General features: G+C 70.1%; 41 protein-coding genes, 1 tRNA gene and 1 pseudogene (1 of these 43 cut by a window edge). 26 read left to right on the forward strand and 17 right to left on the reverse strand.

The window, feature by feature from the left end:
• Together ABTY98_RS11875 and ABTY98_RS11880 are read left to right on the forward strand one after the other, a co-directional pair.
• Positions 1-185, forward strand: partial view of an ArnT family glycosyltransferase gene (locus tag ABTY98_RS11875; protein WP_352220784.1) — the 3' portion only. 2,134 nt of this gene lie to the left of the window's left edge; the window shows 185 of its 2,319 coding nt (coding positions 2,135-2,319); the start codon falls outside the window, past its left edge; it ends in the stop codon at positions 183-185.
• A gap of 131 nt (positions 186-316) precedes the next feature.
• Entirely contained in the window at positions 317-673 is a 357-nt protein-coding gene (locus ABTY98_RS11880; RefSeq protein ID WP_352220728.1) for a peptidase inhibitor family I36 protein, read from the forward strand.
• A 54-nt stretch (positions 674-727) separates the two neighbouring features.
• Here ABTY98_RS11880 and ABTY98_RS11885 read toward each other — a convergent pair whose 3' ends face one another.
• From ABTY98_RS11885 to ABTY98_RS11900, 4 genes are all read right to left on the reverse strand, one after another.
• A complete protein-coding gene (locus ABTY98_RS11885; RefSeq protein ID WP_352220729.1) occupies positions 728-1,507 on the reverse strand; it encodes an SDR family NAD(P)-dependent oxidoreductase in 780 nt (259 codons plus the stop codon).
• A gap of 83 nt (positions 1,508-1,590) precedes the next feature.
• Positions 1,591-3,276: a thiamine pyrophosphate-binding protein gene (locus tag ABTY98_RS11890; RefSeq protein WP_352220730.1), complete on the reverse strand. Its 1,686-nt coding sequence runs from the start codon at positions 3,274-3,276 to the stop codon at positions 1,591-1,593.
• On the reverse strand, positions 3,273-4,241 hold the full coding sequence (gene speB, locus ABTY98_RS11895) for an agmatinase (protein WP_352220731.1): 969 nt from the start codon (positions 4,239-4,241) through the stop codon (positions 3,273-3,275). Before speB ends, ABTY98_RS11890 begins: the two co-directional genes overlap by 4 nt.
• Positions 4,242-4,298: 57 nt before the next feature.
• Entirely contained in the window at positions 4,299-5,756 is a 1,458-nt protein-coding gene (locus ABTY98_RS11900; RefSeq protein ID WP_352220732.1) for a sodium:solute symporter family protein, read from the reverse strand.
• A 124-nt stretch (positions 5,757-5,880) separates the two neighbouring features.
• On the opposite strand from ABTY98_RS11900, the gene ABTY98_RS11905 reads away from it, so the two are divergent.
• Positions 5,881-7,347 (forward strand): PucR family transcriptional regulator, encoded by a 1,467-nt coding sequence (locus ABTY98_RS11905; protein WP_352220733.1) that lies wholly within the window; start codon positions 5,881-5,883, stop codon positions 7,345-7,347.
• A gap of 66 nt (positions 7,348-7,413) precedes the next feature.
• Positions 7,414-8,202 carry a phosphatase gene (locus ABTY98_RS11910; RefSeq protein WP_352220734.1) on the forward strand — a complete coding sequence of 263 codons (789 nt, stop codon included), beginning with the start codon at positions 7,414-7,416 and terminating at the stop codon, positions 8,200-8,202.
• 105 nt (positions 8,203-8,307) lie between these two features.
• Here ABTY98_RS11910 and ABTY98_RS11915 read toward each other — a convergent pair whose 3' ends face one another.
• From ABTY98_RS11915 to ABTY98_RS11940, 6 genes are all read right to left on the reverse strand, one after another.
• A complete protein-coding gene (locus ABTY98_RS11915; protein ID WP_352220735.1) occupies positions 8,308-8,592 on the reverse strand; it encodes a hypothetical protein in 285 nt (94 codons plus the stop codon).
• Positions 8,593-8,715: 123 nt separating this feature from the next.
• Entirely contained in the window at positions 8,716-9,669 is a 954-nt protein-coding gene (locus ABTY98_RS11920; RefSeq protein WP_352220736.1) for a cation diffusion facilitator family transporter, read from the reverse strand.
• A 9-nt stretch (positions 9,670-9,678) separates the two neighbouring features.
• The gene (tesB, locus tag ABTY98_RS11925) at positions 9,679-10,545 is read right to left on the reverse strand and encodes an acyl-CoA thioesterase II (RefSeq protein ID WP_352220737.1); all 867 of its coding nucleotides are present in this window, start codon (positions 10,543-10,545) and stop codon (positions 9,679-9,681) included.
• Positions 10,546-10,580: 35 nt separating this feature from the next.
• The gene (locus tag ABTY98_RS11930; protein ID WP_352220738.1) at positions 10,581-11,738 is read right to left on the reverse strand and encodes an acyl-CoA dehydrogenase family protein; all 1,158 of its coding nucleotides are present in this window, start codon (positions 11,736-11,738) and stop codon (positions 10,581-10,583) included.
• A 121-nt stretch (positions 11,739-11,859) separates the two neighbouring features.
• A complete protein-coding gene (locus tag ABTY98_RS11935) occupies positions 11,860-12,090 on the reverse strand; it encodes a hypothetical protein (RefSeq protein WP_502994200.1) in 231 nt (76 codons plus the stop codon).
• A gap of 45 nt (positions 12,091-12,135) precedes the next feature.
• Entirely contained in the window at positions 12,136-12,738 is a 603-nt protein-coding gene (locus tag ABTY98_RS11940) for an SACE_7040 family transcriptional regulator (protein WP_352220739.1), read from the reverse strand.
• 86 nt (positions 12,739-12,824) lie between these two features.
• Here ABTY98_RS11940 and ABTY98_RS11945 point away from each other — a divergent pair, with 86 nt between their 5' ends.
• Genes ABTY98_RS11945 through ABTY98_RS11960 form a run of 4 tightly spaced genes read left to right on the forward strand, consistent with a single transcriptional unit; the run spans position 12,825 to position 18,473 of the window.
• Positions 12,825-14,441, forward strand: coding sequence for a carboxyl transferase domain-containing protein (locus tag ABTY98_RS11945; RefSeq protein ID WP_352220740.1), 1,617 nt, complete (start codon positions 12,825-12,827; stop codon positions 14,439-14,441).
• Between the two features lie 11 nt (positions 14,442-14,452).
• A complete protein-coding gene (locus ABTY98_RS11950; RefSeq protein ID WP_352220741.1) occupies positions 14,453-16,369 on the forward strand; it encodes an acetyl/propionyl/methylcrotonyl-CoA carboxylase subunit alpha in 1,917 nt (638 codons plus the stop codon).
• Positions 16,366-17,307, forward strand: a complete 942-nt coding sequence (locus ABTY98_RS11955; RefSeq protein ID WP_352220742.1) for a hydroxymethylglutaryl-CoA lyase — start codon at positions 16,366-16,368, stop codon at positions 17,305-17,307. The genes ABTY98_RS11950 and ABTY98_RS11955 overlap by 4 nt, the downstream gene beginning before the upstream one ends.
• 5 nt (positions 17,308-17,312) lie before the next feature.
• Entirely contained in the window at positions 17,313-18,473 is a 1,161-nt protein-coding gene (locus ABTY98_RS11960; protein ID WP_352220743.1) for an acyl-CoA dehydrogenase family protein, read from the forward strand.
• A gap of 16 nt (positions 18,474-18,489) precedes the next feature.
• On the opposite strand, the gene ABTY98_RS11965 is transcribed toward ABTY98_RS11960, so the two are convergent.
• Positions 18,490-18,888 (reverse strand): nuclear transport factor 2-like protein, encoded by a 399-nt coding sequence (locus tag ABTY98_RS11965; protein ID WP_352220744.1) that lies wholly within the window; start codon positions 18,886-18,888, stop codon positions 18,490-18,492.
• A 142-nt stretch (positions 18,889-19,030) separates the two neighbouring features.
• Here ABTY98_RS11965 and ABTY98_RS11970 point away from each other — a divergent pair, with 142 nt between their 5' ends.
• From ABTY98_RS11970 to ABTY98_RS11995, 6 genes are all read left to right on the forward strand, one after another.
• Positions 19,031-20,080, forward strand: a complete 1,050-nt coding sequence (locus tag ABTY98_RS11970) for an ABC transporter substrate-binding protein (RefSeq protein ID WP_352220745.1) — start codon at positions 19,031-19,033, stop codon at positions 20,078-20,080.
• Positions 20,081-20,133: 53 nt separating this feature from the next.
• Complete coding sequence (locus ABTY98_RS11975) at positions 20,134-20,967, forward strand: siderophore-interacting protein (RefSeq protein ID WP_352220746.1); 834 nt, start codon at positions 20,134-20,136, stop codon at positions 20,965-20,967.
• 128 nt (positions 20,968-21,095) lie between these two features.
• Complete coding sequence (gene desA / locus ABTY98_RS11980; protein WP_352220747.1) at positions 21,096-22,541, forward strand: lysine decarboxylase DesA; 1,446 nt, start codon at positions 21,096-21,098, stop codon at positions 22,539-22,541.
• Entirely contained in the window at positions 22,525-23,802 is a 1,278-nt protein-coding gene (locus tag ABTY98_RS11985) for a lysine N(6)-hydroxylase/L-ornithine N(5)-oxygenase family protein (RefSeq protein WP_352220748.1), read from the forward strand. Before desA ends, ABTY98_RS11985 begins: the two co-directional genes overlap by 17 nt.
• Complete coding sequence (locus ABTY98_RS11990) at positions 23,799-24,341, forward strand: GNAT family N-acetyltransferase (protein WP_352220749.1); 543 nt, start codon at positions 23,799-23,801, stop codon at positions 24,339-24,341. The genes ABTY98_RS11985 and ABTY98_RS11990 overlap by 4 nt, the downstream gene beginning before the upstream one ends.
• On the forward strand, positions 24,338-26,107 hold the full coding sequence (locus ABTY98_RS11995) for an IucA/IucC family protein (protein ID WP_352220750.1): 1,770 nt from the start codon (positions 24,338-24,340) through the stop codon (positions 26,105-26,107). The genes ABTY98_RS11990 and ABTY98_RS11995 overlap by 4 nt, the downstream gene beginning before the upstream one ends.
• Before the next feature lie 76 nt (positions 26,108-26,183).
• Here the strand turns inward: ABTY98_RS11995 and ABTY98_RS12000 are convergent, their stop codons facing one another.
• Positions 26,184-27,755 carry a beta-N-acetylhexosaminidase gene (locus tag ABTY98_RS12000; protein WP_352220751.1) on the reverse strand — a complete coding sequence of 524 codons (1,572 nt, stop codon included), beginning with the start codon at positions 27,753-27,755 and terminating at the stop codon, positions 26,184-26,186.
• A 164-nt stretch (positions 27,756-27,919) separates the two neighbouring features.
• On the opposite strand from ABTY98_RS12000, the gene ABTY98_RS12005 reads away from it, so the two are divergent.
• Positions 27,920-28,777 (forward strand): DUF4429 domain-containing protein, encoded by an 858-nt coding sequence (locus ABTY98_RS12005; protein ID WP_352220752.1) that lies wholly within the window; start codon positions 27,920-27,922, stop codon positions 28,775-28,777.
• A gap of 46 nt (positions 28,778-28,823) precedes the next feature.
• Here ABTY98_RS12005 and ABTY98_RS12010 read toward each other — a convergent pair whose 3' ends face one another.
• Positions 28,824-30,389, reverse strand: coding sequence for a purple acid phosphatase family protein (locus ABTY98_RS12010; RefSeq protein WP_352220753.1), 1,566 nt, complete (start codon positions 30,387-30,389; stop codon positions 28,824-28,826).
• A gap of 167 nt (positions 30,390-30,556) precedes the next feature.
• Here ABTY98_RS12010 and ABTY98_RS12015 point away from each other — a divergent pair, with 167 nt between their 5' ends.
• Together ABTY98_RS12015 and glmS are read left to right on the forward strand one after the other, a co-directional pair.
• The gene (locus tag ABTY98_RS12015; protein ID WP_352220754.1) at positions 30,557-30,814 is read left to right on the forward strand and encodes a hypothetical protein; all 258 of its coding nucleotides are present in this window, start codon (positions 30,557-30,559) and stop codon (positions 30,812-30,814) included.
• A gap of 19 nt (positions 30,815-30,833) precedes the next feature.
• The gene (glmS, locus tag ABTY98_RS12020) at positions 30,834-32,651 is read left to right on the forward strand and encodes a glutamine--fructose-6-phosphate transaminase (isomerizing) (RefSeq protein WP_352220755.1); all 1,818 of its coding nucleotides are present in this window, start codon (positions 30,834-30,836) and stop codon (positions 32,649-32,651) included.
• 185 nt (positions 32,652-32,836) lie between these two features.
• Here the strand turns inward: glmS and ABTY98_RS12025 are convergent, their stop codons facing one another.
• Both ABTY98_RS12025 and ABTY98_RS12030 read right to left on the reverse strand, forming a co-directional pair.
• Positions 32,837-33,403: a GPR1/FUN34/YaaH family transporter gene (locus ABTY98_RS12025; protein WP_352220756.1), complete on the reverse strand. Its 567-nt coding sequence runs from the start codon at positions 33,401-33,403 to the stop codon at positions 32,837-32,839.
• A gap of 153 nt (positions 33,404-33,556) precedes the next feature.
• Positions 33,557-34,084 carry a universal stress protein gene (locus tag ABTY98_RS12030; RefSeq protein WP_352220757.1) on the reverse strand — a complete coding sequence of 176 codons (528 nt, stop codon included), beginning with the start codon at positions 34,082-34,084 and terminating at the stop codon, positions 33,557-33,559.
• Positions 34,085-34,432: 348 nt separating this feature from the next.
• Between ABTY98_RS12030 and ABTY98_RS12035 the strand changes: the two genes are divergently transcribed.
• The 5 genes from ABTY98_RS12035 to ABTY98_RS12055 all read left to right on the forward strand — a co-directional run bounded on the left by ABTY98_RS12035 (position 34,433) and on the right by ABTY98_RS12055 (position 39,025).
• The gene (locus tag ABTY98_RS12035) at positions 34,433-34,762 is read left to right on the forward strand and encodes a hypothetical protein (RefSeq protein WP_352220758.1); all 330 of its coding nucleotides are present in this window, start codon (positions 34,433-34,435) and stop codon (positions 34,760-34,762) included.
• A gap of 377 nt (positions 34,763-35,139) precedes the next feature.
• Entirely contained in the window at positions 35,140-36,309 is a 1,170-nt protein-coding gene (locus tag ABTY98_RS12040; protein WP_352220759.1) for a helix-turn-helix domain-containing protein, read from the forward strand.
• Positions 36,310-36,427: 118 nt separating this feature from the next.
• On the forward strand, positions 36,428-37,030 hold the full coding sequence (gene orn / locus ABTY98_RS12045; RefSeq protein WP_352220760.1) for an oligoribonuclease: 603 nt from the start codon (positions 36,428-36,430) through the stop codon (positions 37,028-37,030).
• A 114-nt stretch (positions 37,031-37,144) separates the two neighbouring features.
• Positions 37,145-37,217 (forward strand) — tRNA-His (locus tag ABTY98_RS12050).
• Between the two features lie 464 nt (positions 37,218-37,681).
• Positions 37,682-39,025, forward strand: a complete 1,344-nt coding sequence (locus ABTY98_RS12055) for an endonuclease domain-containing protein (protein ID WP_352220761.1) — start codon at positions 37,682-37,684, stop codon at positions 39,023-39,025.
• Positions 39,026-39,104: 79 nt separating this feature from the next.
• On the opposite strand, the gene ABTY98_RS12060 is transcribed toward ABTY98_RS12055, so the two are convergent.
• Entirely contained in the window at positions 39,105-42,119 is a 3,015-nt protein-coding gene (locus tag ABTY98_RS12060) for a S53 family peptidase (RefSeq protein WP_352220762.1), read from the reverse strand.
• Positions 42,120-42,714: 595 nt separating this feature from the next.
• A pseudogene (locus ABTY98_RS12065) lies at positions 42,715-43,647 on the reverse strand (nSTAND1 domain-containing NTPase); the annotation flags it as partial.
• Between the two features lie 314 nt (positions 43,648-43,961).
• Here ABTY98_RS12065 and ABTY98_RS12070 point away from each other — a divergent pair.
• The 4 genes from ABTY98_RS12070 (at position 43,962) to ABTY98_RS12085 (ending at position 48,764) form a co-directional block, all read left to right on the forward strand.
• Positions 43,962-44,108: a hypothetical protein gene (locus ABTY98_RS12070; RefSeq protein ID WP_350776880.1), complete on the forward strand. Its 147-nt coding sequence runs from the start codon at positions 43,962-43,964 to the stop codon at positions 44,106-44,108.
• An 8-nt stretch (positions 44,109-44,116) separates the two neighbouring features.
• Positions 44,117-45,118, forward strand: coding sequence for a peptidoglycan-binding protein (locus tag ABTY98_RS12075; RefSeq protein WP_352220764.1), 1,002 nt, complete (start codon positions 44,117-44,119; stop codon positions 45,116-45,118).
• Between the two features lie 197 nt (positions 45,119-45,315).
• Entirely contained in the window at positions 45,316-45,867 is a 552-nt protein-coding gene (locus tag ABTY98_RS12080) for a hypothetical protein (RefSeq protein ID WP_352220765.1), read from the forward strand.
• Between the two features lie 35 nt (positions 45,868-45,902).
• On the forward strand, positions 45,903-48,764 hold the full coding sequence (locus ABTY98_RS12085) for a M48 family metalloprotease (RefSeq protein WP_352220766.1): 2,862 nt from the start codon (positions 45,903-45,905) through the stop codon (positions 48,762-48,764).
• The last annotated feature ends 380 nt before the right edge of the window (positions 48,765-49,144 follow it).

The raw sequence follows: 49,144 nt of genomic DNA on the forward strand, positions 1-49,144 counted from the left end.
ACAGCACGCTCAACTCCGAGGTGACCAGCTGGGTGCAGAAGAACGGGACGGCGGTGAAGGAGAGCGCGTACAGCAAGTCCACGACGGGGAGCTCGACCTCGAACTCCAACTCCTCCGGCTCCACTTCCACCACCCAGAGCAACACCTCGACGCTCTACCGGCTGGACCCGTCGGACGTCGGCTGACGTAATCCGGCATCGGAAGAGGCCCCCGACCACACGGTCGGGGGCCGCGTGTCCGTGTGATCGCCCAGGAGCATGGGGGCGCCTCGGCAGTTCCGCCGGGCTGTCCCCAACTCCCCCTTCCGGAGAGTTACTTGAAGCTTCGCACCTGGTCCCTCGCCGCCGCCCTCGCCCTGACCGCACTCGTCGTCCCCGCCCAGAGCGCCTCCGCACACGCGGCCGCCGCCCCCTCCTGTCCCGACGGCTCGGTGTGCTTCTGGAGCGGGGAGGGCTTCGGCGGCGACTACTGGGAGTGGACGGCCCGCAGCGGCTACCGCGACATCCCGCCGGGCCTCCACGACCACGTCGGCTCCTTCGTCGCCTCCACCCGCGCCTGCCTCATCAACTGGTCCCCGACCGAGAAGCGCGACGTCTTCAACGGCGACTGGCGCTCCCAGTACCTCGGCGACTTCGGCGGCCGCATCGACGGGGTGGGCGCCGGCGCCTGCTGAACCGGTCACCGTCCCGGGCCCCGGCATCTGGTGAGTCGGGCCGTACGGCCCGACTCACCAGGTCGGGACGAAGCCGCCGTCGATCCGCACGTCGCTGCCGACGATGTTGGCCGCACGGTCACCGGCCAGGAACACCACCAGGTCGGCGATCTCCGACGGCCGCGAGAAGCGGCCGCTGGCGGTCGCCGCCGCGGCCTGTGCCATGACCTCGTCGGGGCGCAGGCCCGAGGACGCCGAGACGGTGTCGGCAACGCCTCCGCCGCCGAGCCACAGGTCCGTCTCGACCGGCCCGGGGCTGACGCTGTTGACGCGTACACCCCGGGGCCCGAACTCCTTCGACAGGGCCTTCGAGAAGTTGACCAGCGCCGCCTTGGCCGCGCTGTAGTCGACCACCAGCGGATCCGGCAGTTCGGCGTTGACCGAGCCGATGTTCACGATGGAGCCACGGCCGGCCTCCAGCATGCGCGGCAGGACCGCCCGGGTGACCGCGAGCGTGGCGAAGAAGTTGACCTCGAACGTCCGGCGCCATTCGGCGTCGCTCACCTCCAGGAAGCCATCCGGCCGGGCCGGGGCGGCGCCCACGTTGTTGACCAGGACGTCGATGCGCCGCCCGGCCGCGTCCGCCAGGCGCTCCGCGCTGTCCGGCCCGGTCAGATCGACCCCGACCCACCGGGCGCCGCCCGCCTTCGCCAGGGCGTCGAGCCCGGGCGACGAGGTCCGGGCCGCCGCGATCACCTCGGCCCCCGCCGCCACCAGCGCCTCGGCCACGGCCAGGCCGATGCCCTTGCTCGCGCCGGTGACCACGGCCGTCCTGTCCTGCAGTTCACCTGTCATGGGCCCGCTCCTCGTCCCGCTCGGTCCTGCCACTCCCCCAGCCTCCCCTCCGGAGCGCGGGACCGCCTCCGCCGGACGGGTACTCAGCCCAGATGCGTCGGCGCGAACATCCGTAGCAGCGCCGGGAGCACCACCACCGAAGGGCCGGGTGTGGACAGGGCCTTCGCCAGGTCCGTCTCCAGGGTTTCGGGCGTGGTGCGGACGCCGGGGACGCCGAAGGACTCCGCCAGGGCGACGTAGTCGGGGCGGGTCAGTTCCGTCGCCGTGGGCTCGCCGAAGGTGTCCGTCATGTACTCGCGCAGGATGCCGTAGCCGCCGTCGTCCACGATGAGCCAGGTGACCGGGAGGTCGTGCTGCCTCGCCGTCGCCAGTTCCGCGATGGAGTAGAGGGCGCCGCCGTCGCCGGACACCGCGAGGACCGGGCGGGTCGGGTCGGCCGCGGCCGCGCCGAGCGCCGCCGGGAAGCCGTAGCCGAGGCCGCCGGCGCCCTGGGCCGAGTGCATGAGGTTCGGAGCCTGGGCGTCGAACGCCGACCATGCCCAGTAGGACAGGATCGTCATGTCCCAGAAGGACGGGGAGCCGGCCGGGAGGGCGCGCCGGACCGACGCCAACACGTCCTGTTCCAGGGTGAGTTCCTGGGCGGTGATGCGCTCCGAGACGCGGGACAGCAGGTCCCTTACCCGGTCGGCCGCCGTGTCGTCCTCGCGGGGCGACACCGTTTCCAGCAGGGCCTGGAGCGCCGGCCGGGCGTCCGCGTGGATGCCCAGTGCCGGGTGGTTGGACTCCAGCTTGCCGAGGTCCGCCTCGATCTGGACGACCCGGCCCCGTGGCTTGAACGTGTGGTAGTTCGAGGAGAGTTCGCCCAGGCCCGAGCCCACGACCAGGAGGACGTCCGCGTCCTCCAGGAAGTCCGTGGTGTGGCGGTCCTCCAGCCAGGACTGGAGGGAGAGCGGGTGGTTCCAGGGGAAGGCGCCCTTGCCGCCGAAGGTGGTGACGACCGGGGCGTTCAGCGTCTCGGCCAGCTGCCTCAGCTTGCCCGACGCGTCCGCCCGTACCACTCCCCCGCCCGCGATGATCGCCGGCCGGGTGGCGTGTGAGAGCAAGTGGGCGGCCACAGCGGTCAGTTCGGGGCGCGGTGGCAGCTCGTCCGGGGTCGCGTCCATCGCCGTCACCACCGGGATCGGCGTCGCGGACAGCAGCACGTCCTGCGGGATCTCCACCCACACCGGGCCGTGCGGGGCGGAAAGGGCCGACTTCCAGGCCGCCGCGAGCGCCGACGGGATCTGCGACTGGGTGCGGACCGTGTGGACCGACTTCACCACGCCCCGGAAGGAGGCCGCCTGGTCGGGCAGTTCGTGCAGATACCCGTGCCTGCCGCCGCCCAGGCCGGCCGTCGGGATCTGGCTGCTGATCGCCAGCACGGGCGCGGAGGCCGAGGCCGCCTCCTGGAGCGCGGCCAGCGACGTCAGCGCGCCGGGGCCCGTCGACAGCAGCAGCGGGGCCGCCTCGCCGGTGATCCTGCCGTAGGCGTCCGCCGCGAAGCCCGCGTTGTTCTCCACCCGCAGGCCGACATACCGGAGGGACGAGCGGCGCAGGGCGTCGAACATGCCGAGGGCGTGCTGGCCGGGGAGGCCGAAGACCGTCGTCGCGCCGAGCCCTGCCAGCGTCTCCACGACCAGGTCCCCGCCGTTGCGGCCGGCGGGAGGGTTCAGGGCGGCGGCTGTCTGCGCCTCCGTCGGGCGGAGTACCAGGTCGTGGTCGTGGGTCACTTCGAACGAGCCTCGGCAATCTGTCGGGTCATGATCGTGGTCAGTTCGTACGCCGTGTGCGAGGCCGCCACCGACGTGATCTCCGCGTGGTCGTACGCGGGGGCCACCTCGACGACGTCCGCCGAGACGAGGTTGCAGGAGGAGAGTCCGCGCAGGATCTCCAGCAGCTCCCTGGAGGTCATACCACCCGCTTCCGGCGTGCCGGTGCCGGGAGCGTGGGCGGGGTCCAGACAGTCGATGTCGATCGAGATGTACAGCGGGCGGTCGCCGATGCGCTGGCGCAGCTGGTCGGCCACCTCGTCGGCGCCCCGGCGGTAGATGTCCGCCGAGGTCACGATGCCGAAGCCCATCTTCTCGTCGTCGGTGAGGTCCTGCTTGCCGTACAGCGGGCCGCGGGTGCCGACGTGGGAGAGGGCCGAAGTGTCGAGGATGCCTTCCTCGACCGCCCGGCGGAACGGGGTGCCGTGCGTGTACTCGGCGCCGAAGTAGGTGTCCCAGGTGTCGAGATGGGCGTCGAAGTGGAGGAGGGCGACCGGGCCGTGCTTCTTGGCCACCGAGCGCAGCAGCGGCAGGGCGATGGTGTGGTCGCCGCCCAGGGTCATCAGGCGGGCGCCGGTGCCGAGGAGGTCGTCGGCCGCCGCCTCGATCGTCTCGACCGCTTCGTTGATGTTGAACGGGTTCACCGCGATGTCCCCGCCGTCCGCGACCTGCGCCAGCGCGAACGGGGACGCGTCCTGCGCCGGGTTGTAGGGGCGCAGCAGCCGGGACGCCTCGCGGATGGCGTTGCCGCCGAAGCGGGCGCCCGGCCGATACGAGACACCGGAGTCGAACGGCACGCCCACGACCGCGACGTCGGCGGTGCCGACCTCGTCGAGGCGGGGCAGCCGGGCGAAGGTCGCGGGACCGGCGTACCGCGGGATGCGGGAGGAGTCGACGGGGCCGCGGGGCGTCTCGTTGCTGCTCATGACGGAATGCCTTCTTTCCTACGCTTGGTCGCGTATGTACTGCTTCTGTCTACGACTTTACTGGGCGGCCGGGACCGGTTCGGACACGAGTTCGGGAGCACCGCGGCCCGCGAGCCGTTCCCGCCAGTTGGCCAGCACGGCCGCGTCGGTGGGCTTCGTCGCCAGCGAGACGGCGACATACGCGGCCAGGGAGGAGAGGAGGCCGTAGTAGACGGGCTCGTTGGCGAGGATGCCGTAGCCCGCCATCAGGCCGATCACCGCGAGGCCGCCGACGGTCACGGCGGCGAGGGCGCCCTGGACCGTGCCGCGCTTCCAGAGCAGTCCGCCGAGGATGGGGACGAGGAGGCCGGCGACGAGCAGGTTGTAGGCGACGGTCAGCGCCTCGACGACGTTGTTGAGCGCGATGGCCGTGCCGATCACCCCGACGCCCATGATCAGGATGAAGACGCGGTTGCCCCGCACCTCGTCATGGTCGCCGGACCTGGCCCTTCCGCGGATCCGCGACCAGATGTCGTTGTTGGCGACGGTCGCGCAGGCGATCAGCGCGCCGGAGGACGTCGACATCACGGCGGCGAGCGCGGCGGCCAGCACCAAACCCCGCACGCCGATGGGGAGTTCGTCCTTGACGATGGTCGCGAAGGCGTCGTCCGGGCTGCCCAGCTTCGGGTACAGCACCTTGGCGGCCGTACCGATCACGGCACCGGCGAGGGCGTACACCAGGCAGTAGGTGCCGGCGACCGTGCCGCCCCACTTCGCCGTCCGGTCGCCCCGGGCCGTGAACACGCGCTGCCAGATGTCCTGCCCGATGAGCATCCCGAACGTGTAGATCAGCACGTAGGTGAAGATCGTCTCGCCGCCTATGCCCAGCGGGTCGAAGTACGACGTCGGCAGCTCGGCCTTCATCTCGGAGAAGCCGCCCGCCTTGACCACCGCGATGGGCAGGAGCAGAAGCAGCACGCCGATCGTCTTGACGACGAACTGCACCATGTCCGTCAGCGTGATCGACCACATGCCGCCGAGCGTCGAGTAGGCGACGACGATCGAGCCGCCGATGACGATCGCGACCGTCCGGTTCATGTCGAAGAGGACGTCGAAGATCGTGGCGTACGCGATGGTGGAGGTGACGGCGAGCATCAGCGTGTAGGCCCACATCACGACGCCCGAGATCACGCCCGCCCGGCCGCCGTACCGCAGATCCAGCATCTCGGAGACCGTGTACACCTTGAGGCGGGCGATCCGGGCCGAGAAGAAGACCGAAAGGGCGAGCAGTCCGAGGCCGATGGTGAAGACCATCCAGGCGCCGGAGAGGCCGTACCGGTAGCCGAGGCCCACACCGCCGATGGTGGACGCGCCGCCGAGGACGATCGCGGCCATGGTGCCGGAGTACATGGCGGGGCCCAGGCGGCGGCCCGCCACCAGGAACTCGCTCTTGGACCTGGCGCGGCGCATGCCCCACCAGCCCATCGCCAGCATGCCGGCCAGATAGATCACGATCACTGCGTAGTCGACGGCCACAGGGCCCTCCTTCACTGGGGGTCTCGCCGGTGGGTGACGGTCACCGACACTAGGTGGCCGGAAAGCGACTGCGAAGTGTACGTTTCATCCATTCGAGCCCCACGGGATGGAGGGAACGCACACCATGCCGGACCCCGCTGTTCCCCCCACGCCCCCGGTGCCCCTGGCGGCCCTCATGGCCCGTGAGGACCTCGCCCTGCGCCAGATCGCCGGGCCGTCCGACCCGTCCCTGGTCGTCCACTGGGTGCACACCTCGGAGATGGCCGACCCGTACCCGTACCTGCTGGGCGGGGAGCTGCTGCTGACGGCCGGGGTGCACATCCCGGACGCGGCGGGTTCGGGCACCTACTTCGACGACTATGTGTCACGGATCGTGGCGGCGGGCGGCGCCGCCCTCGGCTTCGGGGTGGCTCCGGTGCACGACACGGTGCCGCGCGCCCTGGTCGCGGCCTGCGAGGCGTACGACCTCCCGCTCGTCGAGGTGCCGCCGCAGACCACCTTCTCCGCCGTCGCCCGTGCGGTGTGGCAGCTGATGGCGCAGGCCCGCCTCGCCGAGCTGCGCCGGGTCACGGAGGCCCAGCAGAGCCTCGCGGCCGCCGCCGCCCGCCCCGACCCGGTCCCCTCGGTGCTGCGCCAGCTGGCGATCCGGCTCGGCGGCCGGGCGGCGCTGTACGGTCCGGAGGGCACGGAGATCGCATCGGCGGGCCGCACGACCGAGGAGCCGGTACGCGCGTCCCTGGCCGAGCTGGCCGAGGTCGTACGGCCGTCGGGCCCCGGAACACCCACCTCCGCCACCCATGCCACCGCCGGCACCCACCTCGCCGCCTACGCCCTCGGCACCGGGCAGGGCTTCGTCCTCGGTGTCGCCGCCCCGGGCCGCGAACCCGGCGACCACACGATCGCCTCGGTGGCGGCGGTCCTGCTGACCCTGCTCACCGGCGAGCAGCAGAGCACGGCGGGCGCGGCCCGCTCCTCCGCGCTGGTACGCCTGCTGCTGGGCGCGCGCCCGTCGGAGGTGGCGCCGCTCCTGGGCGAGGGCCGCTGGCTGGTCGTACACGCACGGCCGGAGGCGCCGGGGGCACCGGAAGCGGTCGCCGCCTCCGCACTCGGCGCGGCCCTCGGGTCCGCGCTGCTCGACCTGGGGCCCGACGTCGTACGGCTCCTCGTCCCCGCGGCCCGGGAACCGGAGCCGCAGCCTGGCTGGACGCTCGGGGTGAGCGCGGCCGTCGAGCCGTCCGAGTGGGCCGCCGCCGACACCCAGGCCGGCCGCGCCCTGGCCCGCGCCCGCGCGATGCGCGCCCCGCTGGCCCGGCACGGCGCCCGCCCCGGCCTCGACGACCTGGTTCCCAGGGACAAGGCGCGAGCGCACGCCCGCGCCCTCCTCGCACCCCTCGCCGCACAGCCCGCCCTCGCCGGGACCCTGCGCACCTGGCTCTCCCTGCACGGCAGTTGGGACCGTACGGCGGTGGCGCTGTCCGTCCACCGCAACACCGTGCGACAGCGCATCGCCCGCTGCGCGGCACTGCTCGATGCCGAACTCGACGACCCGGACGTCCGGATGGAGCTGTGGTTCGCGCTCGGACAGGACTGAGTGACCCACGTCCCAGCGGGCGACACGCAGGGGAATCGCACAGCGCCCTGCCTCACAATGGAGGGCATGCCGATACCCGGGACACCCAGCCGCGCCGAGCTCGTCGAGCACCTTGTGAAGACCCGTATCGCGGGCGATGTCGCCACGCCCCGCGAGAACAACCTGCTCCACTACCGCAAGCTGGCCAACGGCGAGCGCAACTGGTGGCTGGGACTTGAACTCGGCGACCGCTGGACCGACGAGCAGGACGTGCTGGCCGTGATGGCCGAGCGGGTCGGGGTGAACGACGACCCCGAGTACCGGTACGGCCAGGACACCATCGACCCCGAGCTGACCGTGGACGGCCTGAACCGGCTGGCGGCACGGCTGCGCAAGGCGGCCGAGGGCCGGCAGCGGGTGCTGTTCGCGACCGGGCACCCGGGCGGCCTGCTGGATGTGCACCGGGCGACGGCGGCCGCGCTGCGCACCGCCGGCTGCGAGATCGTGGTCATCCCGGACTTGCTGCAGACGGACGAGGGATACGTCATGCAGTTCGCCGACGTGGCCGTCCTCGAGCACGGGGCGACGCTGTGGCACACCCACTCCGGTGACCCGATGAAGGCCATCCTGGACGGGCTCGAGCGCGAGGAACGTCCGCTGCCCGACCTGGTCGTCGCCGACCACGGCTGGGCCGGGTACGCGGCGCAGGTGGGCCTGGACTCCGTCGGATACGCCGACTGCAACGACCCGGCGCTGTTCCTCGCCGAGGCGGAGGGCACCCTCCAGGTGGCCGTACCGCTCGACGACCATGTGCTCAGCCCGCGGTACTACGACCCGATGACCGCGTACCTGCTGGCGGAAGCGGGACTGGCGTAACCCGGGCCGGACCGGGCGAGGTGCGGCCCCCCGGGGAGGGGAACCGCACCTCGTGGCCTGGTCCTAGATCCTGAATCCCTGGTCTGTCTGCGCCTGGTCGGTGGCTCAGAACCCGCCGAACCCGAAGCCGCCGTAGCCGTAGCCGTAGCCGTATGCGGGGACGACCACGACGGGGACGACCGCGACGGGGTAGTACCCGTAGCCGCCGTAACGGCAGTTGTTGTAGAACCCGCCGAACCGGGAGTTGCAGCCGTAACCGCCGGCGACCACGTTCTGGTGGGAGGCGGGGGCCGCCGAGGCGGTACCCGCGGCGCCGATCGCGGCCCCACCGGCCAGCAGCAGGCCGGCGGCGGACATCGCGGCGATGCGCCTCGCGCGCTGTACTCGCATGGGAAATACCTTTCTGCCGGACTTACGTCCGCTACGCGGCACGTCCGCTATGCGGCACATGCACTGTGCGGCATTTCACTCATAGAGCTTAATCTCGGACAGGTCGCCCGGCACTTCGAGTGTTCACCGACCGTGATCGACCGAGGTCCCGGGCCCCGGGGTGGGATCCAGGTAGACACGGCCGATCATGGGGAACGCGGCCCGCAGCCGCTGCTCGGCCCGTTCGCAGGCCCACTCGACCTCGGCCGCCGTCGACACGTCCCGGAAGTCCACCTTGGCGGCGACCAGCGCCTCCTGCGGGCCCTGCACCAGAGTGGTCAGCTCCAGTACGGCCACCATGTGCTCGGACTTCAGCAGTTCCGCCCGGATCCGCTCCCGCACGGGCCTCGGCAGCGGCCGCCCGATGAGGAACTCGGCGTTCGACCGGCCCAGCACCCAGGCGACGTACAGCAGGAGCAGGCCGATGAGCAGGGAGGCGAGGCCGTCCCAGACGCCGGAGCCGGTGAGCTGCCCGCCGAGCAGACCGCCCGCGGCGAGCACCAGGCCGACGAGCGCGGCCGAGTCCTCCATCACCACGGCCTTCACGGCGGTGTCGGGGGTGCGCCGCAGATACCGCATGAACGGCACCCGGGACCGGGCCGCCTCCCCGTACACCTGCTTGAGCCCCGTGCGCAGGGAGAACCCCTCGAGGACGAAGGCGACCGCGAGGACGATGTACGACACCAGCGGGTCGCCGAGCTCCTCGCCCGCGGCCAGGGTGTGGACGCCGTCGTAGAAGGAGAAGACCGCGCCGCCGACGAAGGTGGCGACGGCGGCCAGCATGGCCCAGATGTACCGCTCGGGGCCGTAGCCGAGCGGGTGTTCCTCGTCGGCGGGTTTCTCGCTGCGTTTGAGCGCGGTGAGCAGCAGCAGCTCGGTGATGGTGTCGGCGACCGAGTGCGCCGCCTCGGAGAGCATCGCGCTGGACCCGCTGATCACCCCGGCGACCACCTTGGCGAGGGCGATCCCGAGGTTGGCGACGGCGGCGACGATCACCGTGACGGTGCTCTCGCCGCCACTCTGTTCGGCTTGGGACATGCCCCAGTTCTACCGGGGGACGCGGACGACACCCTCCTGGATCACGGAAATGGCCAGTGAACCGTCCTGGGTGTAGATCCGCGCCTGGCCGAGCCCGCGGCCCCCGTACGCCGACGGGGACTCCTGGTCGTAGAGCAGCCACTCGTCGGCGCGGAACGGCCGGTGGAACCACATGGCGTGGTCCAGCGAGGCCCCCACCACGTCCCCGACGGCCCAGCCGCCGCGGCCGTGCGCGAGCAGGACGGAGTCGAGCAGGGTCATGTCGGAGACGTAGGTCGCGAGGACGACGTGCAGCAGCGGGTCGTCGTCGAGCTTGCCGTCGGTCCGGAACCACACCTGGCTGTGCGGCTCACGCGGCTCGCCGAACTTCCCGTACGGCGGCTCTTCGACGTAGCGCAGGTCGATCGCCTCGCGGGCCTCCAGGAACTTCTCCACGACGGCGGGCGGCAGATGGTCGTAGCCGCGCAGCCGCTGCGCCGAGGTGGGCAGGGTCTCCGGGTCGGGCGCGGGCGGCATCGGGGTCTGGTGGTCGAGGCCGTCCTCGTACGTTTGGAAGGACGCCGAGAGCGCGAAGATCGGCCTGCCGTGCTGGACGGCGACCGCGCGCCGGGTGGTGAAGGAGCGGCCGTCGCGGATCCGCTCGACGTTGTAGACGATGGGCGCGCCCGGGTCGCCGGCGCGCAGGAAGTACGCGTGCAGCGAGTGGGCGTGCCGGTCCGCCGGGACCGTGCGCCCGGCGGCGACCAGCGCCTGGGCCGCGACCTGCCCGCCGAACACACGCGGGACGACGGCGGACCGGGACTGGCCGCGGAAGATGTTCTCCTCGATCTGCTCCAGGTCGAGCAGATCGAGGAGATCATTCAGTGCCTCGTTCATGGCACCTTTTCTACTGTCCGGTAATTACGTGGACCTTACAGACCCATGTCCTTCGCGATGATCGTCTTCATGATCTCGCTGGTACCGCCGTAGATGCGGTTGACGCGGTTGTCCGCGTACAGGCGGGCGATCGGGTACTCGTTCATGAAGCCGTAGCCGCCGTGCAGCTGGAGGCAGCGGTCGATCACACGGTGGGCGACCTCGGTGGTGAACAGCTTGGCGCTGGCGGCCTCGGCCGGGGTCAGCTCACCGGCGTCGAGGGCCTCCGTGGCGCGGTCGACGACGGCCTCGGCCGCGTCCACCTCGGCCTGGCAGGCGGCCAGCTCGAACTTGGTGTTCTGGAAGGCGGCGACGGGCTGGCCGAAGACGACGCGCTGCTGCACGTACTCCTTGGCGAACCGGACGGCGGCCTTGGCCTGCGCGTAGGCGCCGAAGGCGATGCCCCAGCGCTCGGAGGCGAGGTTGTGGCCGAGGTAGTAGAAGCCCTTGTTCTCCTCGCCGAGGAGGTCCTCGACCGGCACCTTGACGTCGACGAACGCGAGCTCGGCGGTGTCGGAGGTCTTCAGGCCCAGCTTGTCGAGCTTGCGGCCCACCGAGTAGCCCTCGGCCTTGGTGTCCACCACGAACAGGGAGATGCCGTGACGGCGGTCCTCCTTGGTGGGCGCGGAGGTGCGGGCGCAGACGATCATGCGGTCGGCGTGGACGCCACCGGTGATGAAGGTCTTGGCGCCGTTGAGGACGTAGTGCGTGCCGTCCTCGCTGAGCTTGGCGGTGGTCTTCATGCCCGCGAGGTCGGAGCCGGTGCCCGGCTCGGTCATCGCGATGGCCCACATCTCCTCGCCGGAGACGAACTTCGGCAGGTAGCGCTTCTTCTGCTCCTCGGTGGCGAGCAGCTTTATGTAGGGCAGGCCGAGCAGCACGTGGACGCCGGAACCGCCGAAGGAGACGCCGGCGCGGGCGGTCTCCTCGTACAGGACGGCCTCGAACTTGTAGGAGTCGATGCCGGCGCCGCCGTACTCCTCGTCGACACGGATACCGAAGACGCCCAGCTCGGCGAGCTTGTAGTAGAAGTCGCGGGGCGCCTGGCCGGCCGCGAACCACTCGTCGTACACGGGTACGACCTCGGCTTCGATGAAGGCGCGGAGGGTCTCCCGGAACGCCTCGTGATCCTCGTTGAACAACGTACGGCGCACGGCCGCCACCTCCACCGGCTTCGGTATGTCTAAGCGCTTGCTCAGATTCTAAGGTACCGGCGAGTACGTTCAGGCGTCCAGGGTGACCTTGCCCACCGGTACGGCACGGGTGGGCCGGGGGTCAGTCACCGGCCTTGCCGTAGCGGCGGAAGGCGGAGGTCTCCACCGTCCAGGGGCCGAACGGTACCGAGTCCCCGTAGATATACGGGTCCTTGCGGATGCAGCGGCCCTTGCACGGATCCAGTACCGGACCGGACGGCCCGATCTCGACGCTCCAGGCCCCTTCGAGCCGCTCCGCGAAGGCGTCGAGCTCCTCGGCGATCGCACGCATCTTCACGTAGTCCATGCCCATGGCCGCAGCGTAGCGACACGGTCCGACACCGCCCCGCGCCTCGGCTCAGCCGCCGTCCGCCGCCGCCTCGAACGCACCCCGTGCCATCCGGTGCAGCAGCACCGCCGTCGCCCCCCGCCCCGGCAGGGAGCCCGGCCGGCCCAGGTGCGGGGTCGAGTTGAGGAGGCCGAAGACCGAGTGGACGGCCGAGCGGGCAGCGGGTTCCGGCAGGGTGGGGTAGACCTCGCGCAGGACCTCCACCCACAGTTCGACGTACTGCCGCTGCAGCTGTCGTACCAGCTTGCGGTCGCTCTCGCGCAAGCGGTCCAGCTCCCTGTCGTGCAGGGTGATCAGTGGGCGGTCGTCGAGGGCGAAGTCGATATGGCCCTCGATGAGGGAGTCCAGGACCGCCGAGGGCACCCTGTCCCCGTCGGCCTCCGCCAGGCGGCGCTTCGCGCCCGTCAGGAGCTGCCCGCTGATTCCGACAAGCAGCTCCGCGAGCATCGCGTCCTTGCCCGCGAAGTGCCGGTAGAGACCGGGCCCGCTGATGCCGACCGCGGCGCCTATCTCGTCCACGCCGACACCGTGGAAGCCGCGCTCGGCGAACAGCCGGGCAGCCTCCTTGAGGATCTGCTCGCGACGGGTCGGGGCGTCGGTTCTCGTGACCATGAAGGCAATTCTAGACAGGGCGGTTAGCGGTCGTTAACCTGAGGGAAATGCGTTAACGCTCATTAACAAGGTGAGGGGATCGCGGCATGGACCAGGCACCGGAGCTGACGAGCGCGGCAGACCCCGCCTCGGAGGCCTTTCGGGCCAACGAGGACGCGCACCGCGTCCTCGTCGAGGAGCTGCGCACCAAGCTCGCCGCGGCCGCGCTCGGCGGCGGCGAGAAGGCCCGCGCCCGGCACACCGCGCGCGGAAAGCTGCTGCCCAGGGACCGGGTGGACGCGCTGCTCGACCCCGGGTCGCCGTTCCTGGAGCTGGCCCCGCTGGCCGCCGAGGGGATGTACGACGGGGCGGCCCCGGCGGCCGGCGTGATCGCCGGGATCGGACGGGTCAGCGGACGCGAGTGCGTGGTCGTCGCCAATGACGCCACGGTCAAGGGCGGCACGTACTACCCGATGACCGTGAAGAAGCACCTGCGGGCGCAGGAGGTGGCTCTCGACAACCGGCTCCCCTGCCTCTACCTCGTGGACTCCGGCGGCGCCTTCCTCCCCATGCAGGACGAGGTCTTCCCGGACCGCGACCACTTCGGGCGGATCTTCTACAACCAGGCCCGGATGTCGGGAGCGGGGATCCCGCAGATCGCGGCCGTCCTCGGCTCGTGCACCGCCGGTGGCGCCTATGTACCGGCGATGAGCGACGAGGCGGTGATCGTCCGCAACCAGGGGACGATCTTCCTCGGTGGCCCGCCGCTGGTGAAGGCGGCCACCGGTGAGGTGGTCACGGCGGAGGAGCTGGGCGGCGGCGAGGTCCACTCCCGCGTCTCCGGCGTCACCGACCACCTCGCCGAGGACGACGCGCACGCCCTGCGGATCGTGCGGAACATCGTCGCCACCCTCCCCGCCCGCCGCGACCTGCCCTGGGAGGTCGCCCCGGTGGTCGAGCCGAAGGTCGACCCCTACGGCCTGTACGGCGCCGTCCCCGTCGACTCCCGCACTCCCTACGACGTCCGCGAGATCATCGCCCGGATCACGGACGGCTCCCGTTTCGCCGAGTTCAAGAGCGAGTTCGGGCAGACCCTGGTCACCGGCTTCGCCCGGATCCACGGCCATCCCGTCGGGATCGTCGGCAACAACGGCATCCTCTTCTCCGAGTCCGCCCAGAAGGGCGCCCACTTCATCGAGCTGTGCGACCAGCGCGGGATCCCGCTGGTGTTCCTGCAGAACATCTCCGGCTTCATGGTGGGCAGGGACTACGAGGCCGGCGGCATCGCCAAGCACGGCGCGAAGATGGTGACGGCGGTGGCGTGCACCCGGGTCCCGAAGCTGACCGTCGTCGTCGGCGGATCGTACGGCGCCGGGAACTACTCCATGTGCGGCCGGGCCTACTCCCCCCGCTTCCTGTGGATGTGGCCGAACGCCAAGATCTCGGTGATGGGCGGCGAGCAGGCCGCGTCGGTCCTCGCGACGGTGAAGCGGGACCAGCTGGAGGCGCGCGGGGAGTCCTGGCCGGCCGAGGACGAAGAGGCCTTCAAGGCGCCCGTCCGCGCGCAGTACGAACACCAGGGGAACGCCTACTACGCGACCGCCCGGCTCTGGGACGACGGGGTCATCGACCCCCTGGAAACCCGCCAGGTGCTGGGCCTCGCTCTGACGGCCTGTGGCAACGCGCCGCTGGGCGACCCCCAGTTCGGCGTCTTCCGGATGTGAGGAGGGGACTCGTGTTCGACACCGTACTCGTGGCCAACCGGGGCGAGATCGCCGTCCGGGTCATCCGTACGCTGCGGTCTCTGGGCGTGCGCTCGGTGGCGGTGTACTCCGACGCCGACGCGGACGCACGGCACGTCCGGGAGGCCGACACGGCGGTACGGCTCGGTCCGGCGCCGGCGGGCGAGAGCTATCTGTCGGCGCAGCGGCTGCTGGCGGCGGCCGCCGCGAGCGGTGCCCAGGCGGTCCACCCCGGGTACGGCTTCCTCGCCGAGAACGCCGGGTTCGCGCGTGCCTGCGAGGAGGCGGGGCTGGTCTTCATCGGCCCGCCCGCGGACGCGATCGCGCTGATGGGCGACAAGATCCGCGCGAAGGAGACGGTGAGCGCGGCCGGTGTCCCGGTGGTGCCGGGTGGTCGTGATCCCGAACTCGCGGAGGCCGCCCGCGCGTTGGGCGCACCTGTGCTGCTGAAGCCCTCGGCCGGCGGGGGTGGCAAGGGCATGCGGCTGGTGCGGGATCTGACCCTGCTGGACGAGGAGATCGCCGCCGCCCGCCGCGAGGCCCGCGCCTCCTTCGGCGACGACACCCTGCTCGTCGAGCGGTGGGTCGACCGGCCCCGGCACATCGAGATCCAGGTGCTGGCCGACGGGCACGGGAACGTGGTGCATCTGGGCGAGCGCGAGTGCTCGTTGCAGCGCCGGCACCAGAAGGTGATCGAGGAGGCGCCGTCGGTCCTGCTGGGCGAGGGGACGCGGGCCGCGATGGGCGAGGCGGCGGTGCAGGCGGCGCGCTCGTGCGGGTACCGGGGCGCGGGGACGGTGGAGTTCATCGTGCCGGGCGGTGACCCTTCGTCGTACTACTTCATGGAGATGAACACCCGCCTCCAGGTGGAGCACCCGGTGACCGAACTCGTCACCGGCCTCGATCTGGTGGAGTGGCAGCTGCGGGTGGCGGCCGGCGAGCCGTTGTCCTTCGGGCAGCAGGACGTACGGCTGACCGGGCACGCGGTGGAGGCCCGGATCTGCGCCGAAGACCCCGCGCGCGGCTTCCTGCCCACCGGCGGCACGGTAGTCCTTCTGCGGGAGCCTGATGGCGACGGCATCCGCACCGACTCCGGTCTCAGCGAGGGCACCGAGGTCGGCAGCCGCTACGACCCGATGCTGTCCAAGGTGATCGCCTACGGCCCGGACCGGGAGACCGCGCTCCGGAAGCTGCGCGGGGCCCTCGCGGAGACGGTCACGCTGGGCGTGCAGACCAACGCCGGGTTCCTGCGCCGGCTGCTCGGCCATCCGGCGGTGGTGGCGGGTGAGTTGGACACCGGGCTGGTGGAGCGGGTGGTGGACGAGCTGGTCTCCACCGACGTACCGGACGAGGTGTACGAGGCGGCGGCGGCCGTACGCCTGGAGGCGCTGAAGCCCGTCGCCGGTGTGGGCTGGACGGATCCGTTCTCCGTGCCGAGCGGCTGGCGGCTCGGCGGCAGGCCCAAGCCGGTCGGTTTCCACCTCCGGGTGCAGGAGCCGGTGGAGTACGTCCCGCGCGGCACCCACTCGGTCACGGTGGACCGCGTGTCGGTCACCCTGGACGGAGTCCGCCACACCTTCCACCGCGCCGCCGACTGGATCGGCCGCGACGGCGACGCCTGGCAGGTGCGCGACCACGACCCGGTCGCCGCGTCCCTCAACCGCACCGCCCACGCCGGTGCCGACTCCCTCACCGCGCCCATGCCCGGCACGGTGACGGTGGTGAAGGTCGCCGTCGGCGACGAGGTCACCGCCGGGCAGAGCCTGCTGGTGGTGGAGGCGATGAAGATGGAGCACGTCATCTCCGCCCCGCACGCCGGCACGGTCGCCGAGCTCGATGTGAAACCGGGCGCCACGGTCGCCATGGACCAGGTGCTGGCCGTGATCGCCCCGCACGAGGAGGAGAAATGACGCTCCCCATGCCGCTTCCCATGGTCGTACCGGCGACGGATCTGCCCGCGCGGGTACGCATCCACGAGGTCGGCGCGCGCGACGGGTTGCAGAACGAGAAGTCGACCGTGCCGACCGAGGTCAAGGCCGAGTTCATCCACCGCCTGGCCGACGCGGGACTGAGGACGATCGAGGCGACCAGCTTCGTCCACCCCAAGTGGGTGCCCCAACTGGCCGACGCGGAGCAGCTGTTCCCCCTCGTCACCGATCTCGGGGCCGAGCTTCCGGTCCTCGTGCCCAACCAGCGCGGCCTGGACCGGGCGCTCGCTCTCGGCGCCCGCCGGGTCGCCGTCTTCGCCAGCGCCACCGAGTCCTTCGCCAAGGCCAATCTCAACCGCACGGTGGACGAGTCCCTCGCGGTCTTCGACCCGGTGGTGCGCCAGGCGAAGGACGCCGACGCGCACGTCCGCGGTTATGTGTCGATGTGCTTCGGCGACCCCTGGGAGGGCGCCGTCCCGCTCCACCAGGTGGTCCGCGTCTGCAGGGCGCTGCGGGACATGGGCTGCGACGAGCTGAGCCTCGGCGACACGATCGGCGTGGCCACCCCCGGTCATGTCCTCGAACTGCTCTCTTTGCTGAACGAGGAAGGCGTGCCGACGAACGTCATCGGCGTGCACTTCCACGACACCTACGGCCAGGCGCTCGCCAACACCTACGCGGCCCTGGAACACGGCGTGACGACGGTCGACGCGTCCGCCGGCGGGCTCGGCGGCTGCCCGTACGCCAAGTCCGCCACCGGCAACCTCGCCACCGAGGACCTGGTCTGGATGCTCCAGGGCCTCGGCATCGAGACCGGAGTCGACCTCGGCAAACTCACCGCCACCAGCGTGTGGATGGCCGAACAACTGGGCCGACCCAGCCCGTCCCGTACCGTCCGCGCCCTCTCCCACCAGGAGTGACGACCATGGACCACCGCCTCTCCCCCGAACTGGAAGAACTCCGCCGCACGGTGGAGGAGTTCGCGCACGACGTCGTGGCGCCGAAGATCGGCGACTTCTACGAACGGCACGAGTTCCCGTACGAGATCGTCCGCGAGATGGGCCGCATGGGCCTGTTCGGACTGCCGTTCCCCGAGGAGTACGGCGGGATGGGCGGCGACTATCTCGCGCTCGGTATCGCCCTGGAGGAACTGGCCCGGGTCGACTCGTCGGTGGCGATCACCCTGGAGGCCGGGGTCTCGCTGGGCGCGATGCCGCTGCATCTCTTCGGCACGGAGGAGCAGAAGCGGGAGTGGCTGCCCCGCCTGTGCGCGGGCGAGATCCTGGGCGCCTTCGGACTGACGGAACCCGACGGGGGCAGCGACGCGGGCGCGACCCGTACGACGGCCCGGCTGGACCCCGCCACCGACGAATGGGTGATCAACGGCACCAAGTGCTTCATCACCAACTCGGGCACGGACATCACGGGTCTGGTGACCGTCACCGCCGTGACCGGCCGCAAGCCCGACGGCAAGCCGCTGATCTCCTCGATCATCGTCCCCTCGGGCACGCCGGGCTTCACGGTCGCCGCGCCCTACTCGAAGGTCGGCTGGAACGCCTCGGACACGCGTGAGCTGTCCTTCGCCGACGTCCGGGTCCCGTCCGCCAACCTCCTCGGCGAGGAGGGCCGCGGCTACGCCCAGTTCCTGCGCATCCTGGACGAGGGCCGGATCGCCATCGCGGCCCTCGCCACCGGACTGGCCCAGGGCTGCGTCGACGAGTCGGTGCGCTACGCGAAGGAACGCCACGCCTTCGGCCGCCCGATCGGCGCCAACCAGGCCATCCAGTTCAAGATCGCCGACATGGAGATGAAGGCCCACACGGCCCGGCTGGCCTGGCGGGACGCGGCGTCGCGACTGGTCGCCGGGGACCCCTTCAAGAAGGAGGCGGCCCTCGCCAAGCTGTACTCCTCCACCATCGCCGTGGACAACGCCCGCGACGCCACCCAGGTCCACGGCGGCTACGGCTTCATGAACGAGTACCCGGTGGCCCGCATGTGGCGCGACTCCAAGATCCTGGAGATCGGCGAGGGCACGAGCGAGGTCCAGCGGATGCTGATCGCGCGGGAGCTGGGGCTGGTGGGCTGAGGCGGCCCGGGCCGGATCACAGCACCGCGTCGGTCTGGAGCGGGCCCGCGGTGATGCGGAGCGTGCGGATGCGCACCGGGTCCTCGCGGTCGAGGTAGAAGATGTGCATGAAGGGAGCACGGACCACCTGGTCCGGTTCGCTCTTCTTCGCCATGGTCGCCTCGCCGCGCAGCAGTCGGACACCGTCGCCCGCGGTCCAGAACTCCAGGACCTCGTGGGCGATGTCCAGCGGTCCGTCGATCTTGACGAAGAACTCCTTGATGGCTTCGGCACCGTGGAGGTGCGCGGTGCCGAAGTACATCTCGGTGTCCTCGGTGAGCGGTGCGAAACCGTCCCCGAACTCCAGGGTGTCGATGGCCTTCATGAACTCCAGCACCCAGTCGGGTACGGCGGTGGCGTGTGCGGCGTCCGTCATGGTGGCGACCTCCTGACCACCCGAGGTACCCGCTGAACGCCCTCTGCATGCGCTCCGGGCACTGGACAGCTCGTGAGGTTAGGCTAACCTAATCCACGACTTGTCCGGCGGTGTTTCCGCACGTCCGAAAGCAGCCACACCTATGTCCAACGTCAGAGCAGCCCGCCTCACCCGCCGCGGCATCCTCGCCGCCGGTGGCGCCCTCGGCCTCGGTGCCGTGCTCGCCGCCTGCGGGGACGACGACGCGAAAAGCGGTGGGGCCTCCGACAAGGGGACGACGGCCGCCAAGTCCGGTCCCTGGACCTTCAAGGACGACCGCGGCACGACCGTGAAGCTGGACAAGGTCCCGACGAACATCGTCGCGTTCACCGGCGTCGCCGCCGCGCTGTACGACTACGGCATCGACGTCAAGGGCGTGTTCGGTCCGACGAAGACCAAGGACGGCAAGGCAGATGTCCAGGCCGGCGACATGGACATCAGCAAGGTGACCGTCCTCGGCAACACCTGGGGCCAGTTCAACGTCGAGAAGTACGCGGCCCTCGCCCCCGAGGTCCTCATCACCACGATGTTCGACGGCGCCGGCACCCTCTGGTACGTCCCGGACGAGTCCAAGGACAAGATCGCCGAACTGGCCCCGAGCGTCGGCATCTCCGCCTACGACCGCCAGTTGACCGTCCCGCTCCAGCGCGTCTGGGCCCTCGCCGAGTCGCTCGGCGCGGACATGACGGCGAGCAAGGTCACGGACGCCAAGAAGCGCTTCGAGGAGGCGTCCTCCCGGCTGCGCGCCGCCGCCAAGGCACACCCCGACATCAAGGTGGTGGCCGGCTCGGCCGCCCAGGACCTGTTCTACGTCTCCGGCACCAACCTCTCGGTGGACCTGGAGTACTTCAAGGCCCTCGGGGTGAACTTCGTCGAGCCGTCGGCGTCCGTGCTGAAGGCGAGCGGCGGCTGGTACGAGGATCTGAGCTGGGAGAACGTCGACAAGTACAAGGCCGACGTGATCATGATGGACGACCGTTCGGCGGCCATCCAGCCGGCCGACATCACCGAGGCCACCTGGAAGAAGCTCCCCGCGGTCAAGGCCGGCCAGGTCATCGCCCGTTCCCCCGAGCCGATCTTCTCCTACGACAAGTGCGTCGCGATGGTGGAGAACCTCGCCAAGGCGCTGGAGACGGCGAAGAAGGTCAGCTGACCCCCAGGCAGACCCAGCACGTCCACACGACTTCCTGAGTGTCAGGAGCTCATATGACGACGGCCGTAGCCGCCCCGTTCCGTTTCTTCTCCCTCCAGGTCGTACGGACGAGGCGGCTCGGTCCGTCTCTGGTCCGGGTCACCTTCGGCGGCGCCGATCTGGAGCACTTCCACTCCCACGGACGCGATCAGTCCCTGTCCTTGTTCATCCCCGCCGAGGGGCACACCGAGCCCGCCGTGCCCATCGAGCTGGGCGACAGCTGGTGGCAGGGCTGGCGTGAACTCCCGGACGACGTACGGGCCGTGATGCGCTCGTACACGCTCCGGGAACTGCGCCGCGACCCGGACGAGGTCGACATCGACTTCGCGCTGCACGGCGTCGGGCCGGACGCAGCCACCCCCGCCGGGCCCGCGTCCCGCTGGGCGTCGCGGGCCGCCGCCGGGGACCGGGTGGTCCTGCTCGGCCCGGCGGTCGCCGACAACCGGGCGATCCGCTTCCGGCCGCCCGAGGACACCGATCTCGTGCTGATCTGGGGCGACGAGACCGCCGTACCCGCGGCGACCGCCATCCTCGAATCCCTCCCCGCAGGCACCCGGGTCCGCGCCTGGCTGGAGGTGCCGCACGCCGGGGACGTCCAGGACGTGGTGACCCTCGCCGACGCGGAGATCGAGTGGGCAGTGGGCGGCACGTCCATGGAAACGCTTCGCCACGCCCAACTCCCGCCCGCGGAACGCCCGTACGTCTGGGTCGCCGGTGAGTCCGGGCGGGTGAAGGAGCTGCGCCGGCACTTCGTCGGGGAGCGCGGGGTGGACCGGCGCCGCGTCACCTTCGTCGGCTACTGGCGGCGGGGCCTGACGGAGGAGCAGCTCCGGGCCGCAGGCGAGTAGTTGCGCGGCCGAAGTGACGGCTGTCATGGACGGGCAGCGTTTCCACGCGTTACTCAGGTTAGGCTAACCTAAGTTTCCGAGAGTTCCACTCCCCTCCCCCGCCCGGATCGTCCCCGGAGGACCCCCCTATGCGCTCGCACCTGCTCAATGACCTCACCGCGGAGCACTACCGCCGCTCCGTGACCGAAGGAGTAGAGCGGGTGGCGGCCAAACTCGCCACCACCGACCGGCCGTTCACGGGTGTCACCGTCGACGCCCTCTCCCCGCTCATCGACGGCATCGACCTCGACCAGCCGCTGCACGACACCACCGCGGTCCTGGACGAGCTGGAGGATGTCTACCTCCGGGACGCCGTCTACTTCCACCACCCCCGCTACCTCGCCCACCTCAACTGCCCGGTGGTCATCCCGGCGGTGCTCGGCGAGGCGGTGCTCACCGCGGTCAACTCCTCCCTGGACACCTGGGACCAGTCGGCCGGCGGCACCCTCATCGAGCGGAAACTGATCGACTGGACGACCGCCCGTATCGGCCTCGGCGAGGCCGCCGACGGTGTGTTCACCTCGGGCGGCACCCAGTCCAACCTCCAGGCGCTGCTGCTGGCCCGCGAGGAGGCGAAGACCGACAGTCTGGCCGAACTGCGGATCCTCGCCTCCGAGGTCAGCCACTTCAGCGTGAGGAAGTCGGCGAAACTGCTCGGCCTCGGCCAGGACGCGGTGGTCTCCGTCCCCGTCGGCCAGGACAAGCGGATGCACACCGTCGCCCTCGCCCATGAGCTGGAGCGCTGCCGTCGTGACGGCCTCATCCCCATGGCGGTCGTCGCCACCGCCGGCACCACCGACTTCGGCTCCATCGACCCGCTGCCGGAGATCGCCGAGCTGTGCGAGCAGTACGGCGTCTGGATGCACGTGGACGCGGCCTACGGCTGCGGTCTGCTCGCCTCCCTGAAGCACCGGGACCGGATCGCCGGCATCGAGCGCGCGGACTCGGTCACCGTCGACTACCACAAGTCCTTCTTCCAGCCGGTGAGTTCGTCCGCCCTGCTGGTCCGGGACGCTTCCACCCTGCGCCACGCCACCTACCACGCGGAGTACCTCAACCCGCGCCGGATGGTCACCGAGCGCATCCCCAACCAGGTCGACAAGTCCCTGCAGACCACCCGCCGCTTCGACGCCCTCAAGCTGTGGATGACCCTGCGCACCATGGGCGCCGACGGCATCGGCGAACTCTTCGACGAGGTCTGCGACCTGGCGGCGGAGGGCTGGAAGCTGCTCGCCGCCGACCCGCGCTTCGACGTGGTCGTCGAGCCGACCCTGTCCACCCTCGTCTTCCGTTACATCCCGGCGGCCGTCACCGACCCGACCGAGATCGACCGCGCCAACCTGTACGCCCGTAAGGCCCTGTTCGCCTCCGGCGACGCCGTGGTCGCGGGCACCAAGGTCGGCGGCCGCCACCACCTCAAGTTCACCCTGCTCAATCCCGGGACCACGACGGCCGACATCGCCGCCGTCCTCGACCTGATCGCCGGCCACGCCGAGCAGTACCTGGGAGGAGAGTCCCTTGACCGCGCGTCCTGAAAGCACGTCGAAAGCCCATGACTTCGTGGGTATCGGGCTCGGTCCCTTCAACCTCGGCCTCGCCTGTCTGACCGAGCCGATCGCCGAACTGGACGGTGTCTTCCTGGACTCGAAGCCCGACTTCGAGTGGCACGCGGGGATGTTCCTCGACGGCGCCCACCTCCAGACCCCGTTCATGTCGGACCTGGTCACCCTGGCGGACCCCACCTCGCCGTACTCCTTCCTCAACTACCTGAAGGAGAAGGGCCGGCTGTACTCGTTCTACATCCGCGAGAACTTCTATCCGCTGCGGGTCGAGTACGACGACTACTGCCGCTGGGCCGCGAACAAACTGACCAACGTCCGCTTCGGCACGACCGTGACCGACGTCCGGTACGACGACGGCCTGTACGTCGTCTCCACGGCCGCCGGTGACACCTACCGCGCCCGCCGTCTGGTCCTCGGCACCGGCACCCCGCCGCACATCCCGGAGGCCTGCCAGGGCCTGGGCGGCGACTTCATCCACACCTCGCAGTACCTGCGCCACCGCGAGGTGCTCCAGTCGAAGGAGTCGATCACGCTGGTCGGCAGCGGCCAGTCCGCCGCCGAGATCTACCACGACCTGCTCGGCGAGATCGACGTCCACGGCTACCGGCTGAACTGGGTGACCCGCTCCCCGCGCTTCTTCCCCCTCGAATACACCAAGCTCACGCTGGAGATGACCAGCCCCGAGTACATCGACTACTACCACGCCCTGCCCGAGCAGACCCGCTACCGGCTCACCGCCGAGCAGAAGGGCCTGTTCAAGGGGATCGACGGCGACCTGATCAACGAGATCTTCGACCTGCTCTACCAGAAGAGCCTCGGCGGGCCGGTCCCCACCCGGCTGCTCACCAACTCCTCGCTGAACGCGTCCGCCTACGACAACGGCACCTACACCCTCTCCCTCCGCCAGGAGGAGCAGGGCAAGGACTACGAGATCGAGACCCAGGGTCTGGTCCTGGCCACCGGCTACAGGTACGCCGAGCCCGAGTTCCTCAAGCCCGTACGGGACCGACTGCGCTACGACACCCACGGCAACTTCGACGTGGCCCGCAACTACGCCGTCGACGTCACCGGCCGGGGTGTGTTCCTGCAGAACGCCAGCGTCCACACCCACAGCATCACCAGCCCCGACCTGGGCATGGGCCCCTACCGGAACGCGTACATCATCCGCGAGCTGCTCGGTTCCGAGTACTACCCGGTGGAGAAGACCATCGCCTTCCAGGAGTTCGCGATATGAGCACGATGACCACGACGTTCACCTTCCGCCCCCTCGACCCCCTCAAGGACGCCGAGCTCCTGCACCGCTGGGTGACGCACCCCAAGGCGGCCTACTGGATGATGCAGGACGCGAAACTGGAGGACGTCGAGCGGGCGTACATGGAGATCGCCGCCGACGAGCACCACCACGCGCTGCTGGGGCTCGGCGAGGACGGTGAGCCCGCCTTCCTGATGGAGCGGTACGACCCCGCCCACCGCGAGCTGGCCGGGCTGTACGAGCCCGAGCCGGGGGACGTCGGGATGCACTTCCTGGCCCCGGCCACCGACACGCCCGTACACGGCTTCACCAAGGCGGTCATCACGGCCGTGGTGGCCCACCTCTTCGAGGACCCCGCGACCCGGCGGATCGTCGTCGAGCCGGATGTGCGCAACACGGCCGTGCACGCGCTGAACGAGGCCGTCGGGTTCGTGCCCGTACGCGAGGTGCAGAAGCCGGAGAAGAAGGCGTTGCTGAGCTTCTGCACCCGGGAGCAGTTCGAGAAGGCGGTGTCCGTATGACCCTCGCGGACACGGTCGCCCATCTCTCGTCGGAGCGCTGGGAGAAGGCCAACCGGCTCCTGATACGCAAGGCGCTGGCGGAGTTCGCCCACGAGCGCCTGATCACCCCGGAGGAGGAGGGGACCGGTTACGTCGTCCGCAGCGACGACGGGCTCACCCGCTACCGCTTCACCGCCGTCCGTCGCGCCCTGGACCACTGGCAGGTGGACGCCGACTCCATCAGCCGGGCCCGCGACGGGGTCGAACTCCCCCTCGCCGCACTCGACTTCTTCATCGAGCTGAAGAAGTCCCTGGGCCTTGGCGACGAGATCCTGCCGGTCTATCTGGAGGAGATCTCCTCCACCCTCTCCGGCACCTGCTACAAGCTCACCAAGCCGCAGATACCGGCCGCCGAGCTGGCGCGGGCCGGTTTCCAGGCGATCGAGACCGGGATGACCGAGGGCCACCCCTGCTTCGTCGCCAACAACGGCCGGCTCGGCTTCGGCATCCACGAGTACCTGTCGTACGCCCCCGAGACCGCGAGCCCGGTCCGGCTGGTCTGGCTGGCGGCCCACACCTCGCGCGCCGCGTTCACCGCGGGGGTCGGCATCGAGTACGAGTCCTTCGTACGCGACGAGCTGGGCGAGGAGACCGTCGAGCGCTTCCACGGTGTCCTGCGCGACCGGGGCCTGGATCCCGCCGACTACCTCTTCATCCCGGTCCACCCCTGGCAGTGGTGGAACAAGCTCACCGTCACCTTCGCCGCCGAGATCGCGCGCGGTCACCTGGTGTGCCTGGGCGAGGGCGACGACGAGTACCTGGCCCAGCAGTCCATCCGGACCTTCTTCAACAGCAGCCACCCCGAGAAGCACTACGTGAAGACCGCCCTGTCGGTCCTCAACATGGGCTTCATGCGCGGCCTTTCGGCCGCCTACATGGAGGCCACCCCGGCGATCAACGACTGGCTGGCCCAGCTCATCGACAACGACCCGGTGCTCAGGTCCACCGGACTGTCGATCATCCGGGAGCGGGCGGCCGTGGGCTACCGGCACCTGGAGTACGAGCAGGCGACCGACCGCTACTCGCCGTACCGGAAGATGCTGGCCGCGCTCTGGCGGGAGAGCCCGGTGCCGTCCCTCCAGGAGGGCGAGTCGCTCGCGACGATGGCCTCCCTGCTCCATGTGGACCACGAGGGCGCGTCCTTCGCGGCCGCGCTGATCGAGCGGAGCGGACTGACCCCGAAGGACTGGCTGCGGGCCTATCTGAAGGCCTACTTCACCCCGCTCCTGCACAGCTTCTACGCCTACGACCTGGTGTTCATGCCGCACGGCGAGAATGTCATCCTGGTCCTGAAGGACGGCGTGGTCCAGCGGGCGGTCTACAAGGACATCGCCGAGGAGATCGCGGTCATGGACCCGGACGCGGTGCTGCCGCCGACGGTCGAGCGGCTGCGCGTCGAGGTCCCCGAGGACAAGAAACTCCTCTCCGTCTTCACGGATGTCTTCGACTGCTTCTTCCGCTTCCTCGCGGCGAACCTCGCGGCCGAAGGGGTCCTGGAGGAGGACGACTTCTGGCGGACGGTCGCCGAGGTCACCCGTGAGTACCAGGAGTCGGCGCCCGAACTCGCCGACAGGTTCGCGCAGTACGACATGTTCGCGCCCGAGTTCGCGCTGTCCTGCCTCAACCGGCTCCAGCTGCGCGACAACAGGCAGATGGTGGACCTGGCGGACCCGTCGGGCGCCCTCCAGCTGGTCGGAACCCTGAAAAATCCCGTCGCGGGGTTCTGATCCAGGCAGACGGGCTCCCCCGAGTACGGTCCTCGGGGGAGCCCGCCGGTCTTCCTGGTCCCGCTTGTTCTTCAGCTTACTTCGCAGGCCAGGGCACCTGCGAAGAGCGGTAGCAGTCGATTCCGAGAGCGTCCCAGCGGGGCGCCTGCGCGGCGAGCCGCACCCTGTAGGCGTCCCAGTCGTGGCTCGCGGCCGGCGACCAGCCCAGCTCCGCCACCCCGGGCAGCCGCGGGAAGGCCATGTAGTCGATGTCGGCGTTGGTCACGATGGTCTCGGTCCACAGCGGCGCCTCGACGCCCCGGACGGCCGAACCAGGCACTCCAGGAAGGTAGTTGCCCGGATCCCAGTCGTACGACCGCTTCACCTCGACCAGACCGGCCCAGTCCTGGCCGAGCGGGGTGTCCTCGGCGTATTTCATGTCGAGGTAGACCCGGTCGGCGGGCGAGAGGATCAGCCCGGTGCCGTGCTGGGCGGCCTTGACCACCTGGGCCTTCTCGTCCGCACTGGTGTCGTCCAGCCCCCAGTACTGGGCGATGGCCCCGGGCGCCGGGTGCGCGCCGGTCAGCTGGTGCCAGCCGATCACCGTCTTGCCGTACTCGGCGACGATCGGCTGCACCCGGTCCATGAAGGCCACATAGTCCTCGTGGCTGGTGGAGTGTGCCTCGTCGCCGCCGATGTGGAGATAGCGGCCCGGGGTGAGGGCGGCCAGTTCGCGGATGACGTCGTCCGCGAAGTCGTACGTCACCTGCTTCGACGCGCACAGCGAGCTGAAGCCGACCTCCGTGCCGGTGTACAGCGGCGGTGCGGTGCCGTCGCAGTTCAGGTCGGCGTAGGAGGCGAGGGCCGCGTTGGTGTGCCCGGGCATGTCGATCTCGGGGACGACTTCGAGATAGCGGGAGGCGGCGTAGCGGACGATCTCCCGGTAGTCGGCCTTGGTGTAGTGGCCGCCCTTGCCGCCGCCGACCTGGGTGGAGCCGCCGTAGGCCGCCAGGCGTGGCCAGGAGTCGATGGCGATGCGCCAGCCCTGGTCGTCGCTGAGGTGCAGATGCAGCTCGTCGATCTTGTAGAGGGCCAACTCGTCGATGTAGCGCTCGACCTGGGCCACGGTGAAGAAGTGCCGGGAGACGTCGAGCATCGCACCCCGGTAGGCGTAGCGGGGGCGGTCGGTGATGGTGCCGCCCGCGACCAGCCAGGGGCCGGGCTGCGCGGTGTCCTTCTCGACGGCCGCCGGGAGCAGCTGGCGCAGGGTCTGGACGCCGTGGAAGAGGCCGGCGGGTTCGGCGGCGGTGAGGGTGACGCCGTCGCGGCCACTGTCGAGGCGGTAGCCCTCGGCGCCGAACGGGCCTTTTGCCAGACGGAGTTGGATGCCCGAGCCGCCATGGGTGGCCAGGGGCAGCCGGTAGCCGGTCGACGGGCGCAGCAGGTCCGCGAGGTACTCGGCGACCCGGCGGGCCTCCCGGGAGCCGTCGACCCGGATGGCGGTGCCGCGGGTGATGCGGTACGGCACTCCGCCCGCCTTGACCGAGGCGGGCGCCGGGACGACCCGGTCCAGCGGGGCCGGCGCGGGCGTCGGTGTCGCCGGGGTCGCGCCGACCGTGAAGGTACCGGCCGCCGCGACCAGCAGCAGGGACCCGAGGACGCGGGCCATGCGGGGAGTACGGGAGGTGCGGGAAGTCCGGGGAGTCGTTCTGTGGTGCCGTCTCACGTGCGCTCCCTTCGAGGAACTCGGTGCAGGGGCCTCGGCCGAGGATGCACCACGGGGCGGGATTGGTCGAGACCACCCGGCGATACTCCCGGTGGAACAATCCTCGCATGGCGGAAATCATCCAGAAGGACGGCATCTGGGCCTTCGGCGGAGACGCCCTGCGGCTGACCCCCGGCCGGGACAAGAACGTCAGTGTGCTGCGCCGGACGCTGGGTGAACTGGACGTCCCGCTGGGTGCGCTGGCGGGGATCTCGTTCGAGCAGGGCCCTAGGTCGGGGCGGCTGAGGCTGCGGCTGCGGGACGGCGCCGATCCGCTGCTGCACGCCACCGGTGGCCGTCTCGCCGAGACCCACGACCCGTATCAGCTGGCCGTGGAGCCGGACCGGTACGGCGTCGCCGAGTACTTCACGGACGAGGTGCGTGACGCGCTGCTGCTGGAGCAGGTTCCGAACACGCCGGTGAACGGGTATCTGCTGCCGGGTCCGCGGCTGCCGTTGTCGGTCTCCGCCGGGGACGGCACGGCCGGCTTCGACGGGGAGCGGGTGCGGCTGGAGTGGAACTGGAAGACGGAGGACACGAAGGCCGCCGCCGGTCCCCGCACGCTGGCCCTGGCGGACATCCTGGCCGTGGAGTGGCAGCCCTCCGCCGGGCTGGAGAACGGCCATCTGCGGTTCCGGGTGCGCGGCGCGCCGGCCAGGGTACGGGCCAAGTACGACCCCAACGCGGTGGAGCTGTGGGGGTTCAAGCGGGATCCGCTGATGGCGCTGGTCGCGGCGGCGGTGCAGGCGCGGCTGCCGCATCCGTCGACGGCCGTACCGCCTGCGCCCCCGGCGGTGGAGGAGCCCGAGGCCGATCATGACGCGCTGCTGCGGCGCCTGCGCGAACTGGGTGAGCTGCATCGCGAGGGTGTGCTCACGGACGAGGAGTTCGCGATGGCCAAACAGGCGGTCCTCAAACGCATGTGAGGACCGCCTGCGGGTGCCTTACGCCCTGCCTTCCGGGCGTAGGCCCTTACTTGGCCTTGCGGGCCACCGTGAAGTGGTCGATGCGGTCGCCGGTCTCGGCGATGCCCGACACCTTCAGCTTGGCGTACTGGCCGCGCGGCGCGGGCTCGACGTCCACGCGCAGGAACGAGTAGTTGAGGTAGCGCACCCGGGACCAGGTGACGGTCTCGTTGACCTTGCCGTCCTTTGTGTTGATGAAGGAGGCGACGGAGTCGACCTCGTTCAGGTGGCCCTCGTAGGAGTCCGGCGCGGTGAACGCGTAGAGGCTGCGGCCGGCCGCGCCCGCGGTGACGTAGACGACACCCTCGGTCTCGGAGTAGGCCGTCTCGCCGATCGGGAGCTTCTTGACGACCTGGTTGCCCTTGATGACGTCGGTGCGCTCGTACTGGTGGTTGTGGCCGTTGATGACCAGGTCCACCGTGTACTTCTCGAACAACGGCACCCACTCCTGTCGCACGCCCCCCTCCGAGGCGTGCGCCGTGGAGGTGCAGTAGGCGCAGTGGTGGAAGAACACGACGATGAAGTCGATGTCCTTCGAGGCGCGGAACTTCCTCAGCTGCCCCTCGAACCACGTGGTCTGCGTGCCGCCCGAGATGCCCAGGTTCGCCGGGATCTCGAAGGAGACGTCGTTCGGGTCCAGCGAGATGATCGCCGTGTTGCCGTGGACGAAGGAGTAGACGCCCGGCAGGTTCTTCTTGTCCGGCCCGTTGTCGGGCAGGGTGAAGCGGGCCTCCTCGCCGCCGTAGCCGTTCGGCGAGTACCAGGCCTCCATGTCGTGGTTGCCGTACGACACCATCCACGGCACCGACTTGGCGACCGACTCGGTCTGGGCCAGGAACTGGTCCCAGGTGCGGGAGTCGAAGACCGTGTCCGAGGCCTTGCCCTGGCCGGCCGGGTCGCCGTAGGCGATGTCACCGGCGTGCAGGTGGAAGCTCGGGTTCTGGCCGAGGATCAGGCTGTCGTTGGCCAGGGCGTGGTAGCTGACGCCCTGGTCGCCGAAGGCCGTGAAGGTGAACGGCTCCTTGTGCGAGGGCGCGGTGGTGAAGGTGCCTATGGTGCCCGCGAACTGCGTGGCGGCCGGGTCGAAGCCGTCGTGGCCGACGCCGTAGAAGTAGGTGCGGCCCGGCTTGAGGTTGGCCAGCTTGGCGTGCACGTAGTACTGGGTGTGGTCGCCGCTCGCGCCGACCCCTGCCGGGGTGTAGAGGGAGCGGATCTCGGCCGGGATCCTGACCGAGAGGTGCGAGGCGTGGGTGCCGATCCGGACGAACGGCTTCTTCACCGCGACCGGAACCTGCCAGGAGATCGTCATCTCCGTGCTGGCGTCGTTACCGTAGGCGAGGTGACGACCGAACGGCGCCACGAAGGCGCCGTCGACGTACTCGGTGGCCGGGGCGGACGACCGGGTGGGAACGGCGGCCTGCGCGGTGCCGCCCAGCACGAAGGAGCCGCCCGTGACAGCGCCGACCGTGACGGCGCCGCCTCTGATCACCGAGCGCCGGGAGAACTTGGCGCGGAGGTACTCGTGCTGCTCGGCCAGGCTCATACGCTCGGCCAGCTGTTCGGGTACTCCCATACGAGGAATGTCCATGGCGTCTGAACATCGACTTCACAAGCAACGTGGCGCAAGACACAGGATGGACAGGCTACGAACAGAACCCCATATAAGAGATTCAACAGGCCGTTGCCCGGAATCGGGCAGGATTCTTGCGTAACCGCTGTCCCGTACTCCAGGATCTACGGGTGCACGACGAACTGGTTGATCATCTGACGCGGTCCACGCTCCTGAGCCGGGGCGAGGCGCTGCGGGTGATACAGGACGTGCTCGCCTACTTCGACGAGACTGCCGGGGACTACGTCCGGCGCCGCCACCGCGAACTGCAGGCGGAAGGCCTGGTGAACGCGGAGATCTTCGAACGGATCGAGGCGGATCTGAAGTACAGGGCGGTCGCCCCGCCGGAGCTCACCCTCCGGCAACTGCGCCGCATGGTCTACGGCTAGGAATACGGAACACCTATATATGTGCGGAATTGTCGGATACATCGGTAAGCGTGATGTGGCTCCCCTTCTCCTCGAGGGGCTACAGCGGCTGGAATACCGCGGCTACGACTCGGCGGGCATCGTCGTCACCTCGCCGAAGGCGGCGGGCCTGAAGATGGTCAAGGCCAAGGGCCGGGTCCGGGACCTGGAGGCCAAGGTACCGGCGCGCTTCAAGGGCACCACCGGTATCGCCCACACCCGCTGGGCCACCCACGGCGCCCCCTCCGACGTGAACGCCCACCCGCACATGTCGGCCGACCAGAAGGTCGCCGTCGTCCACAACGGCATCATCGACAACGCCTCCGACCTCCGCCGCAAGCTGGAGGCGGACGGCGTCGAGTTCCTCTCCGAGACCGACACCGAGGTCCTCGTCCACCTCGTCGCCCGCTCCCAGGCGGAGACCCTGGAGGAGAAGGTCCGCCAGGCCCTGCGCCTGATCGAGGGCACCTACGGCATCGCGGTGATGCACGCCGACTTCCCCGAGCGCATCGTGGTGGCCAGGAACGGCTCCCCGGTCGTCCTCGGCATCGGCGACAAGGAGATGTTCGTCGCCTCCGACATCGCGGCCCTGGTCACCCACACCCGCCAGATAGTGACTCTGGACGACGGCGAGATGGCCACCCTCAAGGCCGACGACTTCCGGACCTACACCACCGAGGGCACCCGGACGACGGCCGAGCCGACCACCGTGGAGTGGGAGGCCGAGTCATACGACATGGGCGGCCACGACACCTACATGCACAAGGAGATCTTCGAGCAGCCCGACGCGGTCGACCGCGTGCTGCGCGGCCGGATCGACGACCGCTTCTCCACCGTGCACCTCGGCGGCCTCAACCTGGACGCCCGCGACGCGCGTGCCGTGCGCCGCGTGAAGATCCTCGGCTGCGGCACCTCGTACCACGCGGGCATGATCGGCGCCCAGATGATCGAGGAGCTGGCCCGTATCCCCGCGGACGCCGAGCCCGCCTCCGAGTTCCGCTACCGCAACCCGGTCGTCGACCCCGACACCCTCTACATCGCGGTCTCCCAGTCCGGTGAGACGTACGACGTCCTCGCCGCCGTCCAGGAGCTGAAGCGCAAGGGCGCGCGGGTGCTGGGCGTGGTGAACGTGGTCGGCTCGGCGATCGCCCGCGAGGCGGACGGCGGCATGTACGTGCACGCCGGGCCGGAGGTCTGCGTCGTCTCGACGAAGTGCTTCACCAACACCACGGTCGCCTTCGCACTCCTCGCCCTGCACCTGGGCCGCATCCGGGACCTCTCGGTCCGCGACGGCAAGCGGGTCATCGACGGCCTGCGCAGGCTGCCCGCCCAGATCGCCGAGATCCTCGACCAGGAGGCGGAGATCGAGAAGCTGGCGAAGGAGTACGCCGACGCCCGCTCGATGCTCTTCATCGGCCGCGTCCGGGGCTACCCGGTGGCCCGCGAGGCCTCCCTGAAGCTCAAGGAGGTCTCCTACATCCACGCGGAGGCCTATCCGGCGTCCGAGCTGAAGCACGGCCCGCTGGCCCTGATCGAGCCGGCGCTCCCCACGGTGGCGATCGTCCCCGACGACGACCTCCTGGAGAAGAACCGCGCGGCCCTGGAGGAGATCAAGGCCCGCAGCGGCAAGATCCTCGCGGTGGCCCACCAGCACCAGGAGAAGGCGGACCGCACGATCGTCGTCCCGAAGAACGAGGACGAACTCGACCCCATCCTGATGGGCATCCCCCTCCAACTCCTCGCGTACCACACGGCAAAGGCCCTGGGCAGGGACATCGACAAGCCGAGGAACCTGGCGAAGTCGGTGACGGTTGAATAGGTTTTTCTCGCCCCGACGGCCGTAGCGACAATTGGGTAACCCCCACGGCGAGCAACCAGGTCCGCGAGAGCGGCGCCGGTTCAGGCGCAAAAAGGGGAACGGACCCCTAGGTGGGCCACCGGCCACCAAGGGGTCCGCTCCATATGTCGCCGGGGACGCCCAACTCCCCGGCGTCGGCTGCCATATCAGCCGTGGGCCGTCACCCCCCGACCGGCAGCCCGCCTGGGAAGGACCGTGGGCCAGTGCGCGAGCGCGGCCGTCGCGGCGTACCAGGCCACCGCCCCCGCCGCCGCGGCGACCCAGCCGCCCACCTTGACCAGCGAGGAGCTGTCGGCGAAGTTCGCGACAGCGAGCAGCAGCATCGACAGGAACAGCAGCCCGTGCATGGCCTGTCCGAGCGTGTCGCCGCCCGCGAGGGTCAACGACAGTGCCACCAGGGCGAAGAGGACCAGGAAGAGCCCGGCCGCGTTGGCCGAGGCGTTGCCGCCGGACGAGACGGCCCAGGTGAACCAGAGGGCGCCGAGGGCCACATAGCCCGTGCCGTTCACGGTGTCACGGTCACGGAAGGCCAGCAGGCCGACGAGGAAGAGGGCGACTCCGCCCACGTAGTGGGCGACTGACACGGCGTCGGACGTGGTGACGCCGTCGATCACGCCGGTGGTGCCGAGGCCGAACGCCAACAGGGTGATCCCCAGGGCGAGTCGGCCGGCCACGGTAGTGGTTCCGCTTCCCGCAGAGACGTCATTGTCCACGGCGGGCTCCCTTCATGCTTGTGCAGTTGCGCGCGGTGACCGATATATGCCCTTCACAAGGGCACAAACACCTCTACGCGCGAGTAGATTTACGCACGGCACAAAGGGAGCCGGACCGTTCCCACGGCGCATCTCACCTGGGAGAAGGCGGAGTTACGGAATGACAACGACGGGCCGCTTGGCCCGCTTGGCGAGTCTGCCCGCGACGGAGCCGAAGATCCGCCCGACGATCCCGTGGGTCGAGCCCACGACGATCGCGTCGGCCTCGTACTCCTGCCCCACCTCTTCGAGTTCGTGGCAGATGTCACCGCCGCGCTCGACGAGGATCCAGGGCACCTCGGCCAGGTAGTCGGCGCAGGCGAGTTCGAGACCGAGCACCTCGGTACGGTGGTCGGGCACGTCGACGAAGACGGGTGGCTCGCAGCCGGCCCACACGGTGGTCGGCAGTCGGTTGGCGACATGGACGATGATCAGCCCCGCGCGGGAGCGATGTGCCATCCCGATCGCGTAGGCGAGGGCGCGCTCACTGGAGGTGGAGCCGTCGAAGCCGACGACCACTCCGTGTTTGAAGGCGGGGTCGCAGGAAGGGCGTGGCTCTTCCGCCGCCAGCGCATCGGCCGCCGTGGGGTCGGCGACCGGCCGCTTGCGGTCCGCTGGATCGAAGAATTCGTGACCGGCCATGGCTGTCTCGGCGTTGTGATCCTTTGTGGGAGGGACGACAGTGTGCGGCGGAGCTGTGTCCGGGAAACATCTTCCCAACCCCATACCCCCAAGGGTACGGCGGCACGCCTCCTCAGCCCAGATCCCGCGCACTCTCCGTAGGGGACCGTCCCCGGAGTCGGTTAGGGGTTCCAGGGAGCATGCACGAGCCGCGCCCGTAACGCAATGGTTGCTGCCCCGTACAGGCGGTTTGCACAGGATTCGGACAGGCGCTGGACCCACGCACGGTGACCGACCGCTCGAACACGCGTTGAACCCCGGAGAGGTACCACCAGGGAGCCGGCAGGAGCACCAGCCAGGGAGACACACATGTCCGGACCGCGCGCGAAACCCCGCCCGCGCCCCGCCCAGGACACCACGGGTGACGTCGTCCGCTGGGCCGCGTTCTCCTGCGTCCTCGTCCCCGTGGTGCTCCTCTGGTACGGCACCTCGCTGGCCGGCACCGCCGGCACCGCCCTCGGGCTGGCCGCCGTGACCGCCGTATGCCGGTACCTGCTGCGCCGCTCGGAGCGCGGGAGGGCACAGGGGACACGCCACGGAACACGCCACGCAGCGCCGCACCGGACCCCGCACCGGGCACCCCGCGGAGCAGGCCGGGGAGGCGGACGTCACACTAGGGGCACTACACCGGTCGACTGACCGGTTTCCGCGCACGGGAACGCTTCTTTTCAGCCAACTTCCCGACCCTGCGCAAGAGGGGCCCCGACCACCCCCCAACCCCCGTTCCACCTGCACGGAAAGGGTCCAGGGGACCCTCCACACCCTACGCGGTTTGGCCACTGCCACGAGGCGTACTTCCCTGCACGGCCCGTGAGTGCAACGCTTCGTGATCGAATGCTTCACGCCAAGTTGTCATGTCGACAATCTACGGCGTGTCGAACTGGTCACCGCGAGACCGCGGAAACCAGTAGATTCGATCTTGACGTCTTACGGCGGGGGACTCGTGCAGGACCGAGGGGAAACGTGCAGGAGCGACACAACCGAGGAGCCGCGACCACCGAGGGGGGCTTAGCAGGATGAGCCACGACTCCACTGCCGCGCCGGAAGCCGCGGCCCGGAAACTCTCCGGGCGACGCCGCAAGGAGATCGTCGCGGTGCTGCTGTTCAGCGGCGGCCCCATCTTCGAGAGTTCCATACCACTGTCGGTGTTCGGGATAGACCGCCAGGACGCCGGAGTGCCGCGCTACCGACTGCTGGTGTGCGGTGGTGAGGAAGGCCCGCTGCGGACCACAGGGGGCCTGGAACTCACCGCGCCGCATGGCCTGGAGGCGATCTCACGCGCCGGCACGGTCGTCGTACCGGCCTGGCGTTCGATCACCGCGCCACCGCCCGAAGAAGCCCTGGACGCGCTGCGCCGCGCCCATGAGGAAGGGGCCCGCATAGTCGGGCTGTGCACCGGCGCGTTCGTACTGGCCGCCGCCGGACTGTTGGACGGCCGCCCGGCCACCACCCACTGGATGTACGCGCCGACGCTGGCCAAGCGCTATCCGTCGGTGCACGTCGACCCACGCGAACTGTTCGTGGACGACGGCGACGTCCTGACGTCCGCCGGTACGGCGGCCGGAATCGACCTCTGTCTCCACATCGTGCGGACGGACCACGGCAACGAGGCGGCCGGTGCGCTCGCCCGGCGCCTGGTGGTCCCGCCCCGCCGCTCCGGCGGTCAGGAGCGCTACCTCGATCGATCTTTACCAGAGGAGATCGGCGCCGACCCGCTCGCCGAGGTCGTCGCCTGGGCGCTGGAGCACCTCCACGAGCAGTTCGACGTGGAGACACTGGCGGCACGCGCGTACATGAGCCGCCGGACCTTCGACCGCCGCTTCCGCTCGCTGACCGGTAGCGCCCCGCTGCAGTGGCTGATCACGCAACGGGTGCTCCAGGCGCAGCGCCTGCTGGAGACGTCGGACTACTCGGTGGACGAGGTGGCGGGCCGCTGCGGCTTCCGCTCCCCCGTCGCCCTGCGCGGCCACTTCCGGCGCCAGCTGGGTTCGTCCCCGGCGGCGTACCGGGCGGCCTACCGGGCACGCCGGCCGCAGTCCGACCGCCCCGACACCCCGGAACCGGCACCGCTGCCACCGACGGGCCCGCTGATCCAGTACCCCGAGGGGGTACTGCCGATGCAGACCCGCAGGACAGCGGCGGTAGGCCTGTCGCCCAGCCTGCCGGGCCCGCGCACCGGCAGCTGACGTCCCACCGGCCCACCCGACCCGCTCGGGTGGGCCGCGGCCATGCCTTCCCGGCCCGGGAAGCCTCGGCGCCGACCGCGGGGGCCACAAAAGCTGACGTCAGCTTTAGGGTGGTCGCATGAACGATCGCATGGTGTGGATCGACTGCGAGATGACCGGCCTCTCGCTGTCCGACGACGCGCTCATCGAGGTGGCCGTACTGGTCACCGACTCCGAGCTGAACGTGCTCGGCGAGGGCGTGGACATCGTCATCCGTCCGCCGGCCAAGGCACTGGAGACGATGCCGGAGGTGGTGCGGCAGATGCACACCACGTCAGGCCTGCTCGACGAGCTGGCCGGCGGCACGACGCTCGCCGAGGCCGAGGAGCGGGTCCTGGCCTATGTACGGGAACACGTGAAGGAACCGAGCAGGGCCCCGCTGTGCGGCAACTCCGTCGGCACCGACCGCGGCTTCCTGTCCCGGGACATGCCGGCCCTGGAGGGATACCTCCACTACCGGATCGTCGACGTGTCCAGCGTCAAGGAGCTGGCCCGGCGCTGGTATCCGCGGGCGTACTTCAACAGCCCGGAGAAGAACGGCAACCACCGCGCCCTCGCCGACATCCGCGAGTCGATCGCCGAACTGCGCTACTACCGCGAGGCCATCTTCGTACCGCAGCCCGGCCCGGACTCGGACACCGCGAAGGCGATCGCGGCCAAGCACGTCCTGCCTGCGGAATAGGCGTCCAGGAGGCCCCTGAAGGGGCCCCCGGAAAGCCGTGCGCGAGCACCCCTTCGGACCCTGTACACTTTTTCTCGGCCGGTCGGAGAAACCACAGAATCACCGCCGGTCGTGGTGGGTGTAGCTCAGCTGGTAGAGCACCTGGTTGTGGTCCAGGATGTCGCGGGTTCGAGTCCCGTCACTCACCCTTGTATGACAGGCCCCTGACCTGTGGAAACGCAAGTCAGGGGCCTGCTTGTCGTTTGGCCACGGCCGAACTACGGCCCATGCACCCGGAATTCGAGCCGCCCGGGAAGAAGCGATAGCCGTAAGTCCGCATGGAATCTCACTCAACGCATGCGTCCAGTCGCAGACTGTGCGGTTTCTGTGCATCGATCCGCCGGTGAGTGACGGGACCTGATCAGGGACGAAGGACGCGAGGAGGGCAGTGGTGCTGCGGATGCGGAGTAAACCGTCGCGGCACTGACGCCGAAGCCAGCCTGCAGTTGTTCCCGCGTCCGCGCCCGTCCGCGCATGGTTGAGAAGTGCGCCGCGTTGTCGGGAGCAGGCAGCCAAGCCACCAAAGCTGCGGCCGACAGGAATGTCAGTGGCCCGCGCCGACCGAGGCGTTTGGAGACCCGTGGGCTCGTTGCAGGCCGTTAGCCTGTCGGTATGTCAGAGCGTGTCATGCCCGGTCGCACGGACGGCCTGATCACCCTGGGTGCCGCGGACGCTCTGTGGGTCAATCTGACGGCCGACAGCGCTGTACCGACGGCTTCCGGGGCGTTCACCTGCTCTCCTGCCCGTGCCCGGGTGGGGTACGTCCTGCTCGGCGACCATGTGGTGGCGACGGTGAGGGTGAGCGGCGGTCAGTGGAGTGTTCCGGAGGGTGAGGTGCGCCGGGCGGCCGCGTTACTGAACGCGGTGGGGATGGATCGGCAGGACCTGGTCCGCATCGGTCCGTTTCGTGGGGCGCCGAGACAGGAGGACAACGGGGAAACGCCGATGCGTTGGCGCCGGCGCATCACGGGGGAACTGCGGGAACTGGGCGGCCCCCAGCGGGCAGCACGACGTGAAGTCGACCGGCCGTACCACCTGGCGGGGATCGACTGGCGACAGATACTCGTGGAACAGACCCGCGACGGGACACAGCGGACGTGGTGGCTGCCGCGCGCCGTGGTCAGACTGCTGGACGCGGCCGAGCACGCCGAAACGCAGTGGGTGCAGGCCGCGCGGAGCGGCCAGGCAAGCAGAGTCACCACCGGGCCGCCCTCCCACCCCCGGCAGGCCCGAGACGCGGACGGTCGGCAGCCGACGAGCCCCGAAGGCCCTACCGCCTCACTGCGCCCGTACGACAAAGAGCTGGAGGGCCAGCTGTACTCGGTGCTCAGCAGGAAGCCCGGTACCTCCCGCAGGGTCGCCGGGTGGGCGTGCGCCGTCTGCCGCACCGCGCCCGCCACCGTGCTCGACCACTGCCACGAACACGGCTACGTCCGCGCCCCTGTCTGCCAGTCCTGCAACACACAGGAACGCCCCGACCACCTGTACAGCAACGACATCCGCGTGGCGAACCGCTACACACGCCTCTTCCACACCGACACCGACGACTGGCTCCGCCACTGGCACCGCTGCCCCGGCTGCCGCGCACGCACCACCCTGCCCCTGCCGCACCTCGCCGCGTGGACCGCCCAGATAGCCTGCCGATCGCTGCGCCCGACCCACCGAGCCTCCCGCGGGCGCACGCCCTGCGGTGTGCTGCGCGTGTCCTGGACGGGCAGTCAGAACACGCCCCGTTCCTGCCTGCTCACTGTCGCCGTCGACTGCTGCCCCTCCGGCGAGCACCGTGTCCTGGCGCAAGTCCCCTACCGCGAAGCCGCCGAGCGGTTTCGTGTCTGGCTGGCCGAGACGGCCCCCGCCGTGGCCGCCGCGGCCGGTCCCGACCGACTGGACGGCCTCCCCGTCCAGCCCCGGCCAGTCATCGCGGACACCAGCGGCGAGGATCTGGAACTGTTCTGAGCAACGTATCCCTGAGTGCAACGATGCCCCGTCGTCCGGAATGGTCGGCGGGGCATCGCGGTCGTGTCGTCGGTGGGCGTCAGCTGATGTAGCCGGCCACGTCGGCGATCACGTTGGTGGTGCTGTTCGTGTAGAAGTCCACCTTGCCGTCGGAGCCGACGGGCACGACGACCTGGTTGGCGATCGTCTTGCCCTGCACCCAGTTCAGGTTGGAGGCCGTCGGGCGGCTGTGGCCGTCGGCCCAGGCGGTGAGGTATCCAGTGCCCGTGGTGCCGGTGACGGTGACGGTCAGCGCGACCGCCTTGACGCCGGTGGACGGGATGGCGTCACGCCCCGAGATCTGCAGGGCCAGGGTCTTGCCGGCGCCCAGCGCCGTCGTCTGACGTGTGTCCAGCAGGCGCAGCGGGGTGACCGTGTGGAAAGCCGAGCCGCTGGTGGAGAAGTAGCCGGAGACGTCGGCGATCACGTGGCTGGTGCCGTGGACGTAGATGCTGACGTTGCCGTCGCTGCCGATCGGCACGACCACCAGGTTGGGGATGGTGGTCCCGGTGGCCGACCAGTTGACGTTGGACGCGGTCGGGCGGGTGGCGCCTTCGGGGTAGGCCTCCAGGTAGCCCCCGCCGACGGTCTGGGTGGCCGTCAGGTTGAGCACCACGGAGGTGGCGCCGGTCGGTGCGCCACCGTGACCGCGGACCTTGAGGCTGATCACCGCGTTGGAGATCTTGGTGGTGGTGGAGATGCCGACCTTGGAGCGGGTGTCCAGCAGGCGGGCCGGGGGCAGCGCCGTGTACTTCGAGCCGGTGGTGCCGCTGGTGTAGTAGCCCTGGACATCGGCGATCAGGTGGGTGGTGCTGCTCGTGTAGAGGTCCACCACGCCGTCGCCTGCCACCTTGACGGTCGCCGAGGCGGCGATGGTCTGGCTCGCGCCGGTCCAGTCGAGGTTGCTGGTCGACGGCTTGCTGGTGCCGTCGGCCCAGGCGATCAACGAACCCGCGCCGGTGGTGCCGGTGACCGTGAGGTTGAGCACGACAGCGGTCACGCCGCTGCTCGGGATCCCCCCGGCTCCCTCGATCTTAACCGGGGCGGTGCCGCCCGCGACCAGAGGCTTCGTGGTCGGGATGGAACTGAGTCCCCAGCCGGTGCCGTTGCGGGTGTCCAACAGGCGCTTGGGACTGCTGAGCGGGTGGAAGGTGGAGGCGCCCGTGGCGGCCGTGCCCTTGGCCGCGCACAGTGCGGTGGTCAGACCGGCCTCCTTGGGCGAGCCCAGACCGGTCACCTCGTCGTAGCCGGCCGCCGCCGTGTAGCCGGTCGCGTATACGGAGTTGTCGCCGCTGGTGACGTCCCAGAAGTCCGTCGGGTAGCTGCTCCGTGCGGCCTTGTAGAGGGCGTTGTTGAGGAAGCCGACCCGGCCGTTGGCCTGGCAGGCCGTGCCGGCGTTGGCCTGGACGATCGCGGCGGCCCAGGTCGGGGCCGCACCGCTGGTGCCGCCGACGAGGCCGGGGACGGGGCTGGAGGACTGGCTGTCGTCCTGGAAGTAGATCGGATACCCGTCGGCCGGGTCTGCCAGAGCGGCGACGTCCGGAACGGCACGCTTGGTGGTGGTGGCGACACCGCCCTGGTAGACGACGGGAGCCCAGCGCGAGGAGACGCCGCCACCAGTACCGCCGGAGGCGTTGCCCCACGTCGTCTGGGTGGTGGTGCTGCCCGAGGTGGTCATCGTGGTGCCGCCGACACCGGTGACGTAGGGCTGGCTCGCGGGGTCGTCGACAGCCTTGGCCGTGGAGCCGGTCGCGCGGTAGCAGTCGCTGGAGCCGTCGTCGCCCGAGGCGGCGACGACGCTCTGGCCCTGGGCGGCGGCCTCCGCGAAGACGGTGTTCTCGGCACTCGCGGTCGCGCTGCTCTCGACCGCCTCGCACTCACCCCAACTGGTGGAGATGACCTGCGCCTGGTCGTCGGTGACCATCCGCTGGTAGACGTCGAGGACGTTCTGGTCGGTCGCGGACACGGCGTCCGGCCCCTGGTAGTCGATGACGGCGGCGCCGGGCACCAGACCTATCAGGTCCTCGATGTCGAGCGCCGACTCCACGCCGACCGATCCGTCGGTGGCCGGCGCGCCGGCCCCTGCCGTCGTGTCGACGTACACGGTGGACACCGAGGTGCTGGTGCCGACGCAGGACTGGTACGCGGCGATGCTGCCGGCGTCGACGTTCTCCAGCTCGAACACGGCCACGGTCTGCCCCGCACCGGTGGTGGCGGAGTCGGTCATCCCGTAGGCGCCGGCCAGCTTGCCGGGGCTGTAGTAGTCGGTGCCGTCGGTCAGGCCCGAGCCGGTGAAGTCGGCGCACAGTGCCGGGGTGTACGTGTGGGGGGCCACCGTGCGCGAACCGCGTCCGGAGACGGTGGCGGTGGCAGAGCTGCGCCTGCTTGCGCGACGTACCGCGGAGTGGTGACTGCTGACGGTGCTGATGCTGCTCAGGCCGACGATCCCGGTCACCGAGGACGCCACCTTCGCGGGCAGCGAGGGAGCCGAGGTGTTGAGGTAGTCGGTGGTGCCGTCCTTGAGCCGGACGTCGCGAAAGCCGGTGTCGAAGGCGTGGGACGCCTGGGCGGCGGTGGCGGTGACCGGGATGGACAGGCCGTCCGGGCTGACCTTGCCGGGGTGAAGACCGGCCGCCTTCAACGCCTGTGAGACTCCCGCGATGATGGCCCGCGTGGGACCGAAGACCGCGGCGAACTGCCCCTTGGCCAGGTAATGGTGGTACTGGGCGTTCCCCGGTGTGGACACCGCGGTGACGAAGTCCGCCAGCGACTGCGGATCACGCGGAGCCAGGTTCACGCTGAGGTGCAGCGTGGTTCCCGACGCGGTCGCGCCGGTCACCGTCGCCCCCACCGGGACACGCGGGGCCGCCCCTATTCGCCTGGGGCCGCCCGATCCGGCCGCTCCCCCTTGTGCGACCGCTCCAGTGGCGGTCCCGGTGACGGCGATGAGAGCGAGTACAGCGGTCGAAGCCGCAGTGATCGCCCTGGCCCGTCTGCCGGTCTTGGCTGCCGCGCGCCCGGGACGTCCCGGCCCGGCGTGGACCTTCTTGGCCATGCAGAAATCTCCTAGAAACTGACGCACCATCACATCTGTGGCCGTGACGGTGGTCGAAGCGTCACTCGGGCCGACAGGTGCATCCACGTCACAAGGCGCGCAGGAGCTATCCCTCTTAACCGAAGTGTGCGCATTTCTTATCAGATCACGACGGTTACTGTCTCTGTTGGCCCGAGAACCATGAGCGGATCTTTACGCCACCGCAGCAAGGCGAGCCTGTGCGCCACATCGTCGATGTGTTGACCGCGCGGCTGCGGATCACCGCGAGCCCACACCCGCCGTCACCTCGCAGGTCGGCCGGCCTTTTCAGGACGCCCGCGCCCCGTCCTCCCGCGCCCCGTGTTCCGACAGCAGCAACGGCGCCTCGAAGCACTGGGGATTCCGTGAAAGGATGCGCTCCCATCTCAGCCCTCGGGGGGGCAATTCACAGGGGTAAAGGGCCACGGCGGCCAGGTCCAGTTCGACGGCCAGTACGTCACCATCACGCCTGGATTGTCCTTCCAGTGGCAGTGATCATCGTTACGGTGAAACTTGCAGGGATCGAGTCCTAGGCACCGGCTCTTATGGGGGCGCGATGGGCAGACGTCGCGGTTTCTTCGCGGAGCTGAACTACCATCAGCGGCAGGGCCCCGGGCTCGCCTTCGACCTCGTCGAGGATGCGCGCGGTCAAGGATCGTTCCACGATCATTCCCGCGGCCTGGGCGGGTTTGACGATGGCCTCGCGCAGCTCGTCACGGCTCATCGGACCAGTCAGCAGGGTGCCGTCCTGCAATGCGGCGGTCAGCGCAGAGTGTTCGGCGCAGCGGCTGAGGAAGTCCGCGCGTACGACGATGACAACGCGCAACCGACTCGCCGGGTCGATGGCGGCCAGGAGGCGGTCGATGAACTCGTCGCGTTCGGCCGGATCGGGGCAGAGGGTGTAGAGCTCTTCGAACTGGTCGACGATCAGCCAGGTGTCGCCGTCGGTGTCCTTCGGTATCAGGCGCTGCTCGTGGGTGCGCAGGGGATGCTCACCAGGAGTGAGTACGCGCAGCGCGGCCGGGTCGCGGAGACGAGGGATGAGGCCGGCACGCAGCAAGGAGGATTTGCCGCTGCCCGACGGGCCGAACACCGCGGTGAACCGGCGTGAGGAGGTGAGCTGGAGCAGGCGGTCGGTGAGTTCATCTCGGCCGAAGAACAGGTTGGCGTCTCCGGGTTCGAAGCGGGCCAGCCCCCGGTAGGGCGGCTCAGCGTCCTCGCCCTCGGTGCGCGGCTCGGCTGCCGCTTCCGCGGCCGCCTCGCGCCACCGCGCCTCCCACTCGGCCTCATCGCCGCCGCAGGCACGCACGTAGGCCAGCACGACCGGCAGCGTCGGCAGCCGCTCACCCGCAGCCGCCTGCGACAACGTGCTCGCCCCCTGCCCGGCGCGCTGCGCCATCACCCGGTACGTCGGACTCCCGCTCTGCGCGCGGAGTTTACGTAACTCGGCGGCAAGTCGCTGTGCTGGCCCGGCGCTCGGGTCGAGCGGACTCTCCGGACGCCCCGCCATCGACAACACCCCCGTTGCCCCGCTTCCCCCGTGGACGCGGCGCTGTGGCTCGTGAAGTTACGCGCACCCGTGACGCAAGGGCAACCACAGGCGCCTTCTTTGGTCAGCAGCCGGACTTCACCCTTGTGAGCTGCAGTTCAGTCATTGATCAGGTTGGTGTAGGCGGCTGCCCATTCAATTCCCGGCCCGCTGAACTCGGTGATGCAAGGTGGTCGCCAAGCCTCATCGCCGGCCGCCGGAGAGCTCGACTGATCTCCGGTGCGAACGCGTGGCCAGGCGGCCGACGCCCGAGAAAGCGAAAGGAGCAAGCGTTCATGAGCGAGAACGAGCAGACGCCGCCTTACCCGGAGGGCGGCGCGGGGGTCTTCGACGTCGACCCTGACCAGACCGGCGTCAGCCAGGACCCCGCCCACGAGGTCACCTCCGACCTCGACGCACTCCCCGACGACATGGAGCTCTGACACCAGCCATGGGAACCGCAAACGGAATGATCGCCGCTGCCCGCAAGCTGCTCGGTACCACCGAGCACCCGCCCGGCTCCAACCACAACAACATCACCTCCTGGTACGGCTTCTCCGGCCCCTGGTGCGACATGTCCATCAGCTACGAGGCCGCCCACTCCGACAACATCACCGCCGTCATGGGCAAGTTCGCCCTGACCACCGCCCACGCCCGCGCCTTCCAGTCCCACGGCCGCTGGCACTACGGCCTCGGCGGCATCCGCCCCGGCGACGTCGTATTCTTCGACTTCTCCGGCGGCCGCTCCATCAGCGGCATCGACCACGTCGGCCTGGTGGAGGCAGTCCACTCCAACGGCACCATCACCACTCTTGAGGGCAACACCTCCGACGCCTTCCGCCGCCGGATCCGCGGCCGCGCCTGCGTGGTCGGCTACGGCCGGCCCGCCTACGACGGTGCGGCCCCCATGCCCAGCCACGACGGCATCCTGCGCAAGGGCTCCACCGGCAACACCGTCAAGACCCTGCAGAAGAACCTCAACACCGTCCAGAAGGCAGGCCTCACCGTCGACGGACAGTTCGGCGCCGCCACCGACAAGGCGGTCCGCACCTTCCAGACGAAGCACAAGCTGACCGTGGACGGCGAGTACGGCCCGCACACCGCCGCCGTGATGAAGGCCGCCCTCGCCGGACACACCGGCGTCATCAAGCCCAAGGCACTCGTCGCCCCGGCCGGCCTGCTCGCCGTGGACGGCGAGTTCGGGCCCGCCACCTGCGCCGCCCTGCAGCGCATCCTCAACAGCAAGAGCGGGGCCGGGCTGGACGTCGACGGCGCGTTCGGTCCGCTGACCGTCAAGGCCCTGCAAGCCTACTTGCAGGTCACCGCCGACGGCGTCACCGGACCCGACACCATCACCGCCCTCAACAAGCACCTCGGCCTCACCCCGCAGGAGACCTGGGACACCAACACCACCGCCCAACTCCAGAAGGCACTGAACGCGGGAGCCTTCTGACCGTTCGGTGCCGGGCACCCCTCAGGTGCCCGGCGCCGGCGGTCGAGGCCGGTTCGGATTACGTGAAGAACGCGGACAGCCAGGGGAATTCGCCGTGCCGGATGTTCCCCCCGCAGTACCTTGAAGGGACTTAGCGCATGGACGGGATGACGGGGGATGTGGTGAACGGGGGACCGGAAACGGCTGGTGGGACACCGGTGCGGGATGTCGTCCGAGTGATCGTCAACGAGCTGGCGCCGCATGAGCTGATCTTGCTCGACGGGCTCCTCCTGGTGGACGACGACACCGCCTTGCGGCGTCTTGCGAGTGGGCAGGACCGCGATCCACTGGGATTCGGACTGGGTGAGGCCGCCGCTCTGGTGACCCCCGTGGTGTGGATGGCCCTGGATGAGGCGGCACGTCAGATCGTCTCCGCCGGCGTTGCCACGGCCGGCCGGCGTTCGAGGCTGTGGCTGCGCCGGATCGGGCGCCGGCCGGCGGCGCCACGCGTGCTGCCTCCACTGGAACCGGCGCAGCTCGAAGCCGTACGACTGCGGGTGGTTGAGCTGGCTGCGGAGAGCGGTCTGGAGCGCGGGGCGGCCGAGGCGCTCGCCGAACGTGTCGTGGCCCGGCTCGTGCTGCCCGCGGAACAGGAACAGGTCGACAGCCCCGAACAGGACCAGGACGGCGGCGCGGGCCCGCACCCCACCGCCCCGGCTGACGCTGGGCCCCAAGACGGGCGCGGACCGGACTCAGGAGACCGCACATGAGCGCGGACGCGGCGCCGTTATCCCCTTCCGGCCGAGTGGACGAGCGCCTCCTCGGGGCGGGTACCGGTCCGCGGTTCATCCTGCTCATCGTGCTGTTCCTGACCAGCAGCGCCACCGTGGCGTCGGCCATCGGTCAATCGCTGACCGATCCCCGCAACATGTCCGTGGGCTGCGCCCTGGCCGCCGGAGCCGATCCGCAGGGTGACTTCCTGGGCGTTGGCCTGGCCACGGTCAGGTCGGACAAGGCATTCCGAGCATGTCTGGACCGTTTCGCCCCGCACGCCTCCCCCTGGCTGGTGCCGTCCGCCGTGGCGGTACTCGTGCTGGTCGCCGTTGCCCTGTACTGGACGCTGCCCTGGTGGAAGCAACGCCGCCGCAGGCTCGTACCGGTCGAGGCGATCGACCGGCACGGCGAGTTGCTCGCCGTCCTCGGCGAACTCGTCGACGTCGCCGGCCTCACCCGACAGCCGCGCTTCGTCGTAGCCCCCGCGGCACGCACTGCGAGTGCCGTGGTCTTCGGACGGTGGCGCCGCCATGTCGTCTGCCTGCACGGCGGCCTCGTAGCGGTCCGGCACCACGATCCGCTGCGGTTCCGCGCCGTGGTGCTGCACGAACTGGCGCACATCCGCAACCGGGACGTCGACATCACCTACGCGACGGTGGCCCTGTGGCGCGTCTTCCTGTTCACCGTCCTTCCGGGCTACGCGGGCTGGACAGGGCTGACCCTGCACGTGTCGCTGTCGTCGGCGGTGTTCGCTGCCCCGTCGCTGGTGGCCACCTCACGCGACATGGCGGCCACAGCGGCCATGATCGCTTTTGTCTTCCTGGCCCGCGCCGACATCCTGCGCACACGCGAGCTGTACGCCGACGCCGACGCCATCCGGTGGGGGGCCGACCCTGCGGGCTGGCTCGGCGCGACCGACAGGGCGAGCCGGGACCGCGGAAGGCTCGGTACGGCTCTTTGGTCCTTCGTCTCCCTGTGGCAGAGCCATCCCGACTGGGAGCGGCGCAGACAGGCGCTCGCCGACACGCAGGAGCTGTTCCGTTCCTCCGCGCTCACTCTGTTCCTCACGGGCGCGACCGCGTCGATCTGCGCCGGACAGTTGTACGGGTTCGGAACCGGGTGGATGGTCCATCTGGCCGCGGACACGGTCGCTGGTCTGATCGCGACGACGGTCGGCGTGACCCTGTGGCGTGCCGCGGCCCGGGCTGTGCTGACGGGCGGCCGAGCGCCCTCGGGTCTGCGCGCCGGGTGGTGGCTGGGGCTGGGGCTCGCCCTCGGGGAGGTACTGACCGGCAGCGTCTCCGGGTTGCGTGTGCTGCCCAGACACCCCGAGGCGTTCGCACTGCTCGTCGTCATCAGTGTGGTGGTCACATGCTGGACGGCGCAGTTCGCCGACCTCGTACTGCGCTGCTGGCGGGGACGCGGCCTGCGGCCGGTGTTCGCCGTGGGTCTTCTGGCCACGCTGGCCGTTTTCGCCATGTCGTACGACTGGTGGCAGAGCAGCGGCAAGCTCTTCGCGGCGGGCTGGCCGTACTCGGAGTCGGCGATCCGCACAGCACTCCAGCAGGATCTGCCGGGTCCCGCCCTCGGCCGGAGCACGCTCACGGCGATCGCCGTGGTGATGTCGGTCGTCTGGCCGTGGGAGGCGGACACGTCACTGCTGTGGGCGGCGACAGCCCTGTGGGCGCTGCCGTTGCTGGCGTGGGCGGGCGGGGCGACGGCCAACACACCGACGTGGGTGATCCGTGCGCTGCCGCCGGGGCAAGAGAGCGTGTGGCAGGCCGGGCGGCTGCCGTCGTTTCGACGGCTCGCCCTGGCCGCGGCCCTCGGAGCCGGCGGCGCCTGTCTGGGTGTGGTCGTGGTGCTGGCCCGGGTGCACGCCGTGCGGCCGCCGACCGGCCAGATGCTGGAACAGCAGGTCCTGCTGCTGGCGACATGGCTCGTCGTGGTGGTCATCGGGGCGGTCGTGGCCACGGCAGCGGTGACCGGTTCGGCGACAGCCCGGTTCCCGGTGCCGGCCGCGGCCGGGGCCGCCGGGGTGACGGGCCTCGCCGGCGTCACCGTCGTCTTCCTGCTGATCTCGGCCGACGGCTGCGTGAGCGGCCTGGCCACGCTGCGCACCACCTGCGCTTGGACGCCCGGGGGCGCCTGGCCGTTGACCGAGTTGGTGCTGCCACTCGTTCTGGGACTGGCCGTGTTCGTCTCCGCCTTCATTGCCGTGGTCGCCATGGCGGCCCGGCGGCTGCTGAGAGCGGTGCGCCCGCACACCGGTGACCGCGGCCGGCGCTCGCCCCTGCGTCCTCCGCGGAATCCCGCCCGGCTCAGCGGCCCGACCCGCAAGGCCGCGGTGGCGGTCATCTGCCTGGCCGGCCTCACGCTGAGCACCGCGGCGAGTTTTCCCCTCGGCGCCGGTGGACACTCCGGCGTCCGCACTTCGCTGACCCGTGAAAACCTTGTTCCCGCCCAGACCACCACGCCGTCCGCGGAGGTACTCGCCCTCGAGTCGGACGCATGGCTACGTCTCGGAGGAAGGAAGCTCCTGGCCTCGATCACCGGCGAACTCCTGGACATCCTGAAGGCCCTTGAGGACGACAGAGCCCTCACCGACCGCGGCTATGCGGCCCGCGTCATAAGCCCGCACTGCCTCGGACTGCAGACGGCCGCCCAGCAGCTCGGCGCCTACTTTCCGCTGCCCGACCCTGCTCTGGAGCAACGGTGGCCGGCGCTGCTGGCGCAGGCCCGGACGATCAGCGCAGACTGCCGGCGAGCCATCGACGACGGGAAGCAGGACCTCTACGTCAAGAGCATGGAAGAGATCATCGGCGTCGCTGACCGTCTGGGCACCATCCTCCCCCAGGTGACCGCGGAAGCCGGTGGCCATCTAAGCCGGTGACCGCACCGGCAACCACCGAGGCGGTGGGCTGCGGCGCTGGGTGTCACAGCGCACCCACCTCGACGCTCACCCGGATACCGGGCCTGGCTACCAAGGGGGCCGAAGCGCAATACCGGACGGACCAGGTTCACCCCCCTCGGCCCTGGCCCGGTTCACCAGCTGTTCGGCCGACTCCTGGTCCAGCTCGGTCAGTCACGCCAACTCGGCCCCCGTGCGTGCGATGTGCGAACTCTCGCGGGGCCGCTCGTCCGCCGACAGTGACAGGCCCTCCGCCCGCATCCGCTCCTAGACGAGTCTTTCCGAACACGGTCAGTGGTCATAGGCGGTCAGTGAGCGGCTGACCGCCTGCCCGGTCTGGAAGTTGTGCCAGATCGCGGCGG

Source organism: Streptomyces sp. NPDC096040 (assembly GCF_040303265.1).
In the GTDB taxonomy this organism is placed as follows: domain Bacteria; phylum Actinomycetota; class Actinomycetes; order Streptomycetales; family Streptomycetaceae; genus Streptomyces.

What these genes read in the sequence shown, in the direction of transcription:
- ABTY98_RS12075 (WP_352220764.1), top strand. Translation starts at nt 44,117, where the DNA reads ATGGGAACCGCAAACGGAATGATCGCCGCTGCCCGCAAGCTGCTCGGT.
- ABTY98_RS12005 (WP_352220752.1), top strand. Translation starts at nt 27,920, where the DNA reads ATGGCGGAAATCATCCAGAAGGACGGCATCTGGGCCTTCGGCGGAGAC.
- desA (WP_352220747.1), top strand. Translation starts at nt 21,096, where the DNA reads ATGCGCTCGCACCTGCTCAATGACCTCACCGCGGAGCACTACCGCCGC.
- ABTY98_RS11910 (WP_352220734.1), top strand. Translation starts at nt 7,414, where the DNA reads ATGCCGATACCCGGGACACCCAGCCGCGCCGAGCTCGTCGAGCACCTT.
- ABTY98_RS12040 (WP_352220759.1), top strand. Translation starts at nt 35,140, where the DNA reads ATGAGCCACGACTCCACTGCCGCGCCGGAAGCCGCGGCCCGGAAACTC.
- tesB (WP_352220737.1), bottom strand. Translation starts at nt 10,545, where the DNA reads ATGAACGAGGCACTGAATGATCTCCTCGATCTGCTCGACCTGGAGCAG.
- ABTY98_RS12030 (WP_352220757.1), bottom strand. Translation starts at nt 34,084, where the DNA reads ATGGCCGGTCACGAATTCTTCGATCCAGCGGACCGCAAGCGGCCGGTC.
- ABTY98_RS12060 (WP_352220762.1), bottom strand. Translation starts at nt 42,119, where the DNA reads ATGGCCAAGAAGGTCCACGCCGGGCCGGGACGTCCCGGGCGCGCGGCA.
- ABTY98_RS11935 (WP_502994200.1), bottom strand. Translation starts at nt 12,090, where the DNA reads ATGGGCATGGACTACGTGAAGATGCGTGCGATCGCCGAGGAGCTCGAC.
- ABTY98_RS11885 (WP_352220729.1), bottom strand. Translation starts at nt 1,507, where the DNA reads ATGACAGGTGAACTGCAGGACAGGACGGCCGTGGTCACCGGCGCGAGC.
- ABTY98_RS11960 (WP_352220743.1), top strand. Translation starts at nt 17,313, where the DNA reads ATGGACCACCGCCTCTCCCCCGAACTGGAAGAACTCCGCCGCACGGTG.
- glmS (WP_352220755.1), top strand. Translation starts at nt 30,834, where the DNA reads ATGTGCGGAATTGTCGGATACATCGGTAAGCGTGATGTGGCTCCCCTT.
- ABTY98_RS11995 (WP_352220750.1), top strand. Translation starts at nt 24,338, where the DNA reads ATGACCCTCGCGGACACGGTCGCCCATCTCTCGTCGGAGCGCTGGGAG.
- orn (WP_352220760.1), top strand. Translation starts at nt 36,428, where the DNA reads ATGAACGATCGCATGGTGTGGATCGACTGCGAGATGACCGGCCTCTCG.
- ABTY98_RS11915 (WP_352220735.1), bottom strand. Translation starts at nt 8,592, where the DNA reads ATGCGAGTACAGCGCGCGAGGCGCATCGCCGCGATGTCCGCCGCCGGC.
- ABTY98_RS12010 (WP_352220753.1), bottom strand. Translation starts at nt 30,389, where the DNA reads ATGGGAGTACCCGAACAGCTGGCCGAGCGTATGAGCCTGGCCGAGCAG.
- ABTY98_RS12055 (WP_352220761.1), top strand. Translation starts at nt 37,682, where the DNA reads ATGTCAGAGCGTGTCATGCCCGGTCGCACGGACGGCCTGATCACCCTG.
- ABTY98_RS11990 (WP_352220749.1), top strand. Translation starts at nt 23,799, where the DNA reads ATGAGCACGATGACCACGACGTTCACCTTCCGCCCCCTCGACCCCCTC.
- ABTY98_RS11920 (WP_352220736.1), bottom strand. Translation starts at nt 9,669, where the DNA reads ATGTCCCAAGCCGAACAGAGTGGCGGCGAGAGCACCGTCACGGTGATC.
- ABTY98_RS11955 (WP_352220742.1), top strand. Translation starts at nt 16,366, where the DNA reads ATGACGCTCCCCATGCCGCTTCCCATGGTCGTACCGGCGACGGATCTG.
- ABTY98_RS11940 (WP_352220739.1), bottom strand. Translation starts at nt 12,738, where the DNA reads ATGGTCACGAGAACCGACGCCCCGACCCGTCGCGAGCAGATCCTCAAG.
- ABTY98_RS11975 (WP_352220746.1), top strand. Translation starts at nt 20,134, where the DNA reads ATGACGACGGCCGTAGCCGCCCCGTTCCGTTTCTTCTCCCTCCAGGTC.
- ABTY98_RS12035 (WP_352220758.1), top strand. Translation starts at nt 34,433, where the DNA reads ATGTCCGGACCGCGCGCGAAACCCCGCCCGCGCCCCGCCCAGGACACC.
- ABTY98_RS11945 (WP_352220740.1), top strand. Translation starts at nt 12,825, where the DNA reads ATGGACCAGGCACCGGAGCTGACGAGCGCGGCAGACCCCGCCTCGGAG.
- ABTY98_RS12000 (WP_352220751.1), bottom strand. Translation starts at nt 27,755, where the DNA reads ATGGCCCGCGTCCTCGGGTCCCTGCTGCTGGTCGCGGCGGCCGGTACC.
- ABTY98_RS11905 (WP_352220733.1), top strand. Translation starts at nt 5,881, where the DNA reads ATGCCGGACCCCGCTGTTCCCCCCACGCCCCCGGTGCCCCTGGCGGCC.
- speB (WP_352220731.1), bottom strand. Translation starts at nt 4,241, where the DNA reads ATGAGCAGCAACGAGACGCCCCGCGGCCCCGTCGACTCCTCCCGCATC.
- ABTY98_RS11970 (WP_352220745.1), top strand. Translation starts at nt 19,031, where the DNA reads ATGTCCAACGTCAGAGCAGCCCGCCTCACCCGCCGCGGCATCCTCGCC.
- ABTY98_RS11965 (WP_352220744.1), bottom strand. Translation starts at nt 18,888, where the DNA reads ATGACGGACGCCGCACACGCCACCGCCGTACCCGACTGGGTGCTGGAG.
- ABTY98_RS12070 (WP_350776880.1), top strand. Translation starts at nt 43,962, where the DNA reads ATGAGCGAGAACGAGCAGACGCCGCCTTACCCGGAGGGCGGCGCGGGG.